We start from the raw sequence: 56,012 nt of genomic DNA, 5'->3' as shown, positions 1-56,012 counted from the left end.
CGGGTCGCGCATACCGAGGTCGGTGCCGGCGATCCGGCGCACCCGGGTGCGGAGTTCCTCGACGGTGGGGGTCTCGGGCGGCTCCTGGACGCTGTGCGCGTCGTTGCCGACCACCCGGTGGAGGCCGTCGGGCAGGGGGAAGACCATGACGGTGCCGTGCTCGTTGAAGGCGGTGTGCGCGGCGGGCGGCGCGTCGAGCGTGACGTCGGCCATCCAGGCCCACCGGGTGGCGGACGCACCGGGGAACCCGATGCCCGCGGCGGTGCGTACGGTGCTGCGGCTGCCGTCGCAGCCGACCAGGTAGGCCGCGCGCAGCTGCCGGTGCCCGGTGGGGGTGTCGACCTCGACGGTCACCGCGTCGTCGTGCTGGGTCAGACCGGTCACCCGGTGCTCGCGCAGCAGGCGGACGCCGACGGCCTCGGCGTGGGCGGCGATGAGTTCCTCGGTGCGGACCTGCGGCAGGACGAGGGTGAACGGGTAGGGCGTGTCCAGCCGGGAGAAGTCCATCCGGGTGGTGAGCGCGGCGAAGTGCCCGTCGGGCACCCGCAGTCCTTCGGCGAGGAAGGGCGCCACCAGCCCCCGGGCGGCGAACAGTTCGAGGGTGCGCGGGTGGACGGTGAGGGCGCGGGAGTGCGGGTCGGGCTCGGCCCGGGTCTCCAGCACGGTCACGTCGACGCCGTGGAGCCGCAGCTCGCAGGCGAGCCAGAGGCCGACCGGTCCGCCTCCGGCGATGACGACGCCGTGCGGGGTATCCGGTGCGGCGGTGTGTTCGGCGGTGGCGGGTGCGGCGGTGGCGGGTGCGGCGGTGGCGCGCGTTCCTTCGGGCATGACGAAGCTCCCCTTCTTGGTCAGTGACCAATAGCGATGCCTCCAGTAGACTAGGTCAGTGACCAAGAAGCAAACCCCGGCCGCCCCGCGGACCCGCCTCGACCCCGCCGCCGTGGTGCGGGCGGCACTCGAACTGCTCGACGAGAAGGGCGCCGACGCCGTCTCCCTGCGCGGCACGGCCGAACGCCTCGGCGTACGGATGAACACCGTGCTGTGGCACGCCAAGACCAAGGCCCGGCTGCTGGAGCTGATGGCCGACGCGATCGTCGCCGGGATCCCGCTCACCGCACTGCCCACGGCCCCGGACGAGCGGGCGCGCGAACTGGCCCGCCGCTACCGCCGCAGCCTGCTCGCCCACCGCGACGGCGCGGCCGTCGTCGCCGGCACCTACGCCGCCGAGCCCGCGACCCTCGCGTTCGCCGAGCACCTCGTGGCGGCCCTGCTCGACGCCGGACTCGACGAACGCCGGGCCGCCTGGACGTTCTGGAGCATCCAGTACCTGACGCTCGGCCTGACGCAGGAGGAGCAGGCACTCGCCACCTCCGGCGAGGAGCACACCCTCGGCCCCGCACTCGCCGACGGCCGCTACCCCGCGCTCGACCGGGTGGTGCCGCACCTGGAGGACACGGCGTTCGACGAACGCTTCGAGTTCGGCCTCGACCGGCTACTGCGCCCCCTCGGGCCGACCGGCGAGGCGTGACAGGGAGGCACGGCCGGGGAAGCACGGCCGGGGAGGGGAGGCCGATGCCGGGCCCCGACGTCTCGGGCAGCTCTGATCTGATCTGATCCAGCGGGGGGTTTCCGGCTCAGCCCCACGACTCGTCAACCACCGGGGCCCCGACCCGACACCGGGCTCCCTACGCCACTGCCCGCCGAACGCGGTAGTTCCAGCGCGTGAGCGACCGGACGACGGTTGCGGCGCCGATGGGGTTGGCGCTGTGGACGAAGACGGTTCCGATCCGGAAGGGCCGTCCGTTGAAGGCGGCTTCTTCCATGAGGGTGACCACGGGCATGATGCTGTCGTCCCCGCCGAGATCGTGGTCGAGCCAGAGTTCGTCGATGAAGACGTCGCGGTGTTCTTCCAGGAGCTGGACGCCCTCACGGCTGGTCCGGGCGATCCGCGTGACTCCGGGGAGCGGTCGGAGGTCGTCTATGCCGAGGATGACGGGCGTCGGCGCGACTGAATCCTCTTTCATCTGATCATCATCGCAGTAGAGCGGCCGCCAGAGTTGCGGGGATACCGCACCTGGCGCCCGCTTCCCGCGTCCCTCGCGGCGGCCTGCGCGGACCGGGTGGTCCTGCTGACGGGCGGGGCGACGGTCGCCGGGGTGCCGCCGGAACGGACCTGAGCCAACCGGAACGGACCTGAGCCGAAGGGACCGGTCGTCCGGCCGGAAGCCGCACGAGCCAGGACGCCGCTCCCCGGGGCACCCCGCTCCCGAGCGGAGCCCTTCGGCCCCGGCCCGCCACGCCGGTGGCCCGCGCATCAGCCGCGGGCCACCGGCGGGTCGTCAGGGTGCCAGGCGGTAGGCACGCAGCACGGTCTGCTCGACGGTGGAGCCGTCGGCGGCGCGTGCGGTGGCCTTGAGCGAGACGAAGCCGCCGGCGCCCTGCGGCGGGTCGACGGCGACGCGGTAGCCGCCGTCGGCCGGGGCGACGGGGGCGTCCTGCCAGGTGGCGCCGTCGTCGAAGGAGACCCGCACGCTCAGGCTCTCGGTGGCCGAGGCCGGGGCGCCAGTCTGCCGTTCGACGGCGGCGAGCAGGGTGTGCTGGCGGCGCGGCGCCTGGTTGTCCGGGTCGACGGGGGCGGTGAAGCGGACGGTGTCGACCGGCAGCGCCGTGCCGCGGGTCCGGCCGTCGGCCCCGGGGGCGACGGCGGCCGAGCGGAAGGTCCAGGCCGCCTCGACGGTGCCGGACAGCGTCGCCCAGGGTTCGGCCCGTACGGCCTTGGCGGTCAGCCGGTAGGAGGCGTCGCCGGCCGGCACCGCGAAACGGGCCTGTTCCCGGTCGCTGCCGGCGACGCGCTGCCCGTCACGCGTCAGTTCGAGGTGGACGGTGTCGTTCAGCATCCGCGGCCACGGGGACCCGAAGTGGCCGGCGGAGGCGTCGCTGAACAGCTGCGGGGCCACGGTGAGGTAGCCGTCACTGGTGCGGACCATGGTGGCGCCGCCCTTGCCCGGGGCCAGGCCCGGGCCGATGACGGCGGCGTTCCACCGCTCCGCGCAGGTCGCGCCGGCGGCGCAGCGCACGGTGCCGCTCTGGCTGGTGGCACCGGGGACCATCTCGCCGCCGGGGCCGGAGGTCTGGCCGAAGGTCGTCTCGCGGAACTGGTCCTTCACGGTGAAGTACTCGGTGCGGGTGGCAGGCAGCGCGAAGGTGGGCTGGCCGATGGTGAAGAGGCCGAGGCCGCCGGCGGACGCGAAGCTGCTGAAATCGCCCGCGGTGCCCGGGCCCTGGGCGAAGTAGCGGGTGTTGAGCGTGGCGAGTTCACCGGCCTCGACGGTCAGGGCCGGGTCGGGCAGCCCGCCGGTGCGGTGCACCAGCAGGTCGTAGCGGTCCGGCAGCCGTCCGCTCTGCGGGGCCGGGCCCTCCTGGACGCTCTGCGCGACGAAGTCGATCCGGCCGGCGGTGGGCCGGGCGGTGGGGACGACGTACAGGTTGCCGGGCCGGCCCAGGACGGCGAAGTCGTCCTGGCAGCCGCCCTCGGAGGCGCTCCCGGTGGTGCGGTGGCAGTAGCCCGCGGCGAGCGACCAGCCGGTGGTGGCGCGGCCGGGGACGGTGACGGTCAGCTGCCGGCCCTCGCGGGCGTCGACGGCGAGCCGGGTGTCGCCGCGCAGCTCCACCTCGGGCTGCAGGAACAGGGTCGAGGTGCGGCTCGCGGTGCCCGAGGCGGGGGTGACCAGCTCTCCGCCGAGGTTGTAGCGGCCCTCGGGCACCCGCGCGGTGGCGGTGCCGCCGGTGAACCGCAGCTGGAAGGCCTCGCGGGTGTCCAGGTTGACCAGGTTGACCGTCGACCAGGTGTTCCAGGTGCCCGGCCCGATCGGCGCCCCGTTGCGGTCGACGGCCGTGACGGTGACGTCGTGCCGCACGGCCTCGCGGGTGAGCGCGTAGGCGGTGGTGACGGCGGCCCCGCCGGGCCCGGTCGCGCGCACCCGCCCGGTCAGCGAAGCCCCCGAGGGGACCCGGGCCGGGTCGACGGTCACGGCGGCCGACGCCGTGGCGCCCGCGGGCACCGTCAGGCGGGAGGGGGAGACGGTGAACGCGCCGGCCGCCGCGGTGGTCTCGACGGCCAGGTCCAGGGTGACCGGCGCCCCGCCGTCGTTGCGGTACTCGACCGTACGGGTGAGCGGCGTGCCGCCGGGCGGGCCCTCCAGGTGGATCCCGGTGCCCTCGGCGGTGGCGGACACCTCCTGGGCGGTGGCCCGGGCGAGGTCGACGCGCCCGGCGCCCTGCTCGTACGCGCCCTGGCCGGCGGCCGGAGCCGCGGAGGAGGTGAGCGCGGCCTTGAGCTGCGGGCCCTTCCACTGCGGGTGCTGCTGGGCGAGCAGGGCCGCGGCCCCGGCGACGTGCGGGGCCGCCATGGAGGTGCCGGAGATGGCCGTGTACCGGTCGCCGACCGGCTCCTGACCGTTCGTCCCGGCGGCCCGGGCGGCGACGATGCCGACACCGGGCGCGGTGACGTCCGGCTTGACGGCCTGGTCGCCGACGCGCGGACCCCTGCTGGAGGACGGGGCGAGCGCGCCGTCCCGGTCGACGGAACCCACCGTCAGCGCGGCGTCGGCCGACCCGGGGGTGCCGACGGTGCCGGGGCGGCCGCTGTTGCCGGCGGCGGCGACGAACAGGGTGCCGTAGCGGGCGGAGAGCGTGTCGACGGCCTGGGCCATCGGGTCGGTGCCGTCGGTCGGGGGGCCGGTGAGGCTCAGGTTGACGATCGGCGCCCGGGCCGCGGCCCACTCCATGCCCTGGAGCACCCAGGACTCCTGGCCGTTGCCCTCGTCGTCCAGCACCCTGCCGACCAGCAGCTCGGCGTCGGGGGCGACGCCCTTGAACCGGCCGTCGGAGGCGGCCCCGGTGCCGGCGACGATCGAGGCGACGTGGGTGCCGTGCCCGTCCGGGTCGGCGTTCACCGGCGCGGCGGCGGGCCCGGTGAAGTCGGAGGTCTCGCCGAGCGAGCCGGCCACGTCGGGGTGGCCCCGGTCGATGCCGCTGTCGAGCACCGCGACCTTGACGCCCTTGCCGGTCCAGCCGGAGTTCCAGGCCTGCGGGGCGCCGATCTGGGCGGTCGAGTGGTCGAGCGCCGCAGTGACCTTGCCGTCCAGCCAGACCTTGTCCACGCCGCCCGCGGCGAGTCCGGCGTCCGGCCGCGCGACCAGCTGCCACAGCTCGCCCGCCCGCGCCTTCGGGGCGCGCAGGGCCGCGCCGTGCACGCTCTCCAGCGGCCGTACGGCGGTGGCGCCGGCGGGCGGCACGGCCGCGGCCAGGCCCGGGCCGCCGGTGTGCTCCGAGCCCAGGATCAGCGGCAGTTCGGCGGTGTGCGCGTCGTCGTAGCCCTGGGCGATCAGCCCGGCGACGTCGAACAGCCGGGGGTCCAGCCGTCCGGAGTCCAGCGGACCGACCGCGTCCGAGGGGACGAGGTTCAGCGAACCGGGCGCGCCGGAGCGCCGGACGAAGGTCACGTCCTCGCGCCCGGGACCGGGCCGCACGCCGGCCAGCGCCACGGCGCCGTCGGCACCGAGCCGGGCCGTGACCGTGTCGCCGGTGACCAGGGTGACCTGGACCGGACGGCCCGGCGCCGGACCGTCCGCCGCGTCGGGCGCCGAGTCGGGTGCCGGGCCGGGAGCGGCCCAGGCGGCCGGGGCGGCCAACGAGGCGACCAGCGCCGCGCCCAGCACGGCGGCCGGCCACCGCCGGACCGCCCGTGGCCCTCGCCCGGGTGTGTCGTTCCTGTGGGTTCCTCGCACAGGTGTCCTCTCGATCGGGCGGCACCACGGATCCCGGGGCCGCGCACAGGTTCTGGCAAGGAATCGACGGAACTCAGGGCAGCGGAGGATGTCATCCGATGATCAGAAACCCGGAGAACCCCCGGTCCCCCTCGCGACCGGCGAAGTTTTCCCGCCACCCGTGACATCCCGGCACCGGGTGCGCTCCGTCGGAGTGGACAGAGACGAACGGAGGACACGCCCTGTGCGTAACGCAGACCTGGAGGAGTTCCGCGGCTTCGCCGAGGACCGGTTGCCGCACCTGCGGCGGACCGCGTACCTGATGTGCGGCGACTGGCACCACGCCGAGGACATCACGCAGACCGCACTGACCAAGCTGTACGCGGCCTGGGGAAGACGGCACCGCATCGCCAACCTGGAGGCCTACGCCCACCGCGTACTGACCCGGACCTGCATCGACCACACCCGGCGCCGCTGGCGACGCGAGGACCCGACACCCGCACTGCCCGACCGCCCCGGCCCGGGCACCGACCCCTCGCTCGGCCTGCAGGTCCGCGCCGCGCTCGCCGCCCTGCCGCCGCGTCAACGGGCCGTGGTGGTCCTGCGCTTCTGGGCCGACCTGGACATCGCGGACACCGCCAAGGCCCTCGGCTGCACCGCCGGAACCGTCAAGAGCCACACCGCCCGCGCCCTCGCCAAACTGCGCACCCTGCTCGGCGACACCGACCCGTTCGACGAACTCGCCGCCAACCCCACCCCTTTGAAGGAGCTGCTGTGACCCACGACGCCCTCGACCCGCAGGACGAGCTGCGCACCCTCCTCGCCGCCGGACTCGGCGCCGAACCCCCGCTGCGTCCCGGCGCGGTCGACGCGGCGGTCGTGGCCGGACGCCGCCGCCGCGGCACCCGCCTGGCCGTCCGCGTCGGCGCCGCGACGGCCGTCACCGCCGCCCTGGCCGCCGTGGTGGCCACCGTGCCCACCACCGCCGCCCCCACCCCGGGCGCCACGGTGGCGGCCGCCGACCCCCTGGCCGGCCCGCTCACCCTCGCCGGCTCGGAAGGCGCGAGCGCCGTACCGCTGCGCCCGGACTCCTTCGGCCCCGGCAGCGGCCGCGCCACCGGCTGGACCAGCGAGCACCTCGCGACCACCCTGGCCGGCCTGCTCCCGGCCGGCCCCACGACCGTGGGCGCCGGCGACATCCCGGGCCGCAGCTTCCGGGTCGCCTGGCAGTCCCCGGCCGGCCCGGTGGAGTTCGTCGGCGGCGCCGACCAGACCGCCGACGCGCCCAAGGTCCCGCTCTGCGCGACCATCGCCCTGCCCACCGTCACCCCCCGCCCCGGCGTGCCCAGCCCGCAGGAGGTCGCCCCGCGCACCAGCTGCCACCTGGTCGACCTCCCCTCCGGCGCGCACGGCGAGGCCATGACCCTGACCCACCCGCAGAGCGGCCGCACCTCCCAGTACGTCCGCCTCCAGCGCACCGACGGCCGCACGGTGACCCTCCAGCAGTGGACCGACCAGCCGGACGCCGGCCTGGCCGAGGCCGCCCTCCTGGCGATCGCCGACAACCCCGCCTGGCAGTTCTGACCGCCCCTCCCCCGCCCGACCGCCGCGCCCCGCGTCCCTCCCATGGGGGCGCGGGGCGCGGCGGCACCGGTGGCCGCTCGTCAGCGACGGTACGCGGCGGAACCAGCGGCGGTCGTCCGGCATCGGCCCCGCGGCACGGGTCCTGGACACCGGACGGCCCCCGGCGGTGCACTCGTGAACATGACCGAAGAAGCGAAGACCGGCACGCCGCAGACCGCCCCCGCCGTGTCGGTGGTGGGCCCCGGCGAGGGCGAGACGATCGTTCTGGGCACCACGCGTATGCGCGTTCTCGAGGACGGCAGCCACACCGGGCACCGACTCGCGATCGCCGAGTCCGTGCTCGCCCCGCACACCCAGGGGCCGCCGCAGCACCGCCACCGCGAACACGACGAGGGCTTCTACATCCTGTCCGGCACCGTGCGGTTCACCGTCGGGGAGGAGGAGTACGACGCCGTCGCGGGCACGCTCGTGATGGTTCCGCCCGGCGCCCCGCACACCTTCGCCAACCCGACCGACCACCCGGCCGTCATGCTCAGCACCTTCACCCCCGACCTGTACGTGCAGTACTTCCGGGACCTCCAGGAGGTGCTCGACGCCGGCCGGCCGCTGACGCCGCAGGCCGACGTCGACGCGATGAGCCGCTACGCGACCGAGCCCGCCACCGACCCCACCTGAGCCGGGGGGGTGTCGCCGGGGTGTGGCCGCGCTCTCGGTGACGGCCCGGCCGGCGGTGACTCAGAGTGCCGGCGGCGGGCCGGGCGGTGATGCCGCCGGGCCCCGGGCGGTGAGTGCGCTCACATGCGGATCCGGCGAACGACGGCGGCTAGCAGTGTCCGTTTTGCCCGCTTTTTACTGAGGGTCGGCGGTGTTTGCGCAGGCCGGAAGGGTGTGGTGCGCTCGGCGTGGCCCGCCCTTCGAATCCCAGACGGCCACCGCGCTACGACCGCGGATCGTAGCGAGGGGGCCTTGGCGGGCCCCGGTCCGGTCTGGCAACTTGGCATTCGTCGCCAGCCGCACCGGCTCCTGTCCCGCCGGTCGCGGCTTACCGCCGAGTCACTCCCCGCGACCGTTCGGCCCCTGTCCGGCCACGGTCCGGGTGGGGCGTGACACCGGCCCAACCCGATTGAGGTCCTGCTCTACATGCCCGCTTTCAAGCTCCGTATGCGCACCTCTGCCGCGATCCTCGCCGGCGCCGCCGGTCTGACCGCCCTGGGTGCCGCCGTGGTCCCCTCCGTCGCCTCGGCCGCCGACGCCTCCCCGCAGGCCCTCGCCGCCCAGATCGTGCCGGCGGACCAGCTCGCCTCGTTCAGCCAGATCATCTCCCACGAGTCCGGCTGGAACGTGACCGCGACCAACCCGAGCTCGGGCTCGTACGGACTGGGCCAGGCGCTGCCGGCCTCCAAGATGGCCTCCGCGGGTGCGGACTGGAAGACCAACCCCGCCACCCAGATCAAGTGGGCGCTGGACTACATGAACACCCGCTACGGCAGCCCGAACGCCGCCTGGAACTTCTGGCAGTCCCACCACTGGTACTAAGCCGACCCGTCGGCTTCCCCCACACCCCGGGGGCCGGACAGGGACCACCGGAGTGACCCGAGGCCTGTGTCACGCGACCGCGCGGCACAGGCCTCGCGCCGTTCCCGTGCCCCACGAGATGGGCGCCGCCGGGCCCCGCGGCGCGGGACCGGTCGCCGAGGACCGGCATGTTCCCGGCCGACCCGTCGAACGATCGGTCAGGCCGGCGCCGGACCGGCAGGGGCGGCCCGCCGGGCACCGGCGGGCCGCCCCTGGTCCCTGGGGTCAGTACCAGTTGGTGCAGGCGATGTTGTAGCCCCACTGGGGGTTCCCGTACGGGCTCCCCGCCCACTCGGCCGCGGAGCAGGCGCGGTACCACACGCCCCCGTCGTCGTACTTCGTCGGCAGGGTGTACCAGCCGCCCGGGCCGACGTACGTCCGGTCGAGGAAGCTGTTCCAGGTCCGGCCGCCGTCGTAGGACTGGTCGTAGTAGAACGCGACGTTGCCGCTCCCGGCGTACAGCCAGCCGACGACGTAGTGGTGGTTGTCGCTGCCGACGTACTGGTTGATCTCGACCGTGTTCACGTGCCCGTCGGGGTTGTAGGTGGCGGTGTTCCACACGCCGCTGTCGAGGGCGGGCTTCGCCGACGCGGCCCCGGCCACGGGTGCGGCGCTCGCCGCGGTGGCGGCGAGGGGACAGAGTGCGAGGGTGGCGGCCGCTGCCGTGGCGGCGGCTATGGCGCGAAGACGCATCGTTCCTCCGGTCCTGAGGGCTTGGCTGGCTCTTCGACCGACGACTGGACGTCGGTGCGCGAGGAGTTCGGTCGGCCGGTGGTCCACCGGCACGCGCCGGTCCCCGCTCCCCGGTCCCCGGCCCCTTCTCGGGACCGGCTCCGGTGCGATGGTTCCAGGAAACACCACACCACCTGACGGGTCGAATCATTCGAAGTTCTTCGACGGATCGGCGAAGGAGGGGCCGTTCGTGGTACGGGTCCGGGTGTCCTCTCCGATCGGCCACGGCCCCCGCCTCCGGTCACTCGTCAGAGCGCGATCGGCACGGCGTCAGCCCGCCGACCCACCGCTGACCTGCCAGTCCCTCGGCGTCATGCCGTAGGCGTCGCGGAAGGCGCGGCTGAAGTGGCTGGAGTTGGCGAAGCCCCAGCGGCGGGCGATGCCCGCCACGCCGAGCTCCGCGGCCATCGGGCGCAGCAGGTCCCGGCTGCAGCGCTCCAGGCGCTGGGTCCGGATCCATCCGCCGACCGTGACGCCCTCCTGCTGAAACAGCTTGTGGAGGAAGCGCACCGACATGAAGTTCGCCTCCGCGATGGTGGACGGCGAGAGGTCCGGGTCGCGCAGGTTGCACAGGATGTGGTCCTTGACCCGCTCCAGCGAGGCCGCGGTCCGCGAACCCTGCGGCAGCACCAGCCCGGCCCGGTCGTCGACGAGCAGCGCCAGCAGGTCGAGCGCCGTGGACGCGGCCCGGCGCCCGACGGCCTCGTCCAGCCCGGCCGCCTCGCGCGCCATCTGCCGAAGGTAGCTCGTCAGCAGCGCGGCACTGCCCTCGGAGCCGTCGAAGGTGGTCGCGGTGAGGGCCCGCAGGTCCTTCTCCCGGACGTCCAGTTCCGCTCGGGGGAAGTGGAAGGAGGTGAAGGCGAACTCCTCCTCGATCCTCTTGCGGAACACCCGGGAGGTGTCGGTGAGGGAGAACTGGCCGGGCCGGATGAGCGTCTCCCTGCCGTCCTGCTCCTTGAGCGAGGTGCCCCGCTCCTGAACGCTGAGGATGAGCGTCGGCGAGTCGCCGTCGGCGATCAGGCGCCTGCCGCGGGTCACCGTCTGCGGCCCGGCCTGGACCTTCAGGATCCGTACCGGACCGAGCCGGTGGCCGGTGATCTCCCCGGGCGACGGCACCTCCTCCAGGAAGTCCACGGCCATCGGCACGAAGGCGTGGGACACGGCGTCGTGCCACGCCTCCGCCCGGTCGGAGGCGGGCAGCGACGCGGTGGAGAGAGACGCGGCAGGGTGAGCTGCGGCGGGGTGAGACGGGGACACCGGGTTCCTCTCCGGTCGACGGGTCATCAGGACACCGGATCCGGGGTGTCCCGCCGGGCGGCCCGCTCGGCACCGCCGCGGGTGTCGCGCCACCGGCTCGGCGAGATGCCGTACGAGGCGCGGAAGAGCCGGCTGAAGTGGGCCGGGTCGGTGAAGCCCCATCGCTGGGCCACGCCGGAGACCGTGCTGTCACCGCCGTCCCCGCGGGTGAGTTCCTCGGCGCTCGCCCGGAGCCGGCGGCGCTGGATCAGGCGGCTGACGGTGGTCCCCTCCCCTTCGAAGAGCTTGTGGAGGGAACGGACGGAGATGCCGTGCGCGGCCGCGATCGTCTGCGGTCCGAGCTCCGGATCCTTCAGGTGCCGGTCCACGTAGGCGTGGATCTCCCGGATCCGGGCGTGGCGGGCGCCCTCCGTGCGGGAGTCCTCCGTGGCAGACGTGTCACGGGCGGCCTGCTCGGTGACGAGGGTGGCCACCAGGTCGGTGACGTTGCGGGCCAGTCGGCCGGCGACCGGCTCGGGGCAGTCCCCGGCCGTCTCGGCCAGGGTCAGCAGGGACTGCGCGACCAGGACGGCCACCGGCCCGCCGGCGTCGGCCACGGTGGCCGTCACCCGCGCCAGCTGCTCGTCCCGCACACCGAGGGCCCGGCGGGGGACCAGGCACACCCTGACGTCCACTCCGTCCGGGTAGTCGACCACATGAGGGGTCTCCGTGTACCAGAAGGAGACCGCTCCCGCGGGGACCTCGGTCGTCCTGCCGTCCTGCCGCACCACGGCGCCGGTGGCCCCCATCACGGCGACCACGAAGAACCCCTCGGCCTGCCGGATGCCACGGGCGATCTCCCGCGGGCCGCGGGTGTAGCACCGGGGGCCGGCCTCCGTCGTGATGAAGAGCAGGTGCCCCAACTGGCGGGTCGTCATCCGGCCCGGGTCCGACGAACGCTCGTACGAGGCGACCGTGAAGGGTACGGCGGCGACGGGAACGGCCCCGCTCCGGCGGCGAAGCGTGCTCCCGTCGTCCGGCCGCCCGGCCGTGTCGGTCACGGATGCCATCGGTCCTCTCCCTCCGCTCGACATGGCTTCCAGCATGGGACACGGGATGACTTACGTCGGCGGCAGGATGACTGTGAAGCGACTGTAGGTGATGTGGCGCCGGACACATGACTATCCGCGCACTCGAACCGTGCAATGCGCGCACCTACACTGCAACGGTCCTGGTCAGAGCACTGGCGCAGGCGCAGGCGCAGAGGAACTTCGGATGTCAGGCACCACACTGTTCGGCCGGGACGAGGAACTGGCGGCCGTCGACGCACTGGTCGACGCCCTGCCCGGGCGCGGCGACGCGCTGCTGATCCACGGGGCTCCCGGGATCGGCAAGTCCGCCCTGCTGGACCACGCCGCCGCCCGGGCCGGGAGCGCCGGATTCACCGTCCTCAGGGCAGCGGGTGTCCGGGCCGAGACCGGGCTGCCGTTCGCGGGGCTGCACCAGCTGGCCCACACCATGACGGAGCGCATCCCGCACCTGCCCGCCGTGCAGGCACAGGCCCTGCTGGGCGCCTTCGGCATGGCGGAGCCGTCCGACGGCGCCTCCGCGCCCCGGTTCTTCATGATCGCCCTGGCCACCCTCGGCCTGCTCGGCGAGGCGGCCGCCGAAGCCCCCGTACTGCTGGTCGTGGACGACGCCCAGTGGCTGGACGCACCGACCCTGGACGTCCTCGGGTTCGTCGCGCGCCGCGTCGGCGCCGAACCCCTCGGCCTGCTCCTCGCCGTGCGCGACGACCGTACGGCCGGGCGGGGCGTCCCCGACATCCGCGAGCTGCACCTCGGGCCGCTGGCCCCGGGCGCGGGCGACGCCCTGCTGGACGCCCGCAGTCCCGGTCTCGACCCGGGGGCGCGCCGCCGGGTGGCGCGGCTGTCGGCCGGCAACCCCCTCGCACTGGTCGAGCTCCCCCTCTCCCTGGCGGCGGACGGGGAGCCCAAGGGGTCCGCGGGTTCGCCGGTGCTCCCCCTCACCGCCCGGCTCGAACGCGCCTACTCCTCGTGGCTGGCCGACCTTCCGTCCGACACCCACCAGCTGCTGCTGGTCGCCGCCACCACCGACGACGGTGCGCTGACCGAGGTGCTCGCCGCGACCGCGGCCCTGACCGGCACCGAGATCTCCGCGCTGTCGCTGGAGCCCGCCGTGGCCGCGGGCCTGGTGCGCGTCGACGGGTTCCGGATCGTCTTCAGCCATCCCCTGGTGCGCTCCGCCGTCCTGGGCGCGGCACCGCTCGCGGACCGCCTGGCCGCCCACGGCGCACTCGCCGACACCCTCCGGGGACACCCCGACCGGCAGGCGTGGCACCGGGCCTCGGCCGGCGGCCGTCCCGACGAAGCGGTGGCCCGGCAGCTGGACCGGGCGGCTCTCGGCGCGCGCGAGCGTGGTGCCGTCACCGCGGCCCTGACGGCGCTGGAACGCGCCATCGCGCTGAGCGAGGACCCTGCCGGACGGCGGGCGCGCCTCCTCGGTGCCGCGGAGCTGTGCTTCGAACTCGGCCGGGCGGATCGCGTGTCAGCCCTGGTGCAGCAGGCCGAATCGCTGGGCCCGGACGTGCTGGAGCGGGCCCGCGTGGTCCTGCTGCGCGAATGGCTGGAGTCGGAGTCCGACACGAGCACGTCCCGGATCCACCTGCTGCTCGCCACGGCGGAGCAGGCCGCCGAGGCCGGCGATCCCGAACTCGCGCTGCGGCTGCTGCGCGTGGCCGCGTGGCGTTGCTGGTGGGCGGACCCGGGGCGGGAACTGCGGGAGCGCGTCGTGACGGCCGCCGAGCGGCTGCCCGTCCCGGAACTCCACCCGGACCTGGTGTGCACGCTGGCGGGGGCCGCCCCGATGGAGGCGTCGGCGACGGTGATCGACCGGCTGCGGCGGCTCGAACGCGAGGGCGGGTACGACGTCGTGGCCGCCGCCACCCTGGGCAATGCGGCCATCATGGTGAACGGGTTCGACCACGTCACGGGATTCGCCCGCCACGCGGCGGACGGACTGCGTCGTCAGGGGCGCCGGGGCCCGCTGACCAAGACCCTGGTGCTCCTCGCCCTCGCCACCGTGCACACCGTCGACTGGGAGGCCGGACTCCCGGCGGCGGCCGAGGCGGCACGGCTGGCCGAGGAGACCGCGCAACCGCGCTGGCTGACCGGTGCGAAGGTGGCGAAGGCGCAGTTCGCCGCGCTGCGCGGAGACCTGGACACCGCGCTGGTCGCGATCGGTGAGGCGGAGGGCCAGGGGCTGACCGTGGTCGACCCCTCCAAGCTCGCGTACATCCAGATCGCCCGCGGCCTCATCGCCCTCGCCGCGGGTCGGCACGCCGAGGCGTTCTCCTGCGTCTGGCGGGTCTTCGACCCGGCCGATCCCTCCTACCACCCGTTCATGCAGACCATGGCCATCGCCGAGTTGGCCGAGGCCGCCACCAGCGAGGACCAGCGCGCCATGGCGAAGGACGCCCTGCGACAGCTCGTCACGTCCGCCGGGGCGAGCGAGGTCCAGATGATCCGGGTGAGCCTGGGATTCGCCCAGGCTCTGCTCGCCGACGACGAGGACGCCGAGGAACGGTTCCGGGCGGCCTTCGATCTGGACATGTCCCGGGCGCCGTTCGTCCGTGCCCGGCTCATGCTCGCCCACGGCACCTGGCTCCGGCGCCACCGCCGGGTGATGGAGGCCCGTACTCCGCTGCGGATCGCCCGGGAGTCCTTCGAAGCCATGGGCGTGGAGCCCTGGCGTGAACGGGCGGCCCAGGAACTCCGTTCGGCGGGCGAGGGCAGCAAGAGCCAGGGCCGACTCGACCGGGACCTGCTCACGCCCCAGGAGGTCCAGATCGCCCAGCTGGCGGCGCAGGGCCTCTCCAACAAGGAGATAGGCCGGCAGCTGCACCTGTCACCCCGGACGATCGGCACCCACCTGTACCGGATCTTCCCGAAGCTCGGGATCACCTCCCGCAGCCAGCTGAGCGACCGGCTGGACGTGTCGCCGACCTGACCGTCGGCGCCCGGTGGCAGCCCGCGGCGGCGGGCAGCGGGCGGGAGAAGAGGTGGAGACAGGAATCGAACCCGTCTGAACGGCTCTGCAAGCCGTCGCCTCACCACTCGGCCACTCCACCGCGACAACGGTGGAGACATTACACGGGCATGAACCCGGAACTCTCCGGAAGTGGCGTTTCTTCACTCCGGAAGACTCTTAGTGGGTCTAGTGCTATTTCTTCTGACATGGCCTCGAAAGGCTCCGGAGGCCCGCACGGGGAAAGGCCGGTTGCGCTAGCCTGTGCCGATATCTCCAACCCGATGGGATTTCATTGATGGCCGTCGAGGAATCACGGTTCCCCCGAACCGCGGAGCTGCGCAGCAAGACCGCCGCGAACCGGTGCCAGTACAAGAACCTGCCCCTGCGCGACCTTCCCCCGCTCGGTGTCGTGCGCCGCGCCCGGATCGCCCGCGAGGGCCTGCGGGAGCGCCGCGACGGCGTTCCCGCGCCGGGCCGGCCCTCCCGCTTCGCCGAGGGGGACTGGGTCCGGGTGAAGGACGAGGCCGCGGTGCGCGCCACCCTCGACGGCAGGGACCGCCACCGCGGCCTGTGGTTCACCGGCAGCCAGTGGTCGTTCTGCGGCGGCGTCTACCAGGTCGAACGCGTCGTGCGCCGCATGGTCGACGACCGCTACCGGGTGCGGCGCCTGTCGGGCACCGTCGCGCTGGCCGGCGCCACCTGCCACGGCGCCGACGGGGCCCAGGGCTGCGGCATGGACTGCGCGCTGCTGTTCCGCGACGAATGGCTGGAGCCCGCCCCCGCACCAGCCCCCGCCGAACGGCCCGTCACCCTGTGGGCGACGGTGCGCAGCCTCGCGGAGATCCACGCGACCCTCGGCCCCGACGGGCGCCTGCACGGCGTCCCCTTCCAGGCGGGGATGGAGCGCCACGCCGGCACCCGGCACGGTACCACCGAGCTGCGCCACCGGTCCCTGGTCTGGTGGCAGTACCCCGCCGGGGGGCGGTGGTTCATCCTCGACGGGCTGCGCTGCGGCGGTGAGCCGCTGGCCGCGGGCTGCGACCGCCGGTGCGCGCTGCTGTGGCACGAGTCCTGGCTCCGTGTGGAGCCCGCCGCGGGGGCCGGCGCGGATCCGGCTGTGGGATCCGCGGCCGTCCCCCGCTGAACGGCCGTCCCCCGCTGGACGGCCGGCGACGCTGAGCGGCCGTCGGCGGGGGCGGCCGCCGGCGGTGGTCAGCGCCGCCAGCGGTCGCGCACCAGCTTCGCGGCCAGGTGCAGCGGTCCGTCCCGGTCGCCGACGTAGCAGCGGGGAAGCGCGTACTCCCCGCTGTGGGCACCGGGGCTGACCGCGCACGCGTGGTCGTAGCCGGCCTCGGCCACCGCGTCCACCGCGGCGGCGTCGAGCGAGCCGTACGGGTAGCAGAACCCCGCGACCTCCCGGCCCGTGAGGTCCTCCAGGACGTGGCGGCTGTCGGCGACCTGGACCTCCAGGTCCCGGGCGTCCAGGCCCGCCAACCGCCGGTGTGTCAGCCCGTGCGAGCCGATCTCCATCCCGGCTGCGGCGGCCTCACGGACCTGGCGTGCCGTCATCAGCGGCTTGCGCGGGCCCTGCCGGTCCCAGTCGTTGTAGCCGCCCAGCCGGTCGGCCACCACGTAGACCGTCGCGGTGAAGTCGTGCTCCGCCAGGGCGGGCACGACCTCCTCGACGAAGTCGCGGTACCCGTCGTCGAAGCTGAGCCCCACCATGCCCGTCGCGGCGCCGTCCCGGTGGGCACGCATCAGGGTGCCCACCGACACCCCGCGCAGGCCGCGGGCGGAGAGCCAGCGCAGCTGGCGGCGGAACCGTGCCGGATCGACGGTGATCAGATAGGGATCCTCGACCGCCGGCGCCACCGAGTGATACATGAGCGTCCACGGAAAGCCGCCCGCGACTGCGCCGGGCCTCTTTTCCGAACTAATACGCTGCTGAATGATTCGCATGTTCCGCTCCAGCTGTCCGATGGCACCGACTGTGCGGGTGGACCCCGAGGAAATTGCATTCTGGCAGCGCCGGACCCGGCTTCATTCCGCGCCGGGCGGCGCCGCGCCAATTCACCCGGATGCCGGATCGGGAATCGCCCGCCGAGAGTGCGGCCGGAACGGCCCGGATACGACGCCGAGGCCGCCGGAAGCGGACTCGGGAGCGGTACGGGGACTCGGGCGAGGTGCGGGGACCCGGCCGCCCGGGCCCGTCGCCGGACGCTCGCCCGGCCGTCACCGGCCCCCGCGTCCCCGCCGCAGGACCGCGCGGAAGGCCTGGTTCCAGATTGTGACGTGCTCCTGTCTAGTTCGTCTCCGTCCTGGTGTGGTGGGATGAGGCCTCAAGGGGATGAACCGCTGACGGGGGTGTGTGCCGGTGCTGAGTCGATGGCTGCGGGAGCTGGACGGGGACGCGGCGTGCCTGACGGCCGTGGGGCTGGTGCGGCTGGGGGCCGAGGACCGGCTGAGCACGGAGAGCGAGTCGACCACCTGGGTCGGCGGGGTGCGGGCGGCCTCGTTCGCCGATGCCTGGCTGGCGTTCGGGGACGGGTCGGCGGCCGGGCTGAGGGCGCCCGCGCCGGCGGTGCTGCGGGCCGTGGTGGCCCGGGCCGCGGAGCTGGTGCTCCGCCGCTGCCGGGAGGACGGGCCGGCGGCGCTGGAGTGGCTCGGGCAGCGCTCGGCGGAGACCCGCGAGCAGGCGCGGCGGGCCGGCTCCTCGCACCCGGCCGAGCCCTGCGCGCTGACCCTGGTGTGGCACGGGGTGCAGGCGCTGACCGCCGAGGACGGGCCGGGCCACATCGACCGGGTCGAGGAGCGCGCCGAGGCGTACGTACGGGAGCACCACCGCCGCCGGGACACCCTGGCGCTGGTGCTGTGCTGCACCGGGATCGCCGCGTCCGCGCTGGTGGAGCTGTGCGAGGGCGATCCGGAGCGGGTGGCCGACTGGCTGGAGCAGGACGCGGCGCGCTGCATGCCGCGCGGCGGCCGGGTGCCGCTGTGGGTACCCGGCCGGCCGAGCGCGGCGGCCCGGCACCCACAGCGGCCGGCTGAGCACGGCGACGGCTGAACACAGCGGCCGGCTGGACGCGGCGGTCGGCCGAGCGCGGCGGCGGGAACCGGGCGAGCGCGCCGGTCAGACCGCGTCGAGCAGCCGGGCGACCTCCGTCATGGCCGGCCCCAGCGGCAGGTCGAGCCGGAGCGCGGCGAGTTCGTCCCCGCGCGTCGCCCCCTGGTTGACGATCGCCACCGGCAGTCGCGCCCGGGCGGCGCGGCGGACGAAGCGCAGCCCGGACAGCACCGCCAGGGAGGAACCGAGGACCACCAACGAGTCGGCCGTGTCGACCAGTTCGTAGCAGCGCTCGACCCGGGGCGGCGGGACGTTCTCGCCGAAGAACACCACGTCGGGCTTGAGCACCCCGCCGCAGTCCGCGCAGGCGGCGACCCGGAAGCCGTCCACCACGGACTGCGGCAGCCGCGCGTCACCGTCGGGCCGCAGCCGCGCCCCGGGCCGGCGGAGGCCCGGGTTGAGCTCCTCCAGCCGCCGGTCCAGCTCGACCCGGGCGCTGGTACGGCGGCAGTCGAGGCAGACCACCCGGTGGAGTCCGCCGTGCAGCTCGACGGCCTCCCGGGTGCCGGCCGCGTGGTGGAGGCCGTCCACGTTCTGGGTGATGACCGCCGCGACGTGCCCGGCCCGGTGCAGCCGCTCCACCGCGTGGTGCCCGGCGTTGGGCCTGGCCCCGGCGATCGCCGGCCAGCCGGTGTGGCTGCGGGCCCAGTAGCGGCGCCGGGCGTCGGCGCTGCCGGTGAACTCCTGGTACGTCATCGGGGTGCCGCCGCGGCGGCGGCCGGTGGCGCCCCGGTAGTCGGGGATGCCGGACTCGGTGGACAGGCCAGCCCCGCTGAGCACCACCGCGCCGCGCCGCTCCAGCAGCCGTACCAGGGCTTCCAGCCCCTCCTCCGGCGGGACGACGGCCTGCCCGCCCGGATGTTCGAACGCGTCCATGCCGTCGAGGTTAGACCGACGGGCCGCGGCCAAGGGGCCGGGTGGCCGGATCCTCGGCGGCGCCGGTGGCGAAGGCCGTGATCCGTTCCAGGGGCGGGGCCCAGCCGCGGGTGGTGTCCACGGCCAGGCAGGGGGCGTCCAGCGCGATCGGCACCCAGGACTCGATCGGCCGCTCGCCGCGCGCGATGCGGCCCAGCAGCTCGCCGTCCGCGTGGACGGCCCGCCCGGGCGCCTCGGCGGCCCGACGGGCGATCCGCTCGCGGGCGGACTCCGGGTCGACGACGCAGCGCACGACGCGCAGCTCGGCGAGTTCGGTGAGCGGAGCCAGGCCGGGACGCCACAGCCGGTCCTGGTAGGCCGCCTCCGCCACCACGTCCGTCCCGGCGCGCAGGTGTCCGCCGAGGGTGCGGAAGAACTCGGCCAGCGTCCGCCGGTCCAGCTCCTCGACCGGCGCCTCCCGGGCGGCGGCCATCCGCTCCTTGATCTCGTCCCGGCAGACCGCCGGCCGGCCGAGCGCATCGGCCAGGGCGTGCGCCAGCGTGGTCTTGCCCGCCCCGGGCGGGCCGCTCACGACGAGCAGCTGCGGGCGTCGGTGCACGGTCGGGCGTCGCGTCATGCCCGGTGAGTCTGCCCGGGAGGGCCGCTGCCCGCCACCTCCCCCGCGAGCGGCGGACGGCGGACGGACGGCGGAGGCCGCCGGGACCGCCGTTCCAGTGGACCTTTCCCCCGGTACACCAGGCCGAGGCGGAGGTGAACGGGGCCGAACCGCCGCTACAGGAGCAGGTGTTGACGCACCCGGGGCCGGCCCCCCGCATCCGGCTGACTCCGGCGGCCGACCACGCGGACGCCGGACTCGCCCCCGTCACCCCCAGCCCGGCACCGGCGGCCGCGGCCACGCCGGTGGCACGGGCAGCGGCCCGTCCGCCCGCAGGGCCGTCGCCGGGCCGCGGCCCGACAGCCAGGCGAGCAGCGCGTGGCCGGGGCCGCTGACGGTGGGGCCCGCCTCGGCCGACGGCCACTCGCGGCCGAGGTCGGTGGCCGTCAACCGGGCGACCGGGAATCCGTGGGCGGCCAGGGTGGCCGCCGTCCCGTCGAGCGCCCAGGTGACGTACCCGGTGGGCCAGTCGGCGGTCGAGTAGCCGAGGTCGAGGTCGACGTGGTGGGTTTCGAGCTCCCGCCACGCCCGGTACAGGGTGAACCAGGCCGGGTGCCGCCAGCCCGCGAGAGCCTTCACCGGCGTCGACCACCGTTCGGCGGGCATCGCCTGCGCCGCCGCGGACATCCCGTCCAGGCCGGCCCGCAGGTCGGCGACCAGCTCCGCCGCACCACGCCCGGCGCCCTCGTGCGGGGCGCGGTCCAGGGCGGCGGCGTCGGCGCGCGGCCCCGGCTCGCCGCCGGTCCCGGCCACGGTCAGCAACCGGCGGTACGCGTCGGCGCTGCGGGCGAGGTGGGTGAGGACGTGGGCACGGCTCCAGCCGGGCAGCGCCGAGGGCTCGCGGGCCTGCCGGTCGGTCAGCGCGCCGGTGGTTGCCAGGACTCGGGCGCCGGAGGCGCGCACCTCTGCGAGCAGCGCCGCGGCTCCCGCCCCGCCGGGCCCGGTGGGAGGCGTCACGGGCGGCGGGCCCAGGCGGAGATCATCGGGGCGGTGGCCAGGTCGAGCCGGCCGGTGGCGACGTTGGCCAGGTGGCGGTCGATCTCCTCGTCCGTCGCGAGGCCTTCGGCCACCAGCAGCCGGCGGATCTGCCGGACGGTCGCCTCCTCCAGGACGGCGCAGGCCGGCGAGGTGATCGGGAAGTACGCGTCGGCCTGGACGTCGGTCAGGCCCGCTTCGCGCAGCGCCCTGGGCAGCGTCCGGCCGTACGCGAGGTCGGCGCCGCGCCCGGCCATCAGGGTGCGGAAGCCGGACCGCAGGCGGTTGGCGAGGCGCTCGTCGGGGCCGGACTCGTCCGGGCAGAGCAGCGGTTGCAGGGCCGGGTCGGCGTCCTCCAGCAGCAGCCGGCCACCGGGGCGCAGCGCCCCCACCATCCGGCGCAGGGCCTCGGCGCGGTCGGCGACGTGCACCAGGACCAGCCGGGCGTGCACCAGGTCGAAGCCGCCGGGCGGCGGCGGGTCGGCCGCCACGTCGTGCCGCAGCACTTCGATCACGCCGCCGGCGGCGGGGGCGGTCCAGGAGACGTCGATGTCGGTGGCGACCACCGCGCCGGTCGGGCCGACGCGTTCGGCGAGCCCGAGCGGCACCGAGGGACCGCCCGCGCCGACCTCCCAGCAGCGCATGCCGGGGCCGATCCCGAGGGCGTCGACGTGCCGGAAGGTCACCGGGTCGAACAGTTCGGCGAGGGCTCCGAAGCGGATGCCCGCCTCCGTCTGCCGGTTGTCCAGGAGGTAGCCGTGGTCGCTCTCGTGCTCAGCCATGCCGGAATTCTCGCAGGCGGGCGAGGCGGCCGGGCGGCCGGCTCGGGGCGGCCGCCGGTCCGGCACCGGGGCGGCCGGCCGCCCCTTCAGCCAAAAGCCTTGACAGCACCGCTTGTTGACGAAAAGTCAGTAAGTTCCGCCCGCCGCCTTGACGGCGCGCGGTCACGCCTGGAACGTATGGAACCCGGAAACGCCGCGCGCTCCCCGGTCCCCACCGCTCGGGAGCCCGCGAGAGGACGTCTTCTCGCCCCTCACCGAGGAAGAGGTTTCCCATGCGCTCCAGCCGCCACCTTGCCGCCACCGCCGCCGCCGTCTGCGCGACCGCCGCGCTCACGCTGGCCACCGTCCCCGCCTCCGCGTCGCCGGGGGCCCTCGCCGCCGGCCCGGTGCTCACCACCGGGAGCGCGGGCGGCACCGCCGTCGCCGTGGGCGACGCGCTCTCCGCGCCGCTCGCCCCGGGCACCAGGGCGACCTTCTACTCGACCGCGACCAGCACCACCGGCGTCACCTGCGCCACCTCCCAGCTCTCGGCCTCGGTGCTGAGCAACCCGGCGGCGCCGGGCAGCGCGACCGCGTCGCTGACCGGGCTGACCTTCGGCTCGTGCACCGCGAACGTCACCGGGGTCACCTCGGTGCGCAGCCTGACGGTCGGCAACCTGCCGTACGGGGTCACCGTCTCCGACGCGCCCGGCCTGCCGGTCACCCTGACCGGTGGGTCCGCCGGAACGATCCAGGCCACCGCGGTGCTCGACACCTGGTTCGGCACCATCACCTGCTCCTACCAGCTGAGCGGCGCCTTCACCGGCAACGCCGACAACACCGCGCACAGCCTGGCGTTCCGCACCGAGCACTTCGCCAAGAGCGCCGGCTCGACGCTCTGTCCGGGCGACGGCTACTTCTCCGCGACGTACGGCCCGGTCACCGACTCCGGCCAGCCGGGAAGCCCGGCGGTCGTCGTCAACTGACCTCGCCCGCAGGGCCGCTGGGGTGGGTGCGGCGGCGCTGCCGCGGCGCCCACTCCGGCAGCCGCCAGGCCCGGGACACGCCGAGCTCCCGGGCGGTGGCCCGCAGTACGGCGATCAGCGCCAGCAGCATCAGCGCGCCGTGGGCCGGCATCGACAGGTACGGCGCCACGCCGGGTGCGATGAACTTGAGGTAGCTGCCGAAGGACGAGAGCTGGACCAGGACCGGCAGGTACCAGAGCTGCCGGGGCAGTTGGAAGGCGACGATCACGCTGAGGACGTCCGCGACGTAGAAGTAGCGCTCGTGCATGGACGGCAGCAGGAACGGCACCGCTATCGCGAAGACGGTGGCCAGCAGCAGGATCCTGGTCCCGGTGAGCCCCGCCCGCCCGCTCCCCTCCGTGGGCCTCCCCGGCTCCGCCCCGCCGTCGGTGCGTCGCACGGCCCGGACCGCCAGGGCGACCAGCGCCAGCACCAGCACGCCCGCGACCAGGACGCCCGCCCTGCGCACCGGGCCGTCCGCGCCGGCCGGCACCGAGACGAACTGGTAGACCGACGGCGCGTTGAGCGTGAGGTCCTGGTAGGTCCCGGTCTGGCGGGCGTACACCGTCAGCAGCGGCCACGGGTCGGCGCCGAGCAGCAGGGCGGGCACGTCGAGCGCCAGGTACACGGCCGGGACGGCCAGCAGGCACCGCCAGGGCATCCTCCGGTACAGGACGACGACGAGCAGCAGCGGGAACAGGAAGACCGCCTGGAGCTTGAACGCCAGGGCGATCCCGAAGAACGAGCAGGTCCACCAGGGGCGGCCGCGCAGGAGGTGCTGGACGCCGCCGATCAGGAAGGCGGTGAATATCGCGTCGGCCTGGCACCACCACCCGCTGTTGGTCACGACCGTGGGCAGGAACAGCACGGTCACCGCCGCCGCGAACGGCAGCCGGGGCCGGTGCGGGCGGCACAGCGAGACGATGCGGTGGGTGTAGTAGGCCAGCGCCAGGTCGAAGAGGATCGACACGCACTTGACCGCCGCCATCCCGGGTACCGGCAGGTAGCCGAGCGCGGCCATCAGGTACAGGTAGGGGACGTTGTAGTCCGAGAAGCCGATGTCCCCGAGGGCCTGGAATCCGCCCTTCGCCTCGATGTACCCGTACCAGGGGCCGAGGAAGTAGTGCCAGTCCGGCGACTCGTACTCCAGCAGCAGGCCGCGGAGCAGGAGCGCGGACGCCACCGCCGTCACCGCGGCCAGAGCCGGCACCACCCGGTCGGCCGGGCGGCGAGGCGGGGTCCCCCGTTCCGGCGCGGCGTCCCGGCGGTCGCCTCGCGGATCGGTCTCCGGTCGGACTGGGCAGCGGTTCATACCACCAGGACGCAGCACCCGCCGGAAACGGATGACAACGGGCCGGAACGGATTTCCGCGGGCCTCCGGCCGGGCCCGTCCGGCCCCGCCGCCCGCTCAGGCCCCGGCCTCCCGGTGCCGCCACCGCACCGGGTCCGGGGCCTGCGCGGCGCCCGGTGCGGTCCGGGCCGGCGCCCGGTGGCCCGCGGTGGAGAGCACCAGCATCTCGTCGGCCCCCGGCTGGAACTCGTAGGCCACCCGCTCCACCCGGCTGGGGACGCCGAGCTCCGCGAGTTCCTCGCGCAGCGCCCCCAGCCCCTCGTAGCGGGCTCCGGTGTCGTACACCACCAGCGGGAAGACCCGGACCTCCCGGCGCGCGACCCGGGCGAGTTCCAGCAGCCCCTCCCGCTGGAACTCCCCGCCCAGCCGGTTGCCGTACGAGAACAGCAGGTGCGAGCAGAGCGCCAGGTCGAAGGAGTCGTCGGCGAAGGGGAGTGCGGGCAGCGAGCCGGCCACGTAGCGCTCCGGGCGGGCCACGATGTCGGCGCCGAAGGCGCGGGCGTTGGCGGTCCACTGGCGGATCATGTCGTCCGCGTCGGCGTACCAGGACCACACGTACCCCGCGGTCTCCTTCGCCAGCAGCTCGCGCTTGAAGGCGGTCTCCCGCTCCACCAGCAGGCCCAGCTCCGCACGGTGCTCGGCGTACTGGCGGTCGACGGCGACAGCGTCGATGCCGCGCCGCCCGGCCTCGGCGACGAAGCTCGCCGCGCCGGCCGGGCAGTCCAGGATGCGCTGCTCCAGGTCGTGCTCGGTGAGCGCGAACATCGCCCGGTACTCCGCGAAGGAGCGCGCGCTGACCAGCACGGCTCAACCCCTCCCGACGAACGGCATGGTGGTCGGCAGCACCACCAGGGACTGGATGGTGGTGTCCGGCGGCTGCGAGGCCATCAGCACCAGGGCCTCGGTGAAGCGGTCCACCGGGATGGTCGCCTCGACGGCCATGGTGCGGTCCGCCTGCATGGCGGCCGGCTGCGGGCCGCCGTCCACAGGGGTGACGTTGCCGACGTCGATCTGCCCGCAGGAGATGCCGTACGGCCGGCCGTCCAGGGCGAGCACCTTGGTGAGGCCGAGGACGGCGTGCTTGGCGGCGGTGTACGCGATCGAGTTGGGGCGCGGCACGTAGGCGGAGGGCGCGCCGTTGTTGATGATCCGCCCGCCCTGCGGGGTCTGGGCGCTCATCACCCGGAAGGCCTCACGGGCGCAGAGGAAGCCGCCGGTGACGATGGTGTCCAGCACCCGGTTCCAGTCCTCGAACGGGGTCTCGGTGATCGGCCGGCGCGGGGCGGCGGCGCCCGCGTTGTTGAACAGCAGGTCCAGCCGGCCGTACCGGTCGAGCACGGTGTCGAAGAGCCGGGCGACCTCCTCCGGGCTGCGGATGTCGGTCGGGACGGGCAGCACCCGGTCGGCCCCGGGGCCGGCCAGGGCCGCGGTCTCCTCCAGGGCGTCCTTGCGGCGCCCGGCGACGGCCACCGTCCAGCCGGCCGCCAGCAGGGCCAGCGCCGAGGCCCGGCCGAGCCCGCTGCCCCCGCCGGTGACGATCGCCACCCGTCCGTGCGGTGCGGTCCCGCCGCCGCCCTCTCCCGTGGTCGTCACGGCGCCCACTCCTCCCCCTCGTTCACCCAGATCCGCAGCATCCGCCGGGAGTACGGCCCGGGCTCGTCGACGTACGGCGAACGCCCGTGCAGCACCCGGCTGTTGCGGATGATCAGCAGGTCCCCGGCGGCCATCGGCAGCCCGAAGGCGATCTCCGGCCGGTAGAGCACCTCGTCCAGCACGCCCAGCGCCTCCCACTGACGGTCCGTCAGCTCCGGCCCGCCGCGGTCGGGGGAGGAACGGACCGTACGGGTCTGGTAGTAGCAGCCGATCGTCCCGTCCTTGCGGTCGTACAGGATCGGGGTGACCACCACCTGCGGACCGGCCCGGCCGCTGCGGTCGAAGGTCCAGTCCTCGCGGAGCGTGGTCAGCGCGTCCGGGCGCTCCCGCTCGATCAGGTCGTGGACGTGCCGGGCGCTCGCCAGCTTGGTCAGCCCGCCGCCGTCGAAGGCGGGCCGCAGGCAGAGCAGGACCAGCAGGTCACAGGTGTCGCAGTGGAAGCCCAGTTCGGTGTTGCCGTCGCCGTCCTGGTCGTGCAGCACCGAGGTGAGGTCGCCGCGCCCGTTCTGCGGGACGATCCGGCCGAAGTCCCGCAGCAGGAAGGAGAGCACCTCGGTGATCTCCTGCTCCGGGCGGGCCGGGTCCACCAGACCGCTCACATGGGTGACGCCCACCGAGCCGGCGGCGCTCCGGACGAACTCCCTTAGCTTGCCGCGTACTTCCTCGGCCGCTCCCCAGCGTCCGGCCCGCGCGTCGGCCCAGATCAGCCGCCGCTCCCGCTCCCCCAGCGGGAGCGACCAGAGCTCCCGCCGGGCGTCCAACTCCAGGCTGCTCCAGCCGATTTCGGTCACCGCATCCATGCCCTCTCCTTCCTACCGGCCGCCGGCCGCGACGGCCTTCGCCCACAACTCCAGGCCCTCGTCGATCTGTTCGGCCGTGACAACCAGCGCCGGGATCATCCGGACCACGTTCAGGTGGATCCCGCACAGCAACAGCAGCAGGCCGTGCTCGGCCGCGGCCTGCTGGGCGCGCCGGGCCGCGTCCGGGTCCGGGGTGCCGTCCGGGCGGCAGAACTCGCTGGCGGCCATCAGCCCGAGCCCGCGGACGTCGGCGATCCCGGGCGTCCCCGCGGCCACCGCCCGCAGCCCGGCCAGCAGCCGGGCGCCCTGCTCGGCCGCGTTCTCGACCAGCCGCTCCTCGCGCAGCACGTCCAGGGTCGCCAGGGCGGCGGCGCAGGCCACCGGGTTCCCGCCGTACGTGCCGCCCTGCGAGCCCGGCCAGGCGCGCCCCATCAGCTCGGCGGGCGCGGCGATCGCGGACAGCGGGAAGCCGCTGGCCAGGCCCTTGGCGGTGATCAGGACGTCGGGGAGCACCCCGCTCTCGTGCTCATGGGCCCAGAACCGGCCGGTGCGGCCGAAGCCGGTCTGCACCTCGTCCACCACCAGCAGGATCCCGTGCCGGTCGGCCCGCTCCCGCAGCCCGGCCAGGAAACCGGGCGGCGCCGGGACGTAGCCGCCCTCGCCGAGCACCGGCTCGACGAACATCGCGGCCGTCTCGGCGGGCGCGGAGACGGTGGCGAGCACCTCGTCCAGTCCGCGCAGGGCGTGCGCCACCGCCTCCTCCTCGGACAGTCCGAGCCGGAAGGCGGCCGGGAAGGGCGCCACCGCGACCCCTGGCATCAGCGGGCCGATGCCGGCCCGGAAGCGGGTGCCGGCCGTGGTGAGCGAGGCCGCGCCCATGGTGCGGCCGTGGAAGGAGCCCTCGAAGACGATCACGTTCTGCCGCCCGGTGGCGTGCCGGGCGAGCCGCAGCGCGGCCTCCACCGCCTCGGTGCCGGCGGTGGCGTAGAACAGCGAGTCCAGGCCGGCGGGCAGGACCTCGCCCAACCGTTCGGTGAGGGCGAGGAGTCGGTCGTGCAGCACGGTGGTGTACTGCCCGTGGATCAGCCGGCCGGCCTGGTCCCGGACGGCCTCGACCACCTTCGGGTGACAGTGGCCGGTGCTGGTCACCCCCACGCCGGAGGTGAAGTCGAGGTGACGGCGGCCGTCGGCGTCGTAGAGGTGGAGTCCTTCGCCGCGGACCGCGACGACCGGGGTGGCCTGCTTGAGCACTGGGGAGAGCCGGGACACGGGGCCTGCCTTCACGGGTTGGTCCTTCCTTCACGGATGTCGTCTCGGATGTCGTCACGGCTGCCGTGACGGGTGTCGTGACGGGTTTCGTGACGGGTTTCGTCACGGGTGGGCGGGGTCGGACCGACGGGCGGCAGGTAGCCGGCCTCGGCGGCCCAGGTGAGCGCGGCCGACCACCACCGCGGGGTCGGAGCGGCGAAGCGCACGCCCAGCCGGCCGAGCACCGCCGTGGTGTACGCGCTGTCCACCAGGACGCGGCGCTCCTCCTGCGCCGCCCAGGCGGCCGCCACCCGGGCGGCCGTCGGGTGGCGGCGCTCGGCCCGGGCGAGGGCGGCCGCGAAGGCCTCCTCGTCGGTGAGCCGCACGGCGTGGCCGTGCCCGGCCAGCCACCCCACCAGTTCGTCGTGCGGGACGGCGTGCGGCGACTCCACGTGGTACGCGCCGGGCGCGGCGTACCGGTCGAGGGCGATCGCGGCGATCCCGGCGGCCACCGTGTCCACGTACGAGAACGCGAAGGCGGTGTCCGGCCGGCTCGGCGCGGCGCCGGCCAGCAGGTAGCCGCGGATCAGCTGGTAGATCCGGTTGTCCCCGGCGTTGGCCTGGAACGCGCCGGTCCGGCTGTGCGCCGCGATGTGGCCGCTGCGGTGCAGGTAGGCGGCGTGCCCGCCCGCCGCCCAGGCCCGGACGGCCTGCTCCGCCCGGTACTTGGTCCGCTCGTACGGGGTGCGGAAGTGCTGGCCGATCTCCAGGTCCGCCTCGCTGAAGCGGCGCGGCGGGCCGTCCACCCCGCCCGAGACGGCGAGCGTGGAGACGTGGTGGAGCCGGGCGTCCGGGGCGTGCTCGCCGACCCAGTCGAGCAGCCGGCGCACCGCGAGGTGGTTGGTGCGCTCCAGCTCGTCGGGCGAGGCCACCAGCCGGACGTCCGCCGCCGCGTGCACCACCAGGTGGGCGCCCCGGGCGAGTTCGCGTCCGGCCGGGGAGAGCCCGAGGCCGTCCCGGTCGATGTCCCCGGCGAGCGCCCGGACGGCGCCCCCGGCTCCGACTCCGGCCCTGACTCCGGCTCCGGCTCCGGCTCCGAGCCGCTCCAGCGCCGTGGCGTCGTCCTCGGCCCGCACCAGGCAGGTGACCTCGGCACCGCGCCGGACGAAGGCCTCCAGCAGGTGCCGGCCGAGGTAGCCGGTGGCGCCGGTGAGCAGCACCCGGGCGGGTTCGCGCACCGTCGCCCGGGCGGCGACCGGGGCCACGCCGGGGTGCAGCAGCTGGCCGGAGGTGGAGAGCGCCGCCCGGACGGGCGGTGCGGTGTCCGGCGCCTGCGCCACGGCCGCCACGGCCCGGGCGAAGCGCCCGGTGATCCGCTCGGCGGCGGGGTGCGGCAGGCCGGGCCGGCCGTACACCAGGTCGGCGACCAGCCGCTGCTCCACCACCCGTGCGGTGAGGCGCAGTTCGTACAGCGGGTCGCCGCCTGCGCAACGGGCCGTGCCGGCCTGTTCGGCGGCGACGGTCCAGTCCAGCGCGGGCTCCTCGGGCAGCCGGAAGGTGCCGAGGAAGTTGAAGCCGACGGCGGGCCGTTCGCCGGGCGCGTCCATCGGCCGGACGGGTGCCTCGCGCAGTCGCCGTGCCACGGTGTCCGGGGTGGCCCCGGCGTCCAGCTCGACGTGCTTGACGGCGGTGAACCAGCCGACGGTGTCCAGGAATTCACCCGGGTCGCCGACCGCGTCCCGGCCGTGGGTCTCGACCTCCACCGCGATCCGGGGGCGGCCGTCGTCGCCGGTGACGGCCTTCGCGAAGGCGGCCAGCAGTACGGCCTCCAGCCCGGCCCCGGCGCCGTGCCGGGCGATCAGCCGGGCGGTGGCGTCCGGGCCGAGTGTCCAGCTGAGCGTGCCGGGTTCCTCGAACTCCGTTGCTGCCTCGGCCTCCTGAGCTTCCTGGGCTTCCGCGACAGTGTGCCTCTCGACGCCGTCGGTCTGCCGGGCATCGGGCGAGGCGAGCGCCGCCCAGGCGTAGAAGTCGGCCGTCGGCGGCAGGTCGACCGGCTTCCGGTCGAGCACCGCCCGGTACGCGTGCGCCAGGTCGTCCAGCAGGATCCGCCAGGACAGTCCGTCGACCACCAGGTGGTGCGCGATCAGCGCGAGCCGGTCGTCGGTGCCGGGAGGGCCGGTGAACAGGTGGGCGCGCAGCAGCCGGCCGGCCGACGGGTCGAGGCTGCGGTGGAGTTCGGTGCAGACCCCGGCGACGGTGTCGGCGATCTCCCCGGCGCCCCGCGGGATCCGGGAGAAGGAGACCGGGTCGAGGTCGGCCGCCGCCCGCGGTTCGCCGCAGCCGTCCGGGGTGACCGGCCGGCGCAGTGCCGGGTGCCGCTCCAGGACGGCCGCGACGGCCGCCGAGAGCGCCGCCGGGTCGACGGCGGTGCGACAGCGCAGCAGCACGGACTGGTTCCAGTGCCGCACGTCCCGCGGCGTCCGCTGCCCGTACAGCCAGCGCTGGGCCGGGGCGAGCCGGAGCCCGTCGGTGGAGCCGCGCCGGGCCGGGACGGACGGCGCGGCCGGGACGGCGGCCGCCGCCAGGCCCTCCGCCGTCGGGTGCCGGTAGAAGTCCTCGTAGGCGACCCGCAGGCCTGAGCGCCGCAGGAAGGCGATGGTGCGCATGGCGAGGATGGAGTCGCCGCCGAGGCCGAGCACGTCGGCGCGCGGCCCGACCGCGGGCAGGCCGAGGGCGCCCGCCCAGAACCTCGCGATCTCCCCGGCCAGGGCGTTCCCGGCGGTGCCGTCCGGCTCCCCCGCACCGGCCGCGCCCGACTCGGCCCGGGCCTCGACCAGTTCGGCCGCCAGCTCGGCCAGCCGCTGCCGGTCGAGCTTGCCGTTCGGTCCGACCGGGAACCGTGGCAGCACCAGGACCGGCTGCGGCACGGAGTAGCCGGGGAGCCGGTCCCGCAGATACGCCCGCAGCCCCGCCAGCCGGTCCGAGCCGTTCGGGGCGTCCGACAGCCGTACGACGCCGATCAGTTGATTGCCGAGCGAGGTTTCCCGCAGCAGCGCCGCCGAGCGGACGACGCCGGGGTACCCGTCCATGGCCCGCTCGACCTCGGCGAGGTCCACCCGGTACCCGCGGACCTTCACCTGGCGGTCCACCCGCCCCAGGAAGACCAGGGTCCCGTCGGCCCGCCGGCGGCACAGGTCACCGGTGCGGTAGACGAGTCGGCCGTCGTGCCGGACGAAGCCGCGGGCGGTCTCGGCCGGTCGGCCGTAGTACCCGGCGGTCACGCCCCGGCCGCCGACGAGCAGTTCGCCCACCGTGCCGTCCGGGGCCTCCCGGCCGGTGCCGTCCACCACGGTCAGCAGCACCTCGCCGATCGCGGTGCCGATCGGTACGGTCGGCTCCTCGGCGGGCAGTTGGCGGGCGGAGGTGACGAGCAGGCAGGTGGCGCCGACGGTGGTCTCGGTCGGGCCGTAGTGGTTGACCAGCCGCGTGGTGGTGCCGCCGTCGAGCAGGGCGGCGGCGAGCGCGCGGGGCAGCGCCTCGCCGCCGAGCAGCACGGTGTGCAGCGGCGGGGAGTCGGCCGGGCGGCCCTCCAGCAGGGCGGTCAGGTGCGAGGGGGTGGTCTTCAGCACGTCCACCCCGGCCCGGCGCAGCGAGGCCCAGAAGGCCTCCGGGTCGCGCACCTCGCGGTCCGGCACGAGGTGCACCGAACCGCCGGTGGCCAGGGCGAGCAGCCAGGAGGTGTGGCCGAGGTCGGCGGCCAGGGTGGTGACGTGCGCGGCGCACGGCGCGTCGGCCTCGGTGAGGTCGAGCCGCCCGGCCAGCGCCCGGGCGTAGTGCACGGCGTTGGCGTGGGTGACGGCCACCGCCTTGGGCTCGCCGCTCGATCCGGAGGTGAAGGAGAGGTACGCGAGGTCCTCGGCCCGCACCTCGGCCCGTACCTCGGCCCGCGCCTCACTCGCCGACGGCAGCTCCGGCAGCGCCTCGACGTCCACCACCTCCCCGCCGAGCCCGCCCTCGGTGGCGAGCACCCGGGCCACCCGGACGGAGGCCAGCCGCCGGGCCAGGTCCGCCGCCGACCAGTCCGGATCGGCCAGCACGGCCGCCGCGCCCGAGCGCAGCACCCCGTACAGCAGCACCAGCATCCGAGCGTCCCGGGGCCCGACCAGGGCGACCCGGTCCCCCCGGCCGGTGCCGGCGGCGGCCAGCCGGTCGGCGATCCGGGCGGCCGCGGCGTCGACGGTGCGGTAGTCGAAGCCGCGGACGCCGTCGGTCAGGGCGGTCCGGTCGGGGTGGGCCCGGGCGAGGTGGGCGAGCAGCTCGGGCAGCGAGCGGGCACAGCGGGCGGGGTCGGCCGGGTGGCCGGAGGACGCGGACCGGACGTGCTGCGTCGCGGAGGTCACGCCGACTCGTCCCCCGTCCGGCCCGCCCGTGCGGGCTCGGCGACCACCGCCGGGTCGCCGACCAGGTAGCCGTCCAGCAGCGCCCGCTCGGGCAGCCGTCCGGCCAACTCCCAGGCCAGCATGCGGTGCAGGCCGTCGAGGTGGATCAGACCCGACCGGACCGCGAGGTCCCCGTAGTCGGGGTGGTCGACCGGGGAGGTGCTGAGGAAGAGGGGCGTGAACGGGGCCCGGCGCAGCAGCCGGAGCTTCGCCGCGCAGACCGGGTTGGCGGTGGTCCAGGCCGCCCCGCCGGCGCGGACCCGCTCGGCCGCCTCGGCCACCGTCAGTCCGGAGCGTGGCACCAGTTCGAGCTCCCCGCCCTCGCTGAGGTGCCAGGGCAGCACGACGCCCAGGACGTCCGCCCGGGAGAGCCGGATCCGCCACCAGCCGCCGCGGACGCGGTCGGCGCGTTCGATGTTCTCCTCGCCGTACATGTTGCTGTTCGCCTCGTGGGCCCGCTCCACCGGGTGGTCCCGCAGGTAGGCGTCGTGGACCTCGGGGTAGGCGGCGGCGGTGACGATCTCCACGGCAGTGCTCCTCAGACGGTTCCGGTGTACTCGGTGCCGGCGAACTCGGTACCGGCGTACTCGGTACCGGACGGCCCGGTGCCGGCGTACTCGGCGCGCCCGGTACGCCCGGTGCGGCTCGTGCCGCCGTACTCGGTGAAGTGCCGCTCCGCGAACAGCTCCGGCCACTGGCCGTCGGCCAGGTCCAGTTCGCGGGCCCGGGCGAGCATCCGCCGCCAGTACGGCTTCACCGGGCGCCAGCGCGCCCCCACCTGGCAGTAGGAGGCGTCGACGAAGTACCGGGGCCGGCCCGGCCCTTCGGGCGCCGGCCGACGGGTGTGGAACAGCGCCGAGTTGAGCAGCACCGTCGAGCCGGGCGGCAGCCGGTCGAGAACCACCTCGCCGGGCAGTTCCGCGGTGCCGTGGTGGGCGAGGGCGGACTTGTCCGCGGTGCGCAGGTGCGAGCCGGGCAGGACGGCCAGGCTGCCGACCTTCTCGTCCAGTCCGCCGAGGTAGTGCAGCGTGTGGACCATCAGCAGCGACGGGTCGGCGCGGTCGTTGGGCTCGCAGTCGTGGTGCCAGGCCTTGCCCGGGATCCCCGGGTCCTGGCGGTCGCTGTGCAGGTGGTGGAAGACGAAGTCCGGCCCGAGCAGGCGGGTCAGGGTGAGCAACAGCGGTGGGAAGGTGAGGAGTTCACCGTGGGCGGGAAGTTCCAGTTCCAGCAGCGGCGGCGGTCCGTACCGTAAGGGGTCGGCGCAGGCGGCGATCGAACGGGCCCGCAGGCCCTCGTCCACCCAGCGGTCGACCTCGGGGGCGAGCCGTTCGCGCAGCGCTTCCGGCAGCAGGCCGGGCAGGACCAGGTATCCGGCTTCCAGGAACTGGCGGCGGTGCTCGGTGTCGAGGGCCTCGCGCCCTCCGGGCGGCGGTGTCACCGAACCGATCCCCTCCTTCCGGTCAGCGGGGCACACGCAGGGACGTGGCGCCACGGGGCGTGGCGCGGGCAGTGGAGGTACACGGCGTCATCCAGACCTCGGGTGGCGGCGGAGCGTCCGTCACAGGCGCCTCGGCCGCCACAGCTGAATCGCGATCACCACGAAGAGGAATGCGTTGATCACGCAAGGTAGTCCGCCTCAGGAGTATGAACCTGTCCTCGCGTCCACGACAAGACCGATACCAACTCGTGGACACCTTCCCGCCACCGTGCCGTTCAGCTCCGGCCACTACTCGGCTCCCGTCCCACGGGGAACTCCGCGCCGTTCGCGCCCCGGTGATTCGCCGCCGCAACAGCGGATGCGGCACAGTGAGGTCATGAGCGACAGGACCAACCCCGCCCCCGGACCGGTCAGGCGCCGCCCGGTCCAGCAGCGCAGCCTGGAGCGGTACGGCCGCATCCTGGACGCCTGCGCCGGACTGCTGGACGAGGTCGGGGCGACCGCGCTCACCACCAAGGAGGTGGCCCAGCGCGCCCGGGTGCCGATCGGCACCCTCTACCAGTTCTTCGCCGGCAAGGAGGACCTGCTGGCCGCGCTCGCCACCCGCAACCTCGACCGCTACCTCCAGCGCCTGGACGCCCGGCTGGCCGCCGCCGCACCGGTCGGCCCGGCCGTCTTCACCGACCTCGCGGTGGAGGAGTTCGTGGCGATGAAGCGCGCGGTGCCGGGCTTCGGCCAGCTGGACTTCGGCCTGGCCGTCCCGGCCGTGCCCACCGACGTCCTGGACGACCGGCACCTGCTGGACACCGGCGTCGACAACAACACCGCCGTCGCCCTGCGGCTCCAGTCGCTCGGCGGCGAGCTGTTCCGCGCGGGAGACCCGACCGCCACCACGCTCACCCTGCGGGTGGCCCTGGAGGCCGCCGACGCGGTGCTCAAACTGGCCTTCCGGGAGGCCCCGGACGGCGATCCGGCGCTGATCGCCGAGTGCAAGCGGCTGGTCCGCGGCTACCTCGCGCAACAGCCCTCCGCCCGCTGACGCCCGCCCCGACCGGCCCCCGCCCGCCCGAGGCGTTGCGCACCCGCCGCCCCCGCAGCACAGTGGATAGCGGGACAGGCCGCGCAGGCGGCCGGCACACGACCCGAGGGAGCAGACCATGCACGCGGCGGTAGGTGACCAGCTCCACATCCACAGCAGGTCGGTGGGCATGGTGGACCAGAAGGGCGAGATCGTCGAAGTCCGCGGCGCCGACGGCCAGCCGCCGTACGTGGTCCGCTTCGAGGACGGCCACGAGGGCCTGATCTACCCCGGCCCCGACTGCAACATCGAACAGCGCCAGGCGGGACGCTGACCGACGCCCCCGCCACCTTGCCCGACGCGAGGTGGTGAGGAGCGGTGTCCGCCCCCGCGACCCCGCTGCCCGGGGCGCTCGCCGGGCTCGCGCCACTGCTGGACCACTACGGGTACCTCGCGGTGGCGCTGCTCGTGCTGCTGGACAACTGCGGCATCCCGGTGCCCGGGCAGACCATCCTCGTGCTGGCCTCGGTGTACGCCGGCGCCGGGCACCTCGACTTCGCCGCCGTACTGCTGACCGCGGCCGGCGCCGCCGCGCTCGGCAACAGCCTCGGCTACCTGATCGGCCACACCGGCGGGCGCGCCTTCGTCCACCGCTGGGGCCGCTACGTGCTGCTCACCCCGGCCCGGATGGAGCGCGCCGACGGCTTCTTCGCCCGGCACGGCGGCAAGGTCGTCACCGTCGCCCGCTTCGTGGACGGGCTGCGCCAGTACAACGGGATCATCGCCGGGACGACGGAGATGCCCTGGCGCCGGTTCCAGCCGTTCAACCTGCTCGGCGCGGCGCTGTGGACGGCCGTCTGGGGCACCTTCGGCTACGTCGCCGGGGCCCACATCGGCACCGTCTACCACACGGCGCTGCGCTACCAGGTCTGGTTCGCGATCGCTCTCGGCGTGCTGGTCGCCGCCTTCCTGCTGCGGCAGGTGCTGCGCTACCGCCGTCGGCGCCGCGCGGGCACCGACGGCCCCACGGGCGGGTCCGAGGACGCCGGCTCCGAGGACGGGTCCGAGGCTCCTAGCTGAGCGGGAACACCTCGAACGACACCGCGAAACGCGTCCCCAGCCGGGTCCCGGCGCCCCGGCCGGCCCCCTCCAGGAACTCCCGGGGCTCCGCCATCGCCCCGCTCAGTCCGGCCAGGTACGCCCGGTGCTCCTCCAACGAGGCGACGCCCCGGTCGAAGGTGTCGGTGGTGTCCACCGCGTGCCCGGCGTCCGGCGAGGCCGCCGCCCAGATCTGCCGCACGCCGTTCCACGGTTCGTGGCCCTCGGCCAGCAGCTCGCGGAACACCCAGCGGTTCCCGGCGTCCCGGACCCCGTCCAGGGTGGCCCGCCCGACCGCGATGTGGTCGGCCTGGTTGAGGAACACCCCGCCGTAGGTGTCCCGGAAGTTGCTGGTGATCACGATGTCCGGCCGGTGTCTGCGCACCAGCCGGGCGATGTCCCGGCGCAGCGGCAGCCCGTACTCGACCACGCCGTCCGGGTAGCCGAGGAACTCCACGGTCTCGACGCCGACCACGCGCGCCGAGGCGAGCTGCTCGGCCTCGCGCAGCGGGCCGCACTCGGCCGGGTCCAGCCCGTCGATGCCCGCCTCGCCGCTGGTGACCATCGCGTAGACGACCGTCTTGCCCTGGGAGGTCCAGCGGGCGACGGCCGCGGCCCCGCCGTACTCCATGTCGTCGGGGTGGGCGACGATCGCCAGCGCCGTCCGCCAGTCCTCGTCGACGGGCTCGAAGGGCTCGAAGGGCTCGGGGGCCTGCTCGCTCATGCTGCTCGTTCCTCTCGGTGCGGCTCACGGTCGTCCGGGGGTCCGGCCGTGGACCATGATCCGGCAGCCGGCTGGGAACTTACCCCGCGTCAGGTGGCGTCGAAGGGGCATGACCCGCTACCAGCTCGGCTTCGTCCACGCGGCGCTCGCCCTGCTCATCCTGGAGACCGTCGCCGCCGTCATGCTGTTCCTCATCGCCTCCCCGATGATCGGCGGCCTCTCGTTGCGCCACGACACATGGGACATGCCGCTCGGCGTGCTGATCGCGTCCGTGGTGGGCGTGTCCGCCGTGCTCAACATGTGGGCGGTCAAGGCGGTGTCGCGGATGGGCATGGCGGGCGAGCGGACCGGGCGCCGCCGGCTGGCCCTGGCCGGCGCCGCGGTGGTCCAGCTCGGCCTGGCCGCGCTCGGCCTGCGGCACGAGAACACGCCGGCCGTCCTCTACCCGGTCGTGGTGCTGCTCCTCCTCGCGGCGCTGTCCGGCCGGCTTGCCTCTGACGCAGGGGTCAGGGGTTAGCGTCCGGGCACCCCGCGGCGGCACCGACCGCCGCCTCCCCCGCTTCGAGGAGCGCCGCCATGGCCCTGCCCGCCACCGCCCGTGTCGTCCGGCTGACCGCCGCGCCGGAGGGGCTGCCCGCCCCCGGGGACTTCACCGTGGCCGAGGAGCCGCTGGCGGCGCCCGGCCCCGGGGAGGTGCTGGTCCGCAACCGGGCCTTCCTGGTCTTCCCCGCCCTGCGCACACTGATCGGCGGCGCGGGCTCCGGCCTTCCGCTGCCGGGCATCGCCCCCGGGGACGCGCTGTTCGGGCCCGCCCTCGGCGAGGTGCTGGCCGCCCCCGGGGGCGGGCCGCTGCGCCCGGGCGACCTGGTCACCCACCTGTACGGCTGGCGGGACCACGCGCTCGCCCCGGCCGGGCGTTTCACCGCCGTCCCGGCGGACTTCCCGGACCCGCTCGCCCTGGTCTCCTCCGCCGCGGCCGGCTACGGCGGGCTGACCCGCTGCGCCGGGGTGCGCCCGGGCGACGTGGTGCTGGTGACCGGCGCGGCGGGCGCGGTCGGCACGGTGGCCGGACAGGTCGCCAGGCTGCTCGGCGCCGCCCGGGTGATCGGCACCACCCGCTCGCCCGCCAAGGCCGAGCGGCTGACCGCCGAACTCGGCTACGACGCCGTGCTGGTGCCCGGCGAGCGGCCGCTCGCCGAGCAGCTGGCCGGGGCCGCGCCGGACGGCGTCGACGTCGTGCTGGACCTGGTCGGCGGCGAGCAGCTGACCGCCGCCGTGGCCGCGGCCCGGCGCGGCGCCCGCCTCGCCCTGGTCGGCACCCTGGCCGGTCAGCTCGCACCGGAGCGCCAGGGCGGCGACGCGCCGACCGTGATCGACGCGTTCCGGGTCGTCACCCTCGGTCTGAGCCTGCGCGGTTTCACCGTGCCGGACCACCCGGACCTGGAGGCCGAGTGGCGGGAGCGCCTGGCCGGCTGGCTGCGCGCCGGGGAGATCGTCCTGCCCCGGACCCCGGTGGCGGGCATCGACCGGGCCGTCGAGGCGTTGGCCGGACTGTTCACCGGGAACACCTTCGGGACCACCGTCGTGGAACTCTGACCACCCGGTACGACGACCGGGTACGACGACCAGGGAGCGGGCATGCGGATCGGCGACGCGGCGGCAGCGGCGGGCACCACGCCCAGGGCACTGCGCTTCTACGAGCAGCGCGGCCTGATCCACCCGCCGGCCCGCTCCGCCTCCGGCCAGCGCGAGTACGGCCCGGACGACGTCGCCCGGGTCCGGGTGATCCGCCAACTCCTCGCCGTGGGGCTGACGGTGGACGACCTGGCCAGCCGGGCCCACCGCCTCGACCTGCTCGGCCAGGACCCGCCGGTCCGCTGCTCCGGCTCTCCCGGCCCGGACACCTTCGCACCCGTCGTCCACGCCCGACTGGCCGCCCTGGACGTCGAGATCGCCCGCCTCACCGCGCTGCGCGCCAAGCTCGCCCACCACATCGCGACCGGCGGCTCGGACGTGCCGGCCGAGGCCTGACGGATGCGGGAAGCCCGTCCGGCACCTCGCGACGGGGGTTGCGGGAGGTGCCGGACGGGCGTGCGGGGGGGATCAGGACGCGTCGGCGGCGAGTCGGACGTCGGCGGCCGGGGCGGCGGCGCTGTCCCGGCCGGTCCAGCTGATCCTGGTCGCGCAGAGGGAGACGACGGCCGCCGAGGCGGCGACGGCGGCCATGCCCCAGAGCAGGCTGGTGGCACCGGCGATGAAGCCGATCACGGCGGGGCCGGCCAGCAGGCCGGTGGTGCCCATGGCGGCGACCAGCGAGAGGGCGTCGGCGCCCTGCCGGGCGGCGGCGACGTAGACGCACGGGGTCACCGCGGCCACGCCGAGGCCGACGCAGGCGAAGCCGAGCAGGGTCGGGACCACGCCGCCGACCGCCAGCGCGAGGGCGAGTCCGAGGCCGGCCAGCAGGCTGCCGGTGCGCACGATCCGGCCGTCGCCGAAGCGGGTGCGCCAGCCGTCCGCGAAGATCCGGGCGCAGACCATCATCACCGAGACCACCGCGATGCCCATCGGGGCGAGTCCGGCGCCGGCGTGCACGTAGTCCTTGAGGTAGAGCGCCGACCAGTCGTTCATGGCGCCCTCGGTGACGGTGCCGAACACCATCGCCAGACCCATCCACAGGGTCGCGACGGTCGGCAGCACGAAGCCGCGGCGCTGCTTCTTCTCCACCGCGTCGGCGGCATCCCCCACGGCGTCGGCCGCCGCGGCCGGGCCGTCCGCGAGCAGCCCCGGCCGGGCGGCCACCACCAGCACCGCGAGCAGCGCGGCGGCGAGCCCGAAGTGCACCGCCAGGGTGCCGGTGGCTGAGGTGACGCCCGAGGCCAACAACGCGGCGAGCAGCGAGCCGGCGCTGAAGGTGGCGTGCAGCCTGGACATCGTGGTCCGCTCGAAGCGGGCCTCGAGCGCGGCACCCTGGGCGTTCATCGCGACGTTCAGACAGCCGACCGCGACGCCGTCGAAGAACAGCACCAGCAGTGTGACCGGGTAGTTCGGCACCACCGACAGGGCGAGCAGGATCACGCCGAGGGCGAGCGCGGACAGCACCGAGAGCAGCCGGGAGCCGAACCGCCGCATCAGCACCGCGACCACGGGGAAGGACACCGCCGCGCCGATGCCGCAGGTCATCAGCAGCAGGCCGATCTGGGCCTCGCCCAGGTCGAGCCTGGCCTTGAGCGCGGGCACCCGGGAGACCCAGGTCGCGTACTGGAATCCGAGGACGAAGAACAGTGCGCCGATGGCCACTTGGGACCGGCGGAACTCGTCGCGAACGGGGGACATCGGTATCAGCCCACTTCGGCTCTGGGACGCGGCCCGGGGACCGGGTCGGTGGAGTGCGGCAGCGGCCGGGCCGGGACGGCGTCCAGCGGCATCGCCATGTAGACCGCCCGGGTGCCGTAGCTCTCGGGCAGGTCGATCTCGGGCCGGGCGCGGTAGCCCAGCGGGGTCCACAGCACGTGCGAACCGCGGACGGCGACCAGCGAGGCGGTGCGGTAGCCGGCCGCCCGGGCGGTCTCCTCCAGGTGCCGCAGCATCCGCAGGGACAGGCCCCGGCCGCGCAGGTCCTCGGAGATCACCAGGTCATGGGCGTGCATGTTGGTCGGCCGCTCGCCCGTGCCGGGCGCGGTCCCGTCCTCGTCCTCGCTGCGGCTGAGGTCCGGGCAGTGGAACAGCGGGTACGGCAGGGCGAGCAGGTAGCCGCCGAGGCCGCCCTCGTGCTCCAGCACGAAGCAGGTGTCCGGCGAGGCGCGGTGCCGGGAACGCAGCGCCTCCCGGCCCTCGGACAGGCCGCTGGCGGCGTAGGCGCGCTCCTCCAGCGCGACCACCTCGTCCCAGTCCTCCTCCCGGAGCAGCCGGATGCGGTACTCGCTCATGCGCTTCCTTCCTCGCGGCGCCCGCCGACGCAGGTGTACGGCAGGGGCGCGAAACCGTTGAACCCCTGGGTGGCGTAGGCCGTGGCGTACGCGCCGCAGGAGTGGATCCAGACCGGGTCTCCGGAGCCGAGCGCGCGCGGGACGCGCACCAGGCCGTCCTCCTGCGCGTACGCGTCGTCGCTGTCGCAGGTCGGGCCGGCGACGACAGCGTTGACGAACTGGCCGCCGGGGTGGGTGGGGAACTCCAGCCGGTACTGGAGCTGGTCCATCTCGTACAGGCCGTTGAACTTGCCGCAGCTCAGGTACAGCCAGTCGTCCCGGGTGCCGTCGAGGCGGCGGCGGGAGGTGAGCCGGGAGACGTGGGCGCGGATCGCGCCGTGGTCGGCGACGAGGTGGCGCCCGGGCTCCAGCAGGAACTCCAGCGGCCCGGCGTTGACGGCGCGCAGCCGTTCCATGCCCTCGCGGATCACCGTGAACATCTTGTCCAGTGGCGGGTCCAGCGGGCGCCCGCTGCGGTCCAGGACGCCGAGGGCCGGCAGACCGCCGCCGAGGTTGATCCGGGTGGGGGTGATGCCGCGCCAGTTGAGCGCCTCCAGCACGGCGGCCAGCGAGTCGATCGCCGCGCCCCAGGCCTCGGAGGTCATCTGCTGGGAGCCGACGTGCACCGACAGGCCGGAGGGCACCAGCCCGGCGGTACGAGCTTCGTCGAGCACCCGCAGCGCGTCCTCGGGCGAGCAGCCGAACTTGTGACTCAGGCCCCACAGCGCGCCCTCGCCGCTGGTCGCGATCCGGCAGAACACCCGTGCGCCGGGGGCGTGTTCGGCGATCGCCGCGACGTCCTCCAGGCTGTCGGTGGCGAAGTCGCGCACGCCCAGCCGGTGGGCCTCGGCGATGTTGCGGTCCGACTTGACGGTGTTGCCGTAGTGGATCAGCCCGGGCGGCACTCCGGTGCGCAGCGCCTGGGCGATCTCCTGCGGGCTGGCCGCGTCGAAGCCGGAGCCGAGCCCCGCGAGGTGCCCGAGCACCTCGTCCACCGGGCAGGCCTTCATCGCGAACCGGACGGCCACGCCCGGCAGTTCGGCGCACAACGCGGCGTACTGACGGCCGATGCCGTCGAGGTCGTAGATGATGACGTCCTCGGTGGCGGCGGCGAGCGCGGCACGCAGCGCGGAGTGGTCGTGCTCGTCGGGGCCCGGCGGGTTCGCCGGGGGCGCGTCGGTGTGCACCGCGGAGACGGCCGGGATGCGGTGCGTGGTCTTCGTGGTCCGGTGTGCCGCGGTGTGCTGCGCCGCGGCGTGCTGTGCCGCGGTCTGGTGCGTCACGGCCTGCGGTGTCGCGGCCTGCGGGGTCACGGCCTGGTGCGCCATGGTCTGGTGTTTCGTGGTCTGGTGTTTCGTGGTCTGGTGTGTCACGCGGAGCTCCCCCTCGGCTGGCGCGGCAGCCGGTCGGCGGGGGTGGCCTTGCTCGCCCGCACCAGCGGGCCCCACGCGTCGATCAGTGTCGCGAAGTCCTCGATGTCCGCCTGCGCCTCGTCGAGCAGGCGCGCCCGCAGGGGCGCCAGGTGGTCGGCGAACTCGGCGTACTTCCCGCCGAGCCGCCGGTAGCAGCGGTCGAGTTCGGCGAGCCTGCGGTGGTTCTCCGCGCGGTCCGTCGCGGCGCTGCGGCGGGCGGAGTCGGCGATCGGCTCGGGGCGGACGTGGTGCTGCTCGTCGAGCAGGGCGTCGCCGGCGGCCTCCATCTCGGAGTAGACCGGGTAGAGGTAGAGCATCGACAGCAGGAACTTGGCGTAGCGCAGCTGGTAGGCGGTGAAGCCGGGGCCGGTGCGCCGTTCCGGGGTGTGGTAGTTGACGATGTGGCGGTTGTGGGTGACGCCCGGCAGGGTCGCGTCACGCACCAGGTGGTGCAGGAAGTAGTCGCTGCCGATGGTGTCGGTGGCGGGCGGCAGCGGCACCCGCTCGTACACCTCGTGGTGGAGGCCGATGTTGCACATGTCGATGTGCCAGATGTCGGGCAGGTCGAGCACCGCGCGGTCGGTGGTGAACGGTTCGGTGCCGCCTCCGGTGAAGGACTCGGCGACCAGTTCGCGCTTCTCCTCCTCGCTCGCGCCGGTGGGTGCCCAGAGCGCGACCACGTCGTGGTAGACCTCGGGGTCGAGTTCGCGGATCTCGCCGATGTCGACGGAGAGTTCACCGACGAAGGAGGCGCCGACCAGGGCGACCTGCTTGTCCGCGTGCACCGGGTCCAGGGTGTTCCGGGTGACGGCGGCGGCCGCGTCGGCGGCCTTCAGCCCGAGCGTGGCCAGCTCGTGCTCGATCGGGAACACCGGTTCGCCGTCGAGCAGTTGGTAGCGGCTGTCGGAGTCCCGGCGGTGCACCGACTCGCAGCCGAGGGCGGCGGCCAGCAGGAACGCCCGGTTGGTGCAGGCTCCGTAGGAGACGGCGTCCGGCAGCATGAGGTCCAGCAGCCGGTCCGCTCCGACCTCGCCGGCCGCTCCGGAGCGCTCGATCACCGAGCGCAGGAAGGCGCGTTGGGCGTCCTCGTCCAGGTGGTGGACGACCACGCCCTCGACGGCCGGCAGGGCGGTGAGCGCCGCGGCGTGCCGTTGCCTGGCCGCCGGGTCGGCGGAGTCCAGCACCAGCAGGTGCACCCGGACGCCGAACCGCCGTACGGCGTGGGCGGCTTCGGCGCCGATCGCGGTGATGGTGTCCGCGCACTCGCGGTTGGTGGGCAGGGTCAGGCAGACGTCGCGCATTCCCGCTCCCCCGTGGCGGCCGGCCGGTCGTTCCCGTGCTCCTCGAAGGGCTTGCCGCTCCAGGACCGCAGGCCGAGCAGTTTCTCCCCCAGTTCGGTGAGTTCGGCGGTCCCGTAGCGCTGGGCCTCGGGCCGGTCGGCGTCGCCGACCAGGGTGCGGTTCCAGTCCGGGGTGGCGAGCGTGCGCCAGGACTCCACCCGGGAGCGGCGCAGCTTCTCGGACTCCTCCAGGGCCGGCATCATCGACAGGTACTGCACCGCGCGCACGCCGTTCTCGGAGGTGTTGCGCTCCACGCCGTGGGCGAGCAGGCCGTTCCAGATCAGCAGGTCGCCGGCCTTCAACTCGGGCCGCACGACGGGGAACTCGGTGCGGTCGACGTCGGGGCGGATCGGGTCGCGGTCGGCCGGCTGGGCGGCCTGCCACTCGTTGAAGCGGCGGAACAGCTCCGGGTCGCACTGGAAACCGCCGTGGTCGGGGGCGGTGTCGTCGAGCGCGATGATGCCCTGGACGCGCTGCGGCAGGATGCCCTGGGTGGTGTCGACGTCCCAGTGCAGCTCGATGTCGAAGCCGCGGTCGGTGGGCTCGATCAGCGCGCGGTCGCGGTTGCGGACGTTGGGCGGGTTGAGGTTGAGCCGGTCGAGGGTGACCCAGAGCTCCTCGCAGTCCCAGACGTCCACGAAGGCGTCGTAGACGCGCTGCGACTGGCGGCTGTCCCAGAGGAGTTGGTGGTGGTAGGCCTCGACGAACCCGTAGATGTGCAGGTGCCGGTCGAGTTCGTCGCGGTAGTCGCGCTCGCGGTACCACTCCTCGGGGCGGTCCGGCGACAGGCCCTGGAACTCCCAGGCGAAGTCGAGCAGTCGGCGCGCGGCCTCGGCCGGGATCGCCTGCTTCACCACCACGTAGCCGTAGGTCTGCCAGAACGCGTGGTCCTCCTCGGAGAGCACCCGCAGCGGGTGCTTCTTGCGGATGTCGCGCAGTGCGGTGCGGGCGAGGTAGCTCTCGGTGTCGGCGCTGAAGTAGGGGCGCTCCGACGCGGCCCGGTACAGGTACTCCCCGGCGGGCGCGTCGGGGCGTTCGGCAGGGCTCGGCATGGGCAGTCACTCCATGGTTCGTAGTCGGCGCAGCGCTTCCTCATGCGCTCGGTGCGGGCACGGCGGGTCGACGGCCGGTCGACGGCCGCGGCGGGAATTCGGGCACGCAGCGGAGGGTCCGTCCGCACACGGTCCTTGCCGCCTCGCCCCACGGGCACGGAACAGCGCCACGTCAGGGGGCCAACTCGCCCGCCCGGCAGGTCGTCTCACCCCACATCAGCCACTGCCGGACCGCGCTCTCCATACGTTGGACTAGACCAACTAATGGTGTCAACCCTTTCCCTCGGGTTACCGATTGGGAAATCGGCGCAGCTCACAACGCCTCTCGGGGTTCGCTTTATGTTTCGGAGACTGACATAAGCGCGGGTATGTTTCCGGAATTGACATAAGCGCGAACGGTGAACCGCACGGGCCGGCCGTACGTTGGGCGTATGGCACGCGCGCTGACGGCTCCCCCGTGGCTGACCGAGGGCCTGCGGCCCCGGGCCGCGCCGATCCCCCGGGCCGCGGTCGTCCGCGCCTCCGTCGCGCTCGCCGCCCCGCTCGCGGTGGGCACCGCCACCGGGCGGCCCGCGTACGGCGCGCTGGTGTCGATGGGCGCGCTGTCCGGAGTCATCGGGGACACCGCCGACGCGTACCGGATGCGGGTGTTCAACATCGCCGTGCCCCAGCTGTTCGGCGCCCTCGGGATGCTGTGCGGCACCCTGGTGTTCGGGTCCGGCTGGGCGGCCGTCGCGGCGGTGACCCTCGTCGCGCTGGTCTCCGGCATGATCTCCTCGATCGGCGCGGTCGCCTCCGTCTCCGGACTGCTCCTGCTGCTCAACGCCGTCGTCGGGGCCGGCCTGCCGCTGCCCTCGCCCTGGTGGCTGCCGCCCGCCCTGCTGCTGCTCGGCGGCCTGGTCGTGCTCGCCCTGACCCTGCTCGCCTGGCCGCTGCGCCTGGGCGTCCCCGAGCGGGTGGTGGTGGCCGACACCTACCGGGCGGTCGCCGACCTGCTGGAGGCCGCCGGCACACCGGAGTACGACGGCCGCCGCCGCGAGCTCACCCGCTCGCTGAACCAGTCCTACGACCTGCTGCTCGCCCGCCGGGCCCGGCAGCACGGCCGCTCACCCACCCTGGTGCGGCTGCTCGCCCAGCTCAACGCGGTGATCCCGGTGGTCGAGGCGGCCCCGGCGGCCCAGCTGCGCCCGCCCGAGTTCGGCCCGCTGTCCGCCGGCTACCCGGCCGCCGTGCGCGCGCTGGCCGACGCCGTCGAGCGGGGCCGCACCGGCCCGCCCCCGCCGCTCGACCTGCCGGTCCCGGCCGGCCCGTCCACCCGCGCGCTGGCCGAGGCGGTCCGGTACGCCGCCGCCGTCGTGTACGAGGCCGCGCCCGACCCGTACGCCGACGAGGACCGGCTCGGCCGGCCCGCCCACCTCACGGTCCGGGCCCGGCGCGCGGCCAGGGCACTGCTGCTGTCCGACACCTCCTGGCGGTACGGGCTGCGGCTGGCGCTGTGCATCGGGCTGGCGCAGGTGCTGGTCTCGGCGATCGCGGTGCCCCGCTCGTACTGGGTGGCGCTGACCGTGACCTTCGTGATGAAGCCCGACTTCGGCTCGGTGTTCTCCCGCGCGCTGCTGCGCGCGCTCGGCACCGCGGCCGGGCTGCTGATCGCCATCCCGGTGCTGGCCGAGGTGCCGCGCGGCTGGTGGGACGTCCCGGTGATGGCGGCGCTGGCCGCGCTGATCCCCGCGCTGTCCGTCAAGGGGTACGCCTTCCAGACCGCGGCCATCACCCCGGTCATCCTGCTGCTCTCCGACCTGCTCAACCACCAGGGCTTCCACCTGGTGCTGCCCCGGCTCTACGACTCGCTGATCGGCTGCGGCATCGCGCTGCTGGTCGGCTACCTGCTGTGGCCCGAGTCCTGGCACACCCGGATCGGCGACCGTCTCGCCGACGCCGTCCAGGACACCGCCTCGTACGTGTCGCTGGCCCTCACCACCGCGCCCGGACAGGACGAACCGGCCCGCGCCCACTACCGGCGGCGGCTCTACCGGGACCTGTCCACGGTGCGCAGCGAGTTCCAGCGGGCGCTCACCGAGCCCCCGCCGGTCGGCCCCCGGGCGGAGGCGTGGTGGCCGCTGGTGATCGCGGTCGAGCGGATCGTGGACACCACCACGGCCACCCGGGTGCGGATCGAGCACGGCGCGCCGGTGCCGACCCCCGAGGACGTCGCCGCCGTCGCCCGGGAGCTGACCGCCCTGGCCGAGGCGCTGCGCACCGGGGCGCCGCTGCCGCTGGCGGAGCCGGACGTGCTGTCGCCGGACTGCGCGCTGGCCCGGTTGCACCGCGAGGTGCACGCGGCCCGCTCGGTGGCGGCGCCGGCGGCCTGAGCGGCGCCGGGGTCAGTCCTGGATCCGCCGCCAGGGCCGGTCCGCCTCCAGCGCGAAGGCCAGTTCCAGCAGCAGCCGCTCCTGCCCGTGCGCCGCCGACAGGTGCACCCCGACCGGCAGCCCGCCGGGCGCGGAGCCGGCCGGCAGCGCGATGCCCGGGCCGCCGGTCACGTTGTTGACCGGGGTGAAGGCGACGTAGCGCATCAGCCGGTCCATCAGCTCGTCGAAGTCGACGTTCGGGCTCAGGTGCCCGATCGGCGGGGCGGTGTGGGCGAGCACCGGGGAGAGGATCACGTCGTGGCCGTGGAAGATCCGCGCGTACACGCCCTCGGCCCGGCGCAGCCGCCGCAGCACGCCGGGGGTCCGCGGGAACTCGGCCTGGAACCGGCGGCGCAGCCCGGTGGTCAGGCCGTCCAGCTTCCCGGCCCGGAAGCTCGGGTCGATCAGCAGCCGGCCGGTGGCCGCGATGGCCCAGGCGATGTAGCCCCAGTAGCTGACGAAGTCACGGGAGAACTCCTCGCCGAAGGGCAGTTCGGTCGGCTCGACCAGGTGGCCCATCGCCTCCAGCCGGGCGGCCGTCTCCTCGACGACCCGCCTGGTCGGCTCGTCGGTCTTGGCGATCGGCGAGTCCACCACCAGGCCGATCCGCAGCCGCCGTTCACCCGGTCCCTCGACCAGGCCGAGCGGGGGCAGCGCGGGGTTGGCGCGGTGCCGCTCGGCGGCGGCGAAGAAGGCGGCGGTGTCGCGCACCGAGCGGGTCAGCACGCCGTCGGTGACCAGGTCGATCGGCAGTTTGCCGCTCTGGGCGTTGGTGACCAGCCGGCCCCGGGTGGGCTTGAGCCCGACCAGCCCGCAGCAGGCCGCCGGGATGCGGATCGAGCCGCCCCCGTCGTTGGCGTGCGCGATCGGCACCACGCCGGAGGCCACCAGGGCCGCCGAGCCGCCGGAGGAGGCACCGGCCGAGTGGGAGGGCTTCCAGGGGTTGCGCACCGGCGGGGCGGCGGCGAACTCGGTGGAGGCGTTGAGGCCGAACTCGGGCAGCCTGGTCTTGCCGAGGACGGCGAGGCCGCTGGCGAGGAACTGGTCGGTGAAGCGCGCGTTGCGGCGGGCCGGTCGGGCGCGGTAGGCCGCGCTGCCCATCGCCGTCGGCAGGCCGCGCAGGTCCACGTTGTCCTTGAGGTACGTCGGCACGCCCCACAGCGGGCCGCCGATGCCCTCCCGGCTGATCCGCGGCCTGTCGTACGAGGCGTGGGCGACGGGCAGCAGCGCGCCGTCCACCCGGGCCGCCCGGTCGACGGCCGCGCGGACCAGCTCCCTCGGGTCGGCCTCGCCGGCCCGCACCAGTGCGGCGAGGGCCACCGCGTCGTGGGCGCCCAGGGCGTCGTCGGCGAACGCGTGGACCCGCTCGTCGGTCATCCGAACTCCCCACTCCCTGCCGGGCGCCCCGCCGTCCGGCGATCGCACCGGCTGGTCGTTCCTGCCCGGTTCTACTGACCGGTAATCTCGCAAGGCTTCGAGTCTAGGCGTGACCGGCAGCCTCCGCCGAGCCGGGGCGCCGTTTCGCGGATGAACGATTCGTCACATCGCCGAGGGCGCACGACCGTTCAACCCACGCCCCCGCGTTCACCCCGTCCGCCGGTCCACGATCGTTTCGCCGTACGCCGCCGGGAAAGATCACGTTCACGATTCGTCCCGGTCCTCCCGCCCCAACCAAGGTGACGCCCGTGCCGACCCCCTTCTTCCCGACCACCCGGTTCACCGCGGCCCTCGCCCCCGGCGGCCTCCCCCTGCTCGGCCACGCCCCCGCCCTGCTCCACCGCCCGCACGAGTTCGTGGCCCGGCTGCCCGCCCACGGCGACCTCGTCCGGCTGCGGCTCGGCCCGCTCCACGCGTACGTGGTCTGCCACCCCGAGCTGGTCCGCCGGATGCTCGCCGACGACCACACCTTCGACAAGGGCGGGCCCCTCCTCGACATGACACGGGAGGTCGTCGGCAACGGCCTCGCCACCTGCCCCGCCGCCGTCCACCGGCACCAGCGCCGGATGCTGCAGCCCGCCTTCCACCGTGAACGGCTGCCCGCCCACGCCGCCCTGATGGCCGAGGAGATCGCCGGCGCCACCGCCCGCTGGCACGACGGCGACGTGATCGACGTCCCCGCCGCGATGCACCGTCTCAGCACCGCCGTCACCGCCCGCTGCCTGTTCGCCGCGCACGAGCGGGCCGGCTCGCCGCCGGTGCACCGGAGCATGGACGTCGTGACCCGCGGCCTCGCCCGGCGGGTGCTGCTGCCGCTGCCCGGCGCCGACCGCCTCCCCACCCCCGGCAACCGCCGCTTCCACCGCGCCCGGCAGGACCTCCGGGAGCTCACCCGGCGGCTGATCGCCGACCACCGCGCCACCGGCACCGACCGGCCCGACCTGCTCTCCACGCTGCTCGCCGCCACGGACGAGGACGGCCTGGGCCTGTCCGACGCCGAGATCCACGAGCAGGTGCTCACCTTCCTGCTCGCCGGCGTGGAGACCACCGCCGCCACCCTCTCCTGGGCCTGGACGCTGCTCGCCGCCAACCCGGCCGTCCGCGGCCGGCTGCACGCCGAGCTGGACACCGTCCTGGACGGCCGTCCCGCCCGCCACGAGGACCTGCCCGCCCTGCCGCTCACAGCGCGTATCGTCAGCGAGACCCTGCGGCTCTACCCGCCGCCGTGGATCCTCAGCCGCACCGCCACCACCGACGCGGAGCTCGGCGGCCACCACGTCCCGGCCGGCACCACCCTGCTGTTCAGCCCCTACCTGCTGCACCGCCGGGCCGACCTGTTCCCCCGCCCCCACCGCTTCGACCCCGACCGCTGGCTCACCACCGCCAGCCCCGCCCCCGGCACCTACACGCCGTTCGGCCTCGGCGCCCGCCGCTGCATCGGCGACGACTTCGGCACCACCGCGGCCGTCCTCGCCATCGCCACCATCGCCGCCCGCTGGACCATCACCCCCGCCCCCGGCCGGCCGGTCCGCCCCCGGCGCAGCTCCTCCCTCGCGCCCCGGCCCTTCACCGCGCGGCTGACCCGCCGGGTCCGCTGACCGGACGCCGACCGGCGTCCGGGGACGGGGCTTCGGTACTGTCCCGGCGTGGCCGGCCGCACGGGCGCCGGCCGGAACCAGGCCGCTCGACCGGGACACCACCACGCCATGAACGCTCGAACCCCACGGGGCCTCCTGACCCGCGCGCTGCACGCCGTCCGGACGTACCCGCGCCGCTCACCGCTGACCTTCGGCTACGTCGTCCTGCTCCTGCTCGGGCACGTCTGGGTCGAGAGCGTGCTCGCCGCCGACCGGGCGGACGCGCTCCGCGACCACATCAGCACCAACCTCGACAACCTGCACGACCACCCGGTCACCGCCCTGTTCGGCAGCGCGCTGCTCTTCGACGGCACCCTCACCGAGGTCCTCTCCACCGGCTTCGGCACCACCCTGATCGCCCTGGGCCTGGGTGTCTGCTGCTGCCTCGCCTGGACCGAGCGCCGCTACGGCGGCCTGCGCGCCGCCGCCGTCTTCCTCGGCGGGCACATCGGCGCGACCCTGATCACCGCCGCGGTGATCGTGCTCGCCCTGCGGCACGGCTGGTACCCGCAGGGCGTGCGGCAGGCCTCGGACTACGGCATCAGCTACGGCGCCCAGACCGTCCTCGCCCTCGCCACCCTCGCCGTGCCCCGGTGGGCCCGGCTGCCCTGGGCCGCCTTCGTCGTCGCCTGGCCGCTCGCCGGCGGCGAATGGCCAGGCCCGCTCCCGAAGTTCACCACCGTCGGCCACCTCCTCGCCGCCGCGCTCGGCTTCGCCCTGGCCGCCGCGGTGGCCCTCACCGCCTCCCGCCGCCGTCGCGCCGGGGCCCCGGGGTCCGCCTGACTCCCGCACGAGAACCGGGCGGGCGCCAGCGGGGCGGGCGCCGGCGAGGCGAGGGCGGGCCGGCGTCAGCGAGGCCGGCGTCAGCGGGGCGGGCGGCCGTCAGCGGCGATGGCGGCGAGCAGCCGCTCGATCTCCGCCAGCCGGCGCCGCAACTCCTCGACGTCGCCGCGGGTGGCGTTCTGCTCGTCCGCCTTGATCTCGACCAGCAGCTGCCCGTCCGGCTCCAGCCGGGCGCGGGCCACCTCACCGAGGTCGTCGCCGTTCTGGATCCGGATGGCGTGCTCCAGCTCGGACGGGCGCAGCGCCAGGTCGCGCAGCGCTCCGGGCACCAGCCTGCCGTCCCGGACCACGGTGGTGGCCCTGCCCTCCAGGACGCGGGCGGCCCTCGGGTCGCGGGCGAGCCAGCGGGTGACGCCGGCGTTCACCGCGACCAGGGTGACCGCCCCGATCACGCCGCCGAGCAGGCTGTTGTCGTTGCCGATGATGGCGTTCTGCACCACGTTGGAGAGCAGGAACACGACCACCATGTCGAAGGTGTTGAGCCCCGCCAGCCCGCGTTTCCCGGCGAGCCGGAACAGCACCAGGATCAACGCGTAGACGGCGATCGTGCGGAGGACCTTCTCCACGATCGGAATCTGGACGGCCACCAGGTCGTGCCACACTGCCCCGCTCCTCCCGCCTCGACTGCTGGGAACGGGGCAGAGGCTACGCCTCGGTCACCGCTTCGGCCTGCCGCGCCGGGCCGCCGCACCGCGCCCGCCGGCCTTGGCGCCTCCGGACTTCGCGCCCTTCGGCCCCCCGGCCCGCTGGCCGCCGGCCTTCTGGCCACCCGCCTTCTGCCCGGCCGCCTTCTGGGCGCCGGACTTCTGCCCGCCGGGCTTCTGCTGCTGCGGCTTGCGCGGGGCCGCCTTCCCTGGCTGGGCCTCGGGCGCCGCCTGCCCGGCGCCGCGGCCGCGCGAGCTGTTGACCGTACGGCCGCGGACGATCCCGATGAATTCCTCCACCAGGTCCGTCGTCCGCTCCTGCGGCCAGGACAGCGCCACCTGGGACTGCGGCGCCTCCACGACCGGCCGGTAGGTGAGGTCCCGGCGGTGGTGCAGCCGGGCCAGCGACTGCGGCACCAGGAGCACGCCGACGTTCGCCGCGACCAGCTCGATCGCGTCCGCCGTGCTGTCCGGCCGCGCGATGGCGGGGCGCCCGGGCAGGGTCTCGGCGGTGAAGCCGAGGGAGTCGTCGAGCGGGTGGAAGACCACCTCCTCGGCCAGGTCCGCCAGCGGGACCTCCTCGGCGGCGGCGAGCCAGTGGTCCTTGGGGAAGACCACCACGGTGGTCTCGGTGTAGAGCGGGATCGCGCTCAGCACGTCCTTGTCCACCGGCAGCCGGACCAGCCCGGCGTCCGCGCCGCCCTCGCGCAGGGTGCGCTCGGCATCGCCGAACGGGACCGCGAGGAGGTCCAGCGGCACGTCCGGGAGCCGCTCGCTCCAGACCCGGACCCATTTGCCGGGGGTCACGCCCGGGACGTACACGAGCCGGAAGGACGGGTTCACCTGCATGTCTGTCACAGGGCAAGGCTACCGACCGTGACCGGAAGCGCCCGCGCGCTCCCTTACCCTTGTCACCATGACATCGCTCAAGCAGAAGACCAGCCAGACCATGAAGCCGGCCACGGCGGCCAAGAAGCTGGGCATCTACCTCGACGCCGCGCCGACCGACTTCCAGGAGGGCGTGGTCTCCCGCGAGGAGCTGAACGCGCTGCAGGCCGAGCCGCCGCAGTGGCTCCAGGACCTGCGCAAGAACGGCCCGCACCCGCGCCCGGTGGTCGCCGCCAAGCTCGGCATCTCGATCTCCGGCCTGGCCCGCGGCGGCGTGACGGAGGCGCTGACCACCGAGCAGATCGAGGCCGTCAAGGCCGAGAACCCGCTCTGGCTCCAGCACGAGCGCGCCAACCAGGTGGACCTCCGCAAGGAGACCGCCCGGATCAAGGAGAAGCACGAGAAGGAGGCCGCCGCCAAGGCCGCCCAGGAGGGCAAGGCCGCCCAGGCGCGCTGACCCGTCTCCCCTCGGTGCGGCGGTGGCGGAAGGGGTGGAACTCCCCTCCCGCCGCGGCGTATTGACCGGGCCGTCGATCGCTCCGAATAATCGGCGGGATCGGGCGCGGCGGTACGCCGCACCGCGGCAACCGCACCGGGGGAGCGACCAGTGATCGAGCAGCCTCAGGACGCAGGGCGGACTCAGGACGCCGGACGGCACCAGTACGCGGGGCAGCCCCAGGACACCGGGCCTCGGGACACCGAGCTGCCTCGGCACGCGGGGCTCGCCGCGCTCGCGGACGAGTTCTTCGCCGCCGAGAACACCCACGACCCGTTCGACGCGACCCTCAGCGGGGTCGGGGGCTACGCCCACCTGGTGCCCGACCCGTCCCGCGAGGCCGCGCACCACCACCGCGGGACGCTGCGCGGCTTCGCCGGCCGGCTGGCCGCGATCCCGCCGGACACGCTGGCCGGCGAGGACCGGATCACCCACCGGGTGCTCGCCCGGCTGATCGACAACGGCATCGGCCGGATCACCCACGGGCTGGCCGAGTTCAGCGTCTCGGCGACCATCGTCGCCCCGCAGAACGAGGCCTTCTCCGCGCTCGCCATGACCTCGGTCGAGCAGGAGGGCGCCGACGCCTACCTGGAGCGCCTCGCCGCCCTGCCCGGCTACTTCGACGCCACGCTGCGCCGCACCCTGGACGCCGCCGCCGAGGGCCGCCGACCGCCGCGCAGCGGGGTCGACGCCGCCGTCGCCCAGCTGGAGGCCCACCTGGCCACCGCCCCGGCCGAGGACCAGCTGCTGCGGCCGCTGGCCGGCCGCCGGGAGTCCGAGCGCGCCCTGGCCATCGTGCGGGACGCCGTCCGCCCGGCGGTGGCCCGCTACCGGGCCGGGCTGGCCCAGCAGCTGGCACCGGTCGCCCGGCCGGACGACAAGCCCGGGGTCTGCCACGTGCCGGGCGGCGCCGAGGGCTACGCGGACGCCGTCGCCCGCTTCACCCGGCCGGGGCTCACCCCGCAGGAGGTGCACCGGATCGGCCTGGAGGCCGTGGCGGCGCTGCGCGAGGAGTTCGCCGAGCTGGGCGGCAAGGTCCTGGGCATCACCGACCCCGCGGCCGTGCTGACCGCGCTGCGCGAGGACCGCTCGCTGCGCTTCGGCAGCGCGGCCGAGATCGTCGTCCTGGTGGACGGGGCGCTGGAGCGGGCCCGCCTCGCCTGCGCCGACTGGTTCCGCCCGTACCCGATCGCCGACTGCGTGACCAGGGAGATCGACCCGATCGAGGCGGAGAACGCGCCGCTGGCCTACTACCAGCCGCCGGGCCCGGGCGGGCTGCCCGGAACCCACTGGATCAACACGCTGCGCCCGGAGAGCCGGTTCAGCTACGAGTACGAGGCGCTCGCCTTCCACGAGAGCGTGCCCGGCCACCACCTCCAGCTCGCCCTCGCCCGGACCCTGCACCACCTGCCGCTGTTCCGGCGGAACCCGAGCGGCCAGCTGACCGCCCACGTCGAGGGCTGGGGCCTGTACACCGAGCGGCTCGCGGACGAGATGGGGCTGTACAGCTCGGAGCTGTCCCGGTTCGGCATGCTCTCGATGGACGCACTGCGGGCGGTCCGGCTGGTGGTGGACACCGGGATGCACCACTACGGCTGGTCCCGGGAACGGGCGATGGCCTACCTGCGGGCCAACACCGCGACCCCCGGGGCCAACGTCCGCAACGAGATCGACCGCTACATCGCCTGGCCGGGCCAGGCCACCGCCTACCTGATCGGCCGCCGGGAGATCGTGCGGCACCGGGAACGGGCCGAGGCCGCGCTCGGCGCCCGGTTCGACGTCCGGGAGTTCCACCACCAGCTGATCGGGCACGGCAGCCTGCCGCTGGGGGTGCTGGAGGAACTGGTGACGGACTGGATCGCGGCGCAGTAGGCCGCACGTCCCGCTCTGCCCCACCATCGCTGCGCGTCCGCCGCAGGGCCGTCCGCCGGGCGGCACCGGGGGGCTCCACACCCCCGGTGCCGCCCGGTCGCCGTCAGAACCGGACGGTCCGCAGGACCGAGTCACCGCCCTGGAGCCCGGCCAGGTAGAGGGTGCGCCCGTCCGCCCCGAGCCGGACCTGGACGACGGAGTCCAGACCGAAGCCGGTGACGGTCTCGCCGGGGACGGCCGCGCCGGTCGCGGGGTCGTACGAGAGCAACGCGGCCTGTGCGGTCTTCGCGCCGGTGAACACGAGGAGCCGGCGTGAGTCGGGGCTCGCCCCGAGCAGCTGGGGGTCGTTGTCGAAGGGCCCCAGGGAGAAGCCGGACCGGAAGGTGTTCGTCGCCGGGTCGAGGGTGTCGAGGGAGACGGTGCCCCATTCGCGGTAGCCGCTCGCGTAGACGGTGCGGCCGTCGGGGGCGGGCACGACCGCCTCGGCGAAGCCGAAGTCCGCCACCCGGTCGATGACCTCCGGGACGGCGCCCTCGACGTCCAGGTGGTACAGGTTGTCCGCGGTGCCGACCCAGGCGTCGGTGGCGTCGGGGCCGAGCACCACCTGGTTCACGGTGAAGCCGGTGAGCGTCACGCTGCCGGGGAAGGTCCGGGTGGCGGGGTCGTAGGCGAGGACGCGGCCGGCCCGGCTGCCCATGCGCACGCCGTAGGGGCCGTACTGGGACAGCCAGAGCCGGGTGCCGTCCGGACTGACGGTCACCCCGTGCAGCCCGCCCTTGGTCATCGCTCCGGGACGGGGCTGGTCGGGCGTGGCGACCCGGGCGAGCAGCCCGCCGGTGACGGCGTCGAAGGTCAGCAGGTCCCAGTTGACGGTCACGTAGACCCGGCTGCCGTCCGGGCTGACGGTCGGACGGCCGACCATGTCGAAGGAGGAGACGGTGAGCAGGTCGGTGCTCACCCCGGTCCGAAGGTCGAGACTGCGGACCACGCGGGCCCCGTGTCCCGGGTCGATGTCGTAACTGGCCACCACGAACGCGCGGCTGCCGTCCGGGCTGACGGTGAACGACTCGCCCTTCGCCCCCACCACCAGGGTGTCCGAGACCACGCCCTGCCGGACCGTCACCGCCGGGCCGGCCGGCGCGGCCGCCACCGCCCCCGTCCCGGTCACCAGCAGCGCCCCCGCCGCCACCACCGCGCCAAGCCAACGCGCTTTCCGCACAAGCCCGTTCATGCTTCCCCTCCCGCCGGTCGGATCGCGGCTTCGCCGCGTCCGCGTCAGGCTACGACACCTTCGCGGGGCCCGCGTAGCGGTTCGGCCGGAGTCGGTCCCACTCCGGCCGAACACAGCCCCTTCACGACACCCCCGGAACCGGAACCGGCCACGGCGTCGACATCGGCGTCAGCGTCAGCGTCAGCGTCGGCATCGGCATCGGCATCGGCATCGGCATCGGCGTCAGCGTCAGCGTCAGCGTCAGCGTCAGCGTCGGCGTCGGCATCGGCATCGGCATCGGCATCGGCATCAGCATCGGCCGGATTCGCCGCCGTCACGGAAACGGTTCCGCGCGCCCGGCGCGGGCTTCCCGCGCCCGAACGCGGCGTCACCCCAACGGCCCCGCCGGCACGGTAGGGTCCGCTGACACGGCCACCGGCACGCCCGGCGACCGCCGCCCACGCCCACCCCGATGGAGGAACCCGTGCCGGCTCCCGCCCGCCGCGCCCTGGCCATGGCCGCCGCCGCCCTGTTCGCCGCCGCGGCCGCGGGTTGCTCACCCGGCGGCGGCCACACCGCCGGGAGCGCCAGGTCCGGCTCCGCGGCGGCCGCCCCGCCCGCCGCCTCGATCGTCACCGGCCCCGGCCCGAAGGGCAGTTACGAGGTCCAGCCGCA

Annotated in this window: 51 protein-coding genes and 1 tRNA gene (2 of these 52 only partly in view); 21 read left to right on the top strand and 31 right to left on the bottom strand. The window is 74.9% G+C overall.

Features of this window, described 5'->3' with window-relative positions:
* Positions 1-828, bottom strand: partial view of an FAD-dependent monooxygenase gene (locus ACIQ87_RS08040; protein ID WP_402403218.1) — the 5' portion only. The gene continues 750 nt to the left of window position 1, outside the view; 828 of the gene's 1,578 nt are visible here — the first part of the coding sequence; the start codon lies at positions 826-828; its stop codon lies beyond the left edge, outside the window.
* A gap of 58 nt (positions 829-886) precedes the next feature.
* Here ACIQ87_RS08040 and ACIQ87_RS08035 point away from each other — a divergent pair, with 58 nt between their 5' ends.
* Positions 887-1,528, top strand: a complete 642-nt coding sequence (locus tag ACIQ87_RS08035; RefSeq protein WP_402403215.1) for a TetR/AcrR family transcriptional regulator C-terminal domain-containing protein — start codon at positions 887-889, stop codon at positions 1,526-1,528.
* A 157-nt stretch (positions 1,529-1,685) separates the two neighbouring features.
* On the opposite strand, the gene ACIQ87_RS08030 is transcribed toward ACIQ87_RS08035, so the two are convergent.
* Both ACIQ87_RS08030 and ACIQ87_RS08025 read right to left on the bottom strand, forming a co-directional pair.
* Positions 1,686-2,024 (bottom strand): cyclic-phosphate processing receiver domain-containing protein, encoded by a 339-nt coding sequence (locus tag ACIQ87_RS08030; protein WP_402403212.1) that lies wholly within the window; start codon positions 2,022-2,024, stop codon positions 1,686-1,688.
* A 315-nt stretch (positions 2,025-2,339) separates the two neighbouring features.
* Positions 2,340-5,720, bottom strand: a complete 3,381-nt coding sequence (locus tag ACIQ87_RS08025) for a S8 family serine peptidase (protein WP_402403209.1) — start codon at positions 5,718-5,720, stop codon at positions 2,340-2,342.
* Between the two features lie 292 nt (positions 5,721-6,012).
* On the opposite strand from ACIQ87_RS08025, the gene ACIQ87_RS08020 reads away from it, so the two are divergent.
* The 4 genes from ACIQ87_RS08020 to ACIQ87_RS08005 all read left to right on the top strand — a co-directional run bounded on the left by ACIQ87_RS08020 (position 6,013) and on the right by ACIQ87_RS08005 (position 8,888).
* Positions 6,013-6,546, top strand: a complete 534-nt coding sequence (locus tag ACIQ87_RS08020) for a SigE family RNA polymerase sigma factor (RefSeq protein WP_402403207.1) — start codon at positions 6,013-6,015, stop codon at positions 6,544-6,546.
* Entirely contained in the window at positions 6,543-7,352 is an 810-nt protein-coding gene (locus tag ACIQ87_RS08015) for a hypothetical protein (protein WP_402403204.1), read from the top strand. The genes ACIQ87_RS08020 and ACIQ87_RS08015 overlap by 4 nt, the downstream gene beginning before the upstream one ends.
* 180 nt (positions 7,353-7,532) lie before the next feature.
* Complete coding sequence (locus ACIQ87_RS08010; protein WP_402403202.1) at positions 7,533-8,027, top strand: cupin domain-containing protein; 495 nt, start codon at positions 7,533-7,535, stop codon at positions 8,025-8,027.
* Positions 8,028-8,513: 486 nt separating this feature from the next.
* Positions 8,514-8,888, top strand: coding sequence for a transglycosylase SLT domain-containing protein (locus ACIQ87_RS08005; protein WP_402403199.1), 375 nt, complete (start codon positions 8,514-8,516; stop codon positions 8,886-8,888).
* A gap of 264 nt (positions 8,889-9,152) precedes the next feature.
* Here the strand turns inward: ACIQ87_RS08005 and ACIQ87_RS08000 are convergent, their stop codons facing one another.
* The 3 genes from ACIQ87_RS08000 to ACIQ87_RS07990 form a co-directional block, all read right to left on the bottom strand.
* Entirely contained in the window at positions 9,153-9,620 is a 468-nt protein-coding gene (locus ACIQ87_RS08000) for a hypothetical protein (RefSeq protein WP_402403196.1), read from the bottom strand.
* Between the two features lie 309 nt (positions 9,621-9,929).
* Positions 9,930-10,820 carry a helix-turn-helix domain-containing protein gene (locus ACIQ87_RS07995; protein ID WP_402403193.1) on the bottom strand — a complete coding sequence of 297 codons (891 nt, stop codon included), beginning with the start codon at positions 10,818-10,820 and terminating at the stop codon, positions 9,930-9,932.
* 122 nt (positions 10,821-10,942) lie between these two features.
* Entirely contained in the window at positions 10,943-11,965 is a 1,023-nt protein-coding gene (locus ACIQ87_RS07990; protein ID WP_402403190.1) for a helix-turn-helix domain-containing protein, read from the bottom strand.
* A 205-nt stretch (positions 11,966-12,170) separates the two neighbouring features.
* Between ACIQ87_RS07990 and ACIQ87_RS07985 the strand changes: the two genes are divergently transcribed.
* Positions 12,171-14,924: an ATP-binding protein gene (locus tag ACIQ87_RS07985; protein WP_402403187.1), complete on the top strand. Its 2,754-nt coding sequence runs from the start codon at positions 12,171-12,173 to the stop codon at positions 14,922-14,924.
* Positions 14,925-14,974: 50 nt separating this feature from the next.
* Here the strand turns inward: ACIQ87_RS07985 and ACIQ87_RS07980 are convergent.
* Positions 14,975-15,045: transfer RNA gene (locus tag ACIQ87_RS07980), tRNA-Cys, on the bottom strand.
* 195 nt (positions 15,046-15,240) lie between these two features.
* Between ACIQ87_RS07980 and ACIQ87_RS07975 the strand changes: the two genes are divergently transcribed.
* On the top strand, positions 15,241-16,089 hold the full coding sequence (locus tag ACIQ87_RS07975; RefSeq protein ID WP_402403184.1) for a hypothetical protein: 849 nt from the start codon (positions 15,241-15,243) through the stop codon (positions 16,087-16,089).
* Positions 16,090-16,157: 68 nt separating this feature from the next.
* Here ACIQ87_RS07975 and ACIQ87_RS07970 read toward each other — a convergent pair whose 3' ends face one another.
* A complete protein-coding gene (locus ACIQ87_RS07970; RefSeq protein WP_402403181.1) occupies positions 16,158-16,829 on the bottom strand; it encodes a polysaccharide deacetylase family protein in 672 nt (223 codons plus the stop codon).
* A gap of 490 nt (positions 16,830-17,319) precedes the next feature.
* Here ACIQ87_RS07970 and ACIQ87_RS07965 point away from each other — a divergent pair, with 490 nt between their 5' ends.
* Positions 17,320-18,009 carry a hypothetical protein gene (locus ACIQ87_RS07965; protein ID WP_402403178.1) on the top strand — a complete coding sequence of 230 codons (690 nt, stop codon included), beginning with the start codon at positions 17,320-17,322 and terminating at the stop codon, positions 18,007-18,009.
* A gap of 66 nt (positions 18,010-18,075) precedes the next feature.
* Here the strand turns inward: ACIQ87_RS07965 and ACIQ87_RS07960 are convergent, their stop codons facing one another.
* The 4 genes from ACIQ87_RS07960 to ACIQ87_RS07945 form a co-directional block, all read right to left on the bottom strand.
* The gene (locus ACIQ87_RS07960) at positions 18,076-18,945 is read right to left on the bottom strand and encodes an NAD-dependent protein deacetylase (RefSeq protein WP_402403176.1); all 870 of its coding nucleotides are present in this window, start codon (positions 18,943-18,945) and stop codon (positions 18,076-18,078) included.
* A 10-nt stretch (positions 18,946-18,955) separates the two neighbouring features.
* Positions 18,956-19,561, bottom strand: coding sequence for an AAA family ATPase (locus ACIQ87_RS07955; protein WP_402403174.1), 606 nt, complete (start codon positions 19,559-19,561; stop codon positions 18,956-18,958).
* 246 nt (positions 19,562-19,807) lie between these two features.
* Positions 19,808-20,557: a maleylpyruvate isomerase family mycothiol-dependent enzyme gene (locus tag ACIQ87_RS07950; protein WP_402403171.1), complete on the bottom strand. Its 750-nt coding sequence runs from the start codon at positions 20,555-20,557 to the stop codon at positions 19,808-19,810.
* Complete coding sequence (locus ACIQ87_RS07945; protein WP_402403168.1) at positions 20,554-21,357, bottom strand: methyltransferase domain-containing protein; 804 nt, start codon at positions 21,355-21,357, stop codon at positions 20,554-20,556. Before ACIQ87_RS07945 ends, ACIQ87_RS07950 begins: the two co-directional genes overlap by 4 nt.
* Before the next feature lie 272 nt (positions 21,358-21,629).
* Here ACIQ87_RS07945 and ACIQ87_RS07940 point away from each other — a divergent pair, with 272 nt between their 5' ends.
* Positions 21,630-22,322 carry a Tat pathway signal sequence domain protein gene (locus tag ACIQ87_RS07940; protein ID WP_402403165.1) on the top strand — a complete coding sequence of 231 codons (693 nt, stop codon included), beginning with the start codon at positions 21,630-21,632 and terminating at the stop codon, positions 22,320-22,322.
* Here the strand turns inward: ACIQ87_RS07940 and ACIQ87_RS07935 are convergent.
* The 8 genes from ACIQ87_RS07935 to ACIQ87_RS07900 form a co-directional block, all read right to left on the bottom strand.
* Positions 22,315-23,544: a glycosyltransferase 87 family protein gene (locus tag ACIQ87_RS07935; RefSeq protein ID WP_402403162.1), complete on the bottom strand. Its 1,230-nt coding sequence runs from the start codon at positions 23,542-23,544 to the stop codon at positions 22,315-22,317. The genes ACIQ87_RS07940 and ACIQ87_RS07935 overlap by 8 nt on opposite strands.
* Before the next feature lie 225 nt (positions 23,545-23,769).
* On the bottom strand, positions 23,770-24,516 hold the full coding sequence (locus tag ACIQ87_RS07930) for a class I SAM-dependent methyltransferase (RefSeq protein ID WP_402403160.1): 747 nt from the start codon (positions 24,514-24,516) through the stop codon (positions 23,770-23,772).
* A gap of 3 nt (positions 24,517-24,519) precedes the next feature.
* A complete protein-coding gene (locus tag ACIQ87_RS07925) occupies positions 24,520-25,314 on the bottom strand; it encodes an SDR family oxidoreductase (RefSeq protein ID WP_402403157.1) in 795 nt (264 codons plus the stop codon).
* Positions 25,302-26,165, bottom strand: coding sequence for a TauD/TfdA family dioxygenase (locus tag ACIQ87_RS07920; protein WP_402403154.1), 864 nt, complete (start codon positions 26,163-26,165; stop codon positions 25,302-25,304). The genes ACIQ87_RS07925 and ACIQ87_RS07920 overlap by 13 nt, the downstream gene beginning before the upstream one ends.
* A 12-nt stretch (positions 26,166-26,177) precedes the next feature.
* Complete coding sequence (locus ACIQ87_RS07915) at positions 26,178-27,434, bottom strand: aspartate aminotransferase family protein (protein WP_402403372.1); 1,257 nt, start codon at positions 27,432-27,434, stop codon at positions 26,178-26,180.
* 11 nt (positions 27,435-27,445) lie between these two features.
* Positions 27,446-31,813, bottom strand: a complete 4,368-nt coding sequence (locus ACIQ87_RS07910) for an AMP-binding protein (RefSeq protein ID WP_402403151.1) — start codon at positions 31,811-31,813, stop codon at positions 27,446-27,448.
* Positions 31,810-32,379 (bottom strand): DUF6309 family protein, encoded by a 570-nt coding sequence (locus ACIQ87_RS07905; protein WP_402403148.1) that lies wholly within the window; start codon positions 32,377-32,379, stop codon positions 31,810-31,812. The genes ACIQ87_RS07910 and ACIQ87_RS07905 overlap by 4 nt, the downstream gene beginning before the upstream one ends.
* A gap of 11 nt (positions 32,380-32,390) precedes the next feature.
* Entirely contained in the window at positions 32,391-33,290 is a 900-nt protein-coding gene (locus tag ACIQ87_RS07900) for a phytanoyl-CoA dioxygenase (RefSeq protein WP_402403146.1), read from the bottom strand.
* Between the two features lie 376 nt (positions 33,291-33,666).
* Between ACIQ87_RS07900 and ACIQ87_RS07895 the strand changes: the two genes are divergently transcribed.
* The 3 genes from ACIQ87_RS07895 to ACIQ87_RS07885 all read left to right on the top strand — a co-directional run bounded on the left by ACIQ87_RS07895 (position 33,667) and on the right by ACIQ87_RS07885 (position 35,388).
* Positions 33,667-34,329, top strand: coding sequence for a TetR family transcriptional regulator (locus ACIQ87_RS07895; RefSeq protein WP_402403143.1), 663 nt, complete (start codon positions 33,667-33,669; stop codon positions 34,327-34,329).
* Between the two features lie 118 nt (positions 34,330-34,447).
* Positions 34,448-34,642: a DUF1918 domain-containing protein gene (locus ACIQ87_RS07890; RefSeq protein WP_402403140.1), complete on the top strand. Its 195-nt coding sequence runs from the start codon at positions 34,448-34,450 to the stop codon at positions 34,640-34,642.
* Between the two features lie 44 nt (positions 34,643-34,686).
* Positions 34,687-35,388, top strand: a complete 702-nt coding sequence (locus ACIQ87_RS07885; RefSeq protein ID WP_402403137.1) for a DedA family protein — start codon at positions 34,687-34,689, stop codon at positions 35,386-35,388.
* Here the strand turns inward: ACIQ87_RS07885 and ACIQ87_RS07880 are convergent.
* Positions 35,381-36,130 carry a PIG-L deacetylase family protein gene (locus tag ACIQ87_RS07880; protein ID WP_402403134.1) on the bottom strand — a complete coding sequence of 250 codons (750 nt, stop codon included), beginning with the start codon at positions 36,128-36,130 and terminating at the stop codon, positions 35,381-35,383. The two genes, ACIQ87_RS07885 and ACIQ87_RS07880, sit on opposite strands and share 8 nt — an antisense overlap.
* 109 nt (positions 36,131-36,239) lie before the next feature.
* Between ACIQ87_RS07880 and ACIQ87_RS07875 the strand changes: the two genes are divergently transcribed.
* From ACIQ87_RS07875 to ACIQ87_RS07865, 3 genes are read left to right on the top strand one after another with little or no spacing between them, the layout of a single operon-like run.
* Positions 36,240-36,647, top strand: a complete 408-nt coding sequence (locus ACIQ87_RS07875; protein WP_402403132.1) for a hypothetical protein — start codon at positions 36,240-36,242, stop codon at positions 36,645-36,647.
* A 59-nt stretch (positions 36,648-36,706) separates the two neighbouring features.
* Positions 36,707-37,726: a zinc-binding dehydrogenase gene (locus ACIQ87_RS07870; RefSeq protein ID WP_402403129.1), complete on the top strand. Its 1,020-nt coding sequence runs from the start codon at positions 36,707-36,709 to the stop codon at positions 37,724-37,726.
* Positions 37,727-37,768: 42 nt separating this feature from the next.
* A complete protein-coding gene (locus ACIQ87_RS07865; protein ID WP_402403126.1) occupies positions 37,769-38,161 on the top strand; it encodes a MerR family transcriptional regulator in 393 nt (130 codons plus the stop codon).
* Positions 38,162-38,233: 72 nt separating this feature from the next.
* Here ACIQ87_RS07865 and ACIQ87_RS07860 read toward each other — a convergent pair whose 3' ends face one another.
* From ACIQ87_RS07860 to ACIQ87_RS07840, 5 genes are read right to left on the bottom strand one after another with little or no spacing between them, the layout of a single operon-like run.
* The gene (locus ACIQ87_RS07860; RefSeq protein WP_402403123.1) at positions 38,234-39,463 is read right to left on the bottom strand and encodes an MFS transporter; all 1,230 of its coding nucleotides are present in this window, start codon (positions 39,461-39,463) and stop codon (positions 38,234-38,236) included.
* Positions 39,464-39,468: 5 nt separating this feature from the next.
* Positions 39,469-40,056: a GNAT family N-acetyltransferase gene (locus ACIQ87_RS07855; protein ID WP_402403121.1), complete on the bottom strand. Its 588-nt coding sequence runs from the start codon at positions 40,054-40,056 to the stop codon at positions 39,469-39,471.
* Positions 40,053-41,468, bottom strand: coding sequence for a type III PLP-dependent enzyme (locus ACIQ87_RS07850; protein WP_402403118.1), 1,416 nt, complete (start codon positions 41,466-41,468; stop codon positions 40,053-40,055). The genes ACIQ87_RS07855 and ACIQ87_RS07850 overlap by 4 nt, the downstream gene beginning before the upstream one ends.
* Entirely contained in the window at positions 41,465-42,808 is a 1,344-nt protein-coding gene (locus ACIQ87_RS07845; protein WP_402403115.1) for a DUF6271 family protein, read from the bottom strand. The genes ACIQ87_RS07850 and ACIQ87_RS07845 overlap by 4 nt, the downstream gene beginning before the upstream one ends.
* On the bottom strand, positions 42,790-43,899 hold the full coding sequence (locus tag ACIQ87_RS07840) for a phytanoyl-CoA dioxygenase family protein (RefSeq protein WP_402403113.1): 1,110 nt from the start codon (positions 43,897-43,899) through the stop codon (positions 42,790-42,792). The genes ACIQ87_RS07845 and ACIQ87_RS07840 overlap by 19 nt, the downstream gene beginning before the upstream one ends.
* 431 nt (positions 43,900-44,330) lie before the next feature.
* On the opposite strand from ACIQ87_RS07840, the gene ACIQ87_RS07835 reads away from it, so the two are divergent.
* A complete protein-coding gene (locus tag ACIQ87_RS07835; protein ID WP_402403111.1) occupies positions 44,331-46,271 on the top strand; it encodes an FUSC family protein in 1,941 nt (646 codons plus the stop codon).
* Positions 46,272-46,283: 12 nt separating this feature from the next.
* Here the strand turns inward: ACIQ87_RS07835 and ACIQ87_RS07830 are convergent, their stop codons facing one another.
* Complete coding sequence (locus ACIQ87_RS07830) at positions 46,284-47,687, bottom strand: amidase (protein WP_402403108.1); 1,404 nt, start codon at positions 47,685-47,687, stop codon at positions 46,284-46,286.
* 308 nt (positions 47,688-47,995) lie between these two features.
* On the opposite strand from ACIQ87_RS07830, the gene ACIQ87_RS07825 reads away from it, so the two are divergent.
* Positions 47,996-49,345 (top strand): cytochrome P450, encoded by a 1,350-nt coding sequence (locus ACIQ87_RS07825; protein WP_402403106.1) that lies wholly within the window; start codon positions 47,996-47,998, stop codon positions 49,343-49,345.
* A gap of 108 nt (positions 49,346-49,453) precedes the next feature.
* The gene (locus ACIQ87_RS07820; RefSeq protein WP_402403103.1) at positions 49,454-50,167 is read left to right on the top strand and encodes a rhomboid-like protein; all 714 of its coding nucleotides are present in this window, start codon (positions 49,454-49,456) and stop codon (positions 50,165-50,167) included.
* A gap of 80 nt (positions 50,168-50,247) precedes the next feature.
* Here ACIQ87_RS07820 and ACIQ87_RS07815 read toward each other — a convergent pair whose 3' ends face one another.
* Positions 50,248-50,829, bottom strand: coding sequence for a DUF421 domain-containing protein (locus tag ACIQ87_RS07815; protein WP_402403100.1), 582 nt, complete (start codon positions 50,827-50,829; stop codon positions 50,248-50,250).
* A gap of 54 nt (positions 50,830-50,883) precedes the next feature.
* A complete protein-coding gene (locus tag ACIQ87_RS07810; protein ID WP_402403097.1) occupies positions 50,884-51,729 on the bottom strand; it encodes a LysR family substrate-binding domain-containing protein in 846 nt (281 codons plus the stop codon).
* 58 nt (positions 51,730-51,787) lie between these two features.
* Between ACIQ87_RS07810 and ACIQ87_RS07805 the strand changes: the two genes are divergently transcribed.
* Both ACIQ87_RS07805 and ACIQ87_RS07800 read left to right on the top strand, forming a co-directional pair.
* The gene (locus ACIQ87_RS07805) at positions 51,788-52,216 is read left to right on the top strand and encodes a DUF5997 family protein (protein WP_402403094.1); all 429 of its coding nucleotides are present in this window, start codon (positions 51,788-51,790) and stop codon (positions 52,214-52,216) included.
* A gap of 150 nt (positions 52,217-52,366) precedes the next feature.
* On the top strand, positions 52,367-54,127 hold the full coding sequence (locus ACIQ87_RS07800; protein WP_402403092.1) for a DUF885 domain-containing protein: 1,761 nt from the start codon (positions 52,367-52,369) through the stop codon (positions 54,125-54,127).
* Between the two features lie 103 nt (positions 54,128-54,230).
* On the opposite strand, the gene ACIQ87_RS07795 is transcribed toward ACIQ87_RS07800, so the two are convergent.
* Together ACIQ87_RS07795 and ACIQ87_RS07790 are read right to left on the bottom strand one after the other, a co-directional pair.
* Positions 54,231-55,358, bottom strand: coding sequence for a hypothetical protein (locus tag ACIQ87_RS07795; protein ID WP_402403089.1), 1,128 nt, complete (start codon positions 55,356-55,358; stop codon positions 54,231-54,233).
* A gap of 121 nt (positions 55,359-55,479) precedes the next feature.
* Positions 55,480-55,653: a hypothetical protein gene (locus ACIQ87_RS07790; protein WP_402403086.1), complete on the bottom strand. Its 174-nt coding sequence runs from the start codon at positions 55,651-55,653 to the stop codon at positions 55,480-55,482.
* Positions 55,654-55,851: 198 nt separating this feature from the next.
* Here ACIQ87_RS07790 and ACIQ87_RS07785 point away from each other — a divergent pair, with 198 nt between their 5' ends.
* Positions 55,852-56,012: the 5' portion of a hypothetical protein gene (locus tag ACIQ87_RS07785; protein WP_402403370.1), read on the top strand. It continues 511 nt past the right edge of the window; the window shows 161 of its 672 coding nt (coding positions 1-161); the start codon lies at positions 55,852-55,854; the stop codon falls past the right edge of the window.

The sequence above is a fragment of the Kitasatospora sp. NPDC096204 genome (genome assembly GCF_044763205.1).
Classification (GTDB): domain Bacteria; phylum Actinomycetota; class Actinomycetes; order Streptomycetales; family Streptomycetaceae; genus Kitasatospora.
This window is presented reverse-complemented; position numbering and strand designations above follow the sequence as displayed.

Excerpts from the sequence above, each read along its gene's own strand:
- ACIQ87_RS07830 (WP_402403108.1), bottom strand. The coding sequence starts at position 47,687 with ATGACCGACGAGCGGGTCCACGCGTTCGCCGACGACGCCCTGGGCGCC.
- ACIQ87_RS07970 (WP_402403181.1), bottom strand. The coding sequence starts at position 16,829 with ATGTATCACTCGGTGGCGCCGGCGGTCGAGGATCCCTATCTGATCACC.
- ACIQ87_RS07835 (WP_402403111.1), top strand. The coding sequence starts at position 44,331 with ATGGCACGCGCGCTGACGGCTCCCCCGTGGCTGACCGAGGGCCTGCGG.
- ACIQ87_RS07870 (WP_402403129.1), top strand. The coding sequence starts at position 36,707 with ATGGCCCTGCCCGCCACCGCCCGTGTCGTCCGGCTGACCGCCGCGCCG.
- ACIQ87_RS07845 (WP_402403115.1), bottom strand. The coding sequence starts at position 42,808 with ATGCGCGACGTCTGCCTGACCCTGCCCACCAACCGCGAGTGCGCGGAC.
- ACIQ87_RS07865 (WP_402403126.1), top strand. The coding sequence starts at position 37,769 with ATGCGGATCGGCGACGCGGCGGCAGCGGCGGGCACCACGCCCAGGGCA.
- ACIQ87_RS07805 (WP_402403094.1), top strand. The coding sequence starts at position 51,788 with ATGACATCGCTCAAGCAGAAGACCAGCCAGACCATGAAGCCGGCCACG.
- ACIQ87_RS07820 (WP_402403103.1), top strand. The coding sequence starts at position 49,454 with ATGAACGCTCGAACCCCACGGGGCCTCCTGACCCGCGCGCTGCACGCC.
- ACIQ87_RS07985 (WP_402403187.1), top strand. The coding sequence starts at position 12,171 with ATGTCAGGCACCACACTGTTCGGCCGGGACGAGGAACTGGCGGCCGTC.
- ACIQ87_RS07875 (WP_402403132.1), top strand. The coding sequence starts at position 36,240 with ATGACCCGCTACCAGCTCGGCTTCGTCCACGCGGCGCTCGCCCTGCTC.
- ACIQ87_RS07860 (WP_402403123.1), bottom strand. The coding sequence starts at position 39,463 with ATGTCCCCCGTTCGCGACGAGTTCCGCCGGTCCCAAGTGGCCATCGGC.
- ACIQ87_RS07840 (WP_402403113.1), bottom strand. The coding sequence starts at position 43,899 with ATGCCGAGCCCTGCCGAACGCCCCGACGCGCCCGCCGGGGAGTACCTG.
- ACIQ87_RS07960 (WP_402403176.1), bottom strand. The coding sequence starts at position 18,945 with ATGGACGCGTTCGAACATCCGGGCGGGCAGGCCGTCGTCCCGCCGGAG.
- ACIQ87_RS08000 (WP_402403196.1), bottom strand. The coding sequence starts at position 9,620 with ATGCGTCTTCGCGCCATAGCCGCCGCCACGGCAGCGGCCGCCACCCTC.
- ACIQ87_RS07790 (WP_402403086.1), bottom strand. The coding sequence starts at position 55,653 with ATGCTGATGCCGATGCCGATGCCGATGCCGATGCCGACGCCGACGCTG.
- ACIQ87_RS07975 (WP_402403184.1), top strand. The coding sequence starts at position 15,241 with ATGGCCGTCGAGGAATCACGGTTCCCCCGAACCGCGGAGCTGCGCAGC.
- ACIQ87_RS07895 (WP_402403143.1), top strand. The coding sequence starts at position 33,667 with ATGAGCGACAGGACCAACCCCGCCCCCGGACCGGTCAGGCGCCGCCCG.
- ACIQ87_RS07955 (WP_402403174.1), bottom strand. The coding sequence starts at position 19,561 with ATGACGCGACGCCCGACCGTGCACCGACGCCCGCAGCTGCTCGTCGTG.
- ACIQ87_RS07990 (WP_402403190.1), bottom strand. The coding sequence starts at position 11,965 with ATGGCATCCGTGACCGACACGGCCGGGCGGCCGGACGACGGGAGCACG.
- ACIQ87_RS08010 (WP_402403202.1), top strand. The coding sequence starts at position 7,533 with ATGACCGAAGAAGCGAAGACCGGCACGCCGCAGACCGCCCCCGCCGTG.
- ACIQ87_RS07920 (WP_402403154.1), bottom strand. The coding sequence starts at position 26,165 with ATGGATGCGGTGACCGAAATCGGCTGGAGCAGCCTGGAGTTGGACGCC.
- ACIQ87_RS07940 (WP_402403165.1), top strand. The coding sequence starts at position 21,630 with ATGCGCTCCAGCCGCCACCTTGCCGCCACCGCCGCCGCCGTCTGCGCG.
- ACIQ87_RS07880 (WP_402403134.1), bottom strand. The coding sequence starts at position 36,130 with ATGAGCGAGCAGGCCCCCGAGCCCTTCGAGCCCTTCGAGCCCGTCGAC.
- ACIQ87_RS07855 (WP_402403121.1), bottom strand. The coding sequence starts at position 40,056 with ATGAGCGAGTACCGCATCCGGCTGCTCCGGGAGGAGGACTGGGACGAG.
- ACIQ87_RS07890 (WP_402403140.1), top strand. The coding sequence starts at position 34,448 with ATGCACGCGGCGGTAGGTGACCAGCTCCACATCCACAGCAGGTCGGTG.
- ACIQ87_RS07945 (WP_402403168.1), bottom strand. The coding sequence starts at position 21,357 with ATGGCTGAGCACGAGAGCGACCACGGCTACCTCCTGGACAACCGGCAG.
- ACIQ87_RS07795 (WP_402403089.1), bottom strand. The coding sequence starts at position 55,358 with ATGAACGGGCTTGTGCGGAAAGCGCGTTGGCTTGGCGCGGTGGTGGCG.
- ACIQ87_RS08030 (WP_402403212.1), bottom strand. The coding sequence starts at position 2,024 with ATGAAAGAGGATTCAGTCGCGCCGACGCCCGTCATCCTCGGCATAGAC.
- ACIQ87_RS08005 (WP_402403199.1), top strand. The coding sequence starts at position 8,514 with ATGCGCACCTCTGCCGCGATCCTCGCCGGCGCCGCCGGTCTGACCGCC.